This is a genomic window from Tardiphaga sp. OK245, assembly GCF_900108575.1.
Lineage (GTDB): Bacteria > Pseudomonadota > Alphaproteobacteria > Rhizobiales > Xanthobacteraceae > Tardiphaga > Tardiphaga robiniae.
Genome location: NZ_FNWZ01000004.1, coordinates 253,966 through 308,419, shown reverse-complemented (window position 1 = coordinate 308,419; position 54,454 = coordinate 253,966). Strand labels below are relative to the sequence as shown.

Here is a 54,454-nt window from a genome sequence, read left to right as displayed (position 1 = left end):
TGGCCGCGCTGCTCATGATCGCACCGCTCAGACCTGCAGCCAAAATCGCCAACCGAATCATTCGCATCACCGTCTCCATCGTCATTATGGGCACCTTAGAGGGCATCGGCGACGCTGAAAAGAACGCCGTCCAAGTTCTGACAGAGTTGTGCGCTGGGTGTGGCCGCGGTGCACTTGACCCTGCACGGGCTTCGCGGCACGTTCCGGGAACAATCATCAGACGGCGGATTCCCCATGCGCGACCTCATTTCATCCTGGAAGAAAGCCGTCCTGGCTGCCATTACCGGCGCCGTTCTCGGGCTTATGACCCTGGCTCCCGGCGCACAGGCTGCGAACCTGCTCGAGCTGAACTTCTGGCTGTCCGGGCCGAACTACGAGGGCCGTCTGGCGGATTGCGAAGCTGGTCTCTCGACGATTTCGTCCCAGTTCCAGGACAAGGAAAGCACCTTCTGGAATTCGGCGCTGCAGATCACCGGCTTTAGCCGTGTCCATGAGACCGCCTTCCGCCCCTGGACCTCCGACAATATTCCGCGCCGCTACTGCACCGCCGACGCGATGCTGACCGATGGCAAGACGCGCCAGGTGCATTATTCGATCATCGAGGACGGCGGCTTTGCCGGTTACGGCCAGGGCGTGGAATGGTGCGTTGTCGGTCTCGACCGCGACTGGGCCTATAACCCGCGTTGCCGGGCGGCGAAGCACTAAGCTTCGTTTGCGGATCCAACCCATTTTGTTCTTGAATTGTTCTTGATGCCTGATTAGGTTTGCCCTTCTCAGGGGTGGGGCGCGTCATGTTTCAGGCATTTCGATTTGTCGTTTCGCTTGGGTTTCTCGCGCTCGCGGCGCTGAGCGTCGATCCGGCCTCCGCCCAGGATCGCCGGCAGAATGCGCCGGGCGAATTCGATTTTTACGTGTTGTCGCTGTCATGGTCGCCGAGTTTCTGCGAGGCGGCTCAGGAGCGCGGCGGCAACAACCGCTCAGCCCAGATGCAATGCGGCGGCCGGCCTTACTCTTTCGTGGTTCATGGCCTGTGGCCGCAATATGACCGCGGCTTCCCGAATTACTGCGAGCGTCCGGCCCCGCGGCTGGCACGCAATATCATGCAGTCGATGCTCGACCTGATGCCGGCGCCCGGCCTGATCTTCAATGAATGGGACAAGCACGGCACCTGCTCCGGCCTCGGCCAGCGGGCCTATTTCGAAGCCATCCGCAAGGCGCGCGCCGGCGTCAAAATTCCCGACGAATTTCTCGATCTGCAGCAGGCCAAGACGATTGCGCCGGACGCAATCGAGGAAGCCTTCATCAAGGTCAATCCGGGTCTCAGTAATTCGGCCATCGCCGTGACCTGCGATCGTAACCGCCTGACCGAGGTCCGGGTCTGCATGAGCAAGGATCTCCAGTTCCGCGCTTGCGAGGAGATCGATCGCCGCGCCTGCCGCCGCGACCAGGTGGTGATGCCGCCGATGCGAGGCGGCTAGCTCAAACCGCCATCGTAGCGTACTGCTGGCGCATGAATTATCGCCACGCCTTCCACGCCGGCAACTTTGCCGATGTCATCAAGCATATCGTGCTGGTCCGCATCCTGACCCATCTGCAGGAGAAGCCGGCGCCGTTCCGCGTCATCGACAGTCATGCCGGCGCCGGGCTCTATGACCTGACCGGCGATGAAGCCACGCGCTCCGGCGAATGGACCACCGGCATCGCGCGCGCCCTGCAGGCGCGGTTCAGCGAAGCCAGTGCGCCGCTGGTCGCGCCCTATCTCGACATTGTCCGGTCATTCAATGCGCCGCGCGAACTCAAGGCCTATCCCGGCTCGCCGCTGATCGCGCGCGCCTTGATGCGGCCGCAGGACAGCATGGTGTGCTGCGAGGTCGAGCCGCAGGCGCGCAAGAAGCTGATCTCTGCGCTGCGCAGGGACGAGCAGGCGCGCGTGGTCGATATCGATGGCTGGATCGGTCTGCCGGCCTATGTGCCGCCGAAGGAACGACGCGGCGTGGTGCTGATCGATCCGCCCTATGAAGATAAGAACGAATTCGCGCGGATGGCTGCAGTGTTCGAGCAGGTCTATGCCAAATGGGCGACCGGCATTTACATGCTGTGGTATCCCGCCAAGAGCCGCCGCGCCACCGATGAGCTGGCGCAGCACGTCGCCGCGACGGCCGCTGCATCTGCCACACCTGGTAAATGCCTGCGCCTCGAATTCAGCGTTGCACCGCAAACGGCGGATGGTCCGCTGACCTCGACGGGACTTTTGATCGTCAATCCGCCGTGGAAGCTTGCTGCCGAGCTCAAGGAAATCCTGCCGCAGCTCGAGAAGCCGCTTGGCCTTGGCGGCGCTGGACGCTTCCGGCTCGAGACGGCCAAACCCTGACGTCGCACGGTCTGCGCTGAACTACGCAAACTCCAACTATCAAACGGTGCCGCCAAAAACGGTAGTCAATCCCGGCGGAACCGTATTAAGCTGCTGGCATTATGACTGGCTTTACGTTCCGCTTCCGCGAATGGTTGCGGCGGAGTGACGTGGCCCAAATCGATATTGAAACAAGGCCTAGCTTCCGTGGAGTGAATGTCCGGTCGGTCGCAGCGCGAAAGCGCCGCGGCGGAGCATTGCGGGGAGGGACCCGATGGGCATGAGCGGTACGGTCAAGTTTTTCAATGGCGAGCGTGGCTACGGCTTCATCAAGCCGGACGATGGCGGACGGGACGTGTTTGTGCACATTACCGCAGTCGAGCGCGCTGGCCTGAAGGACCTGATCGAAGGACAGCGGATCACCTTCGAGGTCGAGCCCGACAAGAAGGGCAAGGGCCCCAAAGCGGTCAATCTGGTCATCACAGGATAGCGGCGGATCCAGCTTGGGAGTGGGCCATAAAAAAAATCCCGGCCGCAGCGCGGCCGGGAGTGGATGGCGACGGTTTCTTGTACTTGGAGATAAAGTACTTGAAGACGAAGTCCGGACGCGAGGCGTCCGGAGCCGGGCTTAGAAGTGATAGTTCACGCCGATGCGCACGGTGCCGAAGCTGAGCCCGCTGTCGGTGCCAGTGAGCGTGTAGGTGTTCTTGGACAGATCGACATAGAGATATTCGATCTTGGCGGTCCAGTTCTGGTAGATGCCGACTTCGGCGCCGACGCCGGCGGTCCAGCCGACCGAAGTCTGCGACTGCTGCAGGCCGTTGAGCTCGGCTTCGAGGCTGCCGAAGGAGAGACCAGCGGTGCCGTAGAGCAATACGTTGTTGAAGGCGTAGCCGATGCGGCCGCGCGCCGTGCCGAACCAGGGGTTCGAGAACTTGTAGGTGGCGAAGCGGTCATCCGCGCCGGTGCCCTGCAGATCGCCTTCGAGACCGAACACGATGTTGCCGCTCTGCCAGTTGTAGCCGCCCGTCACGCCGCCGGCGATGCCCGAGGGCTTCGCACCGGTGTTGGAGACGCTGCCCCATTCGTAACCGAGAGTGGCGCCGAGATACGGACCGGCCCAGCTATAGGCGTTGAGCGGCTGGGCAACGGTATAGGGGGCGCGCGACCGGTAAGGCATGTCCGCCGCATGTGCTGTTGTCGCACCTGCAGCCACGAGGGCGACTGCTGCGAACGCAAACTTACTCATCTCAACTCTCCAAAATACGCGTTACTGCCGGCCCATGGGAGCGCGCTCGGGATCTGCCGAACGAAGCCTTAGGGTTACGGAATTCCATCTTTTATCGAGACGATTTATCGAGAGTTTTAGATTAAGCGGTCCTTAACGGGCTGCTGCGGCGCCGTATTGGCGTTAAAAGAGTCTTACTTTTGGCAATCGGCGAATTTCCTGGGGCGGGCGGCCAAAATCCTGTGGCCTGCCGCGAGCAGCAGGAAAACCGGCCGTTGCGAGGGCATTTCCGGTCGCACGAATGCTGGCGATGACCCGCTGCAACGCTTAAATTGACCGCATGATTCAAGACCCCACCGAGCCGCTGCACGAGACATCATCCGAGCCCGCAGCAGAGCCAGGTTCCGACAACCCTAGTTCCGGGCAGGCCACCCAGTCCACCTTGCAGGCGCCACCCGATCTCGAACCGGAACCCGCGCCGGCCGACGACGAGGAAGACGGCGCGCTCCCGGATGCTGGCGATGACGATTTCGGCGACGTGGTCGCCGAAGGCCCGCTGGCGCTCGGCCGTGCGGCCATCGAACATGCCGTACGGCATGCTCCGACATCGCCCGGCGTCTACCGGATGCTGAATGCGGCCAACGACGTGCTGTATGTCGGCAAGGCCAAGAACGTGAAGAAGCGGTTGTCGTCCTATGCAAGGCCGACCGGGCAGGTGATGCGCATCGCACGCATGATCGCGGCGACCGTGGTGGTGGAAATCATCTCGACCGCGACCGAGACCGAAGCATTGTTGCTTGAGGCCAATCTCATCAAGCAGCTGCGCCCGCGATTCAACGTGCAGCTCCGCGACGACAAGTCCTTTCCGTATATTCTGATCTCAGGCGATCACTGGGCGCCCCAGATTCTGAAACATCGCGGCGCGCAATCGCGGCCCGGCCGCTATTTCGGTCCATTCGCGTCGGTGGGCGCGGTCAACCGCACCATCACGGCACTGCAGCGCGCGTTCCTGGTGCGGTCGTGCACGGATTCCTTTTTCGAGAGCCGCACGCGCCCGTGTCTGCTGTATCAAATCCGCCGCTGCTCTGGCCCCTGCACCGGCGAGATCGATTTTCCCGGCTATACCGAACTGGTGCGTGAGGCGAAGGACTTCCTGTCCGGCCGCAGCCGCGCAGTGAAGCAGCTATTGGCTGGTGAAATGGAGAAGGCGTCGGACGAGCTCGCCTTCGAGCGCGCCGCGCTGTATCGCGACCGCCTTGCAGCCCTGTCTGCCATCCAGTCGCAGCAGGGCATCAATCCGCGCACCGTGGAGGAGGCCGACGTCTTCGCCATCCATCAGGAAGGCGGTTATTCCTGCGTCGAGGTGTTCTTCTTCCGCACCGGCCAGAACTGGGGCAACCGCGCCTATTTCCCCAAGGCCGAAAAATCATACACGCCGGAGGAAGTGCTCGGCTCGTTTCTGGCGCAGTTCTACGAGGACAAGCCGCCGCCGAAGATGGTGCTGCTGTCGCATGCCATCGAGGAAAGCGAGCTGCTGGCCAGCGCGCTTAGCGTAAAGGCAGGCTTCAAGGTCGAGGTGCTGACACCGCAGCGCGGCGAAAAGAAAGAGCTGGTCGTCCATGCACTGACCAATGCCCGCGAGGCGCTTGGCCGCAAGCTCGCCGACACGGCGACGCAGACGCGTCTGCTGGAAGGCATGTCGAAGATGGCGGGCATGGCCACCGTGCCGAAGCGCATCGAAGTCTATGACAATAGCCATATCCAGGGCACCAATGCGGTCGGTGCCATGATCGTGGCGGGGCCGGATGGCTTCATCAAGAACCAGTACCGCAAGTTCAACATCAAGTCGGAAGGGCTCACGCCCGGTGACGACTACGGGATGATGAAGGAGGTGCTGCAGCGCCGTTTCAAGCGTCTGCTGGTGCCGCCGGTTGAGGGCGAGGTGGTCAAGCCAAAGGACGATGACGTGCCGCTATGGCCCGATCTCGTCATCATCGATGGCGGCCGCGGCCAGCTCAATGCAGTCAAGGAGATCTTCGACGAGCTGAAGCTGACCGATGTGACCCTGATGGCTGTGGCCAAGGGGCCGGATCGTGACGCCGGCCGTGAGACCATGTTCATTCCTGGCCGCGAGGCTATCAAATTGGAGCCCCGGGACCCCGTTCTGTATTTTATCCAGCGGCTGCGCGACGAGGCGCATCGGTTCGTCATCGGATCGCACCGCACGCTGCGCAAGAAGGACATCCGCGAGGCCGGATTACAGGAAATCCCGGGGATCGGCCCAACCCGCAAGCGGGCACTCCTGCACCATTTCGGAACGCTGAAAGAGATCGAGCGGGCCTCCGTAGGCGACCTCGGCAAGGTTCCCGGCATCTCGGCCGAGAGCGCCCGCAAGATTTTCGACTTTTTTCACCCCCAGCCAGTGGCCAGATGACCGCAAAGATGGACGAGACGTAATCTGGCTGTCGCATGCCTTGGGGCAGTTTTGCGGTAAACTAAGCCGCCCCGCTTCGCTGGCGGTTGACCTCTGCGCTCTGGCAGTATTGGTAAGACGGATGACAGTGACCACGAGACGGGCCGCGAATTCCGCGATGTCCCTGCCAAATATCCTGACCATGGCCCGCATTGCCGCCATTCCGGTGGTGGTCGGCTGCATCTATTCGCAGTCGATCATGGATGGCCCGCTATGGCTGCGCTGGGTCGCGCTGGCCGTCTTTATCGGCGCCGCGGTCACGGATTTTCTCGATGGCTATTACGCCCGGATCTGGAATCAGCAGTCGGCCTTCGGCCGGATGCTTGATCCGATCGCCGACAAGCTGCTGGTGGCCTCTTGCCTGCTGATGCTGGCGGCCGATGGCATCATCCATGGCTGGACCCTGTGGGCCGCCATTGTGATCCTGTGCCGCGAAATTCTGGTCTCGGGCCTGCGTGAATATCTCGCCGCACTCCGTGTTAGCGTCCCGGTCTCCAGAGTGGCGAAGTGGAAGACGACGGCCCAGTTGATCGCCATCGGCTTCCTGCTGGCCGGTGAGGCGGGCGATCAGGTGATCCCGATCACGACACAGCTCGGCCTGTTGCTGCTGTGGATTTCCGCGCTCGTCACCATTTACACGGGCTACGACTATTTCAGGGCTGGCATTCACCACCTCATTGCGGAGGATGCATGAAGGTCGTCTACTTCGCCTGGGTGCGCGAGCGCATCGGCAAGGCCGAAGAGACGGTCGAGCCGCCAGCAGCCGTGCGCACCGTCGGCGATCTGATCGGATGGCTGAGCACGCGCGGCGACGAATATGCCTATGCGTTCGAAACACCGAAAGTGATCCGCGCCGCCATCGACCATACCCATGTGCGGCCCGACACCGTCATCGCTGGCGCCCGCGAGATTGCATTCTTCCCGCCGATGACCGGCGGCTGATTTACCAACGACTGCGTTGATCTCATGACCTCCAACGTGACCATCCGCATTCAGGATGCCGATTTCGACGTTTCCAGCGAAATCGCGGCGCTGACGGCAAGCCGTACGGACATCGGCGCGGTCGTTACGTTCAGTGGTATCTGCCGTGGCGGCCAAGAAAACCTAAGTGGCAGCGGCGACGCAACCACGGCGCTGACGCTGGAGCATTATCCCGGCATGGCCGAGGCAGAGATTGCGCGTCATGCCGATGAGGCGATGAACCGCTGGCCGCTCACGGGATTGACAATTGTTCACCGCGTCGGCCGCATCCTGCCCGGCGAGAATATCATGGTGGTGCTGACCGCGTCGGCGCACCGCCAGGCGGCGTTTCAGGCCGCCGAGTTTCTGATGGATTACCTCAAGGCGCATGCTCCGTTCTGGAAGCGCGAGGAAACCGCCGGTGGCAGCAGCTGGATTGCTGCGAAGACCGACGATGACGACGCCGCGGCGCGCTGGGATAAAAACTGATGGCAAAGAAGACTGTGAAGACAACCGCGAAGAAGGTGGTCAGGAAATCTGCGAGCAAGGCTTCTGCAAAGGCAAAGACTTCCGTGAAGAAGATCGCAACGGCGACTCTGCCGAAGGTTGGTGCGGGCGAGCTTGCGACATTGCTCGACTATGTGCGCTACGCCACCAGCCGTTTCATCGAGGCCCGGCTCTCTTTTGCGCACGGCACCACCGATCCCGTGGCCGAAGCCGCCTTCATCGTCTGCGAAGTCCTGCATCTGCATCCCGACCAGTTCGAGAATTTCGCCATGGCGCGGGTAACCGCGGCCGAAGGCAAGCAGATCCTCGACATCATTCATCGCCGCGTGACGACGCGCAAACCGGCGGCCTATCTGCTCAACAAGATCTATATGCGCGGCCTGCCGTTCTATGTGGACGAGCGCACCATTGTGCCGCGTTCCTTTATTGGCGAATTGCTGGATTCGCATTTCAGCGGTGACGACGGCGAAGGCGGATCGCTGATTGACGATCCCATGGAGATCGAAAGCGTGCTGGACCTTTGCACCGGCTCCGGCTGCATCGCGATCCTGGCGAGCCAGTCATTCCCCAACGCGCAGGTCGATGCCGTCGATCTCTCGCCTGCGGCGCTTGCCGTCGCTATGCGCAATGTCATCGATTACGGGCTCGACGAGCGGCTGACGCTTTACAAGGGCGATCTGTTCGAACCGCTCGGGGATACCCGTTACGATCTCATCATCACCAATCCGCCTTACGTCGATGCGCAGGGCATGGCGGATTTGCCGGATGAATGCCTGGCGGAACCGGCTATGGCTTTCGATGGCGGCGATGATGGGCTCGACATCGTCAGGAAGATCATTGAACAGGCTGGCGATCATCTGAATCCACATGGCGGTTTGTTGTGTGAAATCGGTCGCGGCCGCGCCAATGTTGATGAAGCCTTTCCCGATCTGCCGTTGATCTGGCTGGACACTGAAGACTCCGAAGGCGAGGTGTTCTGGGTGTCCGCTGCTGCGCTGCAAGGTCGCGGCGCGATCTAGAGGTCGGTCGTATCGTCTGATAGGCATCTATCGTATTAAACCAGACTTCTCCGCCGTCATTGCGAGGAGCGAAGCGACGCGGCAATCCAGTTCTTCCCTGTAAAAAGAAAGACTGGATTGCTTCGTCGCAATTGCTCCTCGCAATGACGGTTGAGAGAGATGTGAGACCATCCGACATCGTTGTCGGACGGATTTCGACGCGACATCCCTTGCAGTCGCGTCGTTCAAATCGACTGAAGGATGTCATGCTGCTGGCTGTCGGTCAGAAAGCGCCAACGCGCAATCTGTGGCTCGCTGAATTGCGAGCGACGCTGGCGCTTGGCTGGCCGCTGGTGCTGACCAATCTTGCGCAGATCGCACTCACCACGACCGACGTGATCATACTCGGCCGCGTGAGCGCGGAGGCATTGGCTGCGTCGGCGCTGGGCGTGAATCTCTATTTCGCGTTTCTGATTTTCGCCATCGGCCTCGTCACGGCGGCATCACCGATGATGGCGGAGGCGATCGGCCGCAAGCTGCATGCGGTGCGCGATGTCAGGCGAACATTTCGGCAAGGTTTGTGGACAGCGTTGATCGTCTCAGTGCCGGCATGGACCGTTCTCTGGCAGACCGAAGCGATCCTGTTGCTGTTCGGTCAGGAGGCGCAGGCCGCTGCCGATGCGCAGACCTTCATGCATATGTTGCAATGGGGTTTCCTGCCCGCGCTCGGGTTCATTGTGCTGCGCTCCTTTGTCGCTGCCGTGCAACGTCCGCTCTGGGCGCTGGTGGTGACGGGCGTGACCATTCTGTTCAATGCTGCTGCCAACTGGGTTCTGGTGTTCGGCCATCTCGGATTTCCGGAGATGGGTCTGCGCGGTTCCGGCCTTGCGACCACGCTGTCGAACATCTTTCTGTTCGCGGTCTTTGCGCTCGTTGTCGCGTGGCATCCGAAGTTTCGGCGCTATCATCTGTTCGGCAACTGGTGGCGCGCCGACTGGCCGCGTCTCGCAAAGCTATGGCGTATCGGTCTGCCGATCGGCGCGACGCTCGCATTCGAAATTACTGTCTTCAATGCGGCGGTGTTCCTGATGGGGCAGTTTGGAACGGCGGCCATCGCGGCGCATGCGATTGCGATCCAGATCGCATCGATCTCCTTCATGGTGCCAATGGGACTGAGCCAGGCGGCAACTGTCCGCGTTGGATTGGCCAAAGGCGCCGTGGATCGCGATGGCATCACGCGAGCAGGATGGACTGCATTTGGCCTTGCGGTGGCATTCATGGCGTCGATGAGCATGTTGTTGCTGGCTGCGCCGCGGGTCCTGATTGGCGCCTTCATCGATCTGGGCAATCCCGCCAATGCCGTCGTCATCGATACGGCAATGTCGTTTCTGTTTTGCGCGGCGGTGTTTCAGATTGCGGACGGCGCGCAGTCGGTCGCTGCAGGGATGCTGCGCGGATTGCAGGATACGCGCGTGCCGATGATCTTTGCCGCATTGGGCTATTGGGGCTTCGGCATGGGTCTCAGCCTGCTGTTCGCATTCAAGCTGGGCTTCGGCGGCGTCGGCATCTGGATCGGGCTGGCAGCGGGTCTCGCGGTCGTTGCGCCGGTTATGCTTTGGCGTTGGACCCGGCGCGTGCAACTCGGGCTCGTGCCGGCGACTTGAGCCAAATAAAAATGCCGCAGCCTCGAAAGGCCGCGGCATTTGTTGTCTTCAGGCGCCTGCGCTTACAGAACCTTGCGGATCCAGTTGTGCGGGTCTGGCGCGCGGCCGTACTGAATGTCGACCAGCTGTTTGCGCAGCCCCATCGTGACCGGACCAGCCGTGCCGCCATTGATGGTAAAATCGCCGCTCGCAGAGCGCACTTGGCCGATCGGCGAGATGACCGCCGCCGTGCCGCAGGCAAAGGCCTCTTTCAGCTTGCCGCTGGCAGCATCGGCACGCCATTGGTCGAGCGTATAGGGTTCTTCGCGCACCTGCGTGCCCTTGTCCTTCGCCAGCGCGATGATCGAATCGCGCGTGATGCCCGGCAGGATCGTGCCGAGCGGCGGTGTCAGCAGCGAACCGTCCTCGAACACGAAGAAAATGTTCATGCCGCCAAGTTCTTCGATGTAACGGCGCTCGACCGCATCGAGGAACACGACCTGATCGCAGCCGTGATCGCTGGCTTCCGCCTGCGCGCGCAGGCTCGCGGCGTAGTTGCCACCGCATTTGACGGCGCCGGTGCCGCCGATCGCGGCGCGTGTGTAGTTCTCCGACACCCAAATCGACACCGGGGCGGGGCCGCCCTTGAAATAGGAGCCGACCGGCGAGGCGATGACGGCAAAGATGTATTCCGCGGACGGCTTCACGCCGAGGAAAATCTCGCTCGCGACCATGAAGGGGCGCAGGTAGAGGCTGCCTTCGCCTGATGGAATCCAGGCGCGGTCGATGCGCACGAGTTGCTCGATCGCATCGATAAACACGGGCTCGGGCAGCGGGGCCATGGCCATGCGATCGGCCGAATTTCGGAAGCGCCTTGCATTGGCATCGGGGCGGAACAGATTCACGCCGCCGTCTTCACGCACATAGGCCTTGAGCCCTTCGAAAATCTCCTGCGCGTAATGCAGGACGGCCGCTGCGGGATCGAGCGGGAAATTCGCGCGGGATTCGATGCGCGCGCCATGCCAGCCGTCGGTCTGATTATAGCGGACGATGGCCATGTGATCGGTGAAAACCCGGCCGAAGCCCGGATCCTTGAGTTTTGCTGCGCGGTCCGCCTCGGACACCGCGTTCGCCGCGGGCTGAATGTCGAATTTCAGCAAAGCTGCACCATCGATTTTATCGAACGAAACTCCCATGGACCTCACTCCTGCTTACGGCGCAGCTCCTGGGGGCGGCAGCGTCGATGTTGTTCTACGTCAAGCGGACCCACGGCAAAAGCGTTTCCGGCCCCGGTGGATGACCCAGGACAGGCTTTAGCGCCATGCCGAAGTCCGGTATGGTTCTCAGATCGGCCCTATTGGGCCATGCGGCGAGAGTTCTAATGTTTCGTCGCGATGGTCAGTTTTGTAAGATTGAACCCAAGATATGTCAATATGGTTGACGTAAATTCCAAGGACGCGGCGTCACGATCGCTTGAGACGATCCAGCGGCAATCCAGCGGCGATCCTGCGAAACCGCCCCGCTGGGACATCATCGAGCTGTTGTTCTTTGCCTATCGCGACTTTGTGGGCGATCCCGACGATGTGCTCGATCAGTTCGGTTTCGGGCGCGCCCATCACCGGGTCGTACACTTTGTGCATCGCTATCCCGGCCTGAAGGTTGCCGATCTGCTCGATGTCTTGCGTATTACGAAGCAGTCGCTGGGCCGTGTCCTCAAGCAATTGCTCGATGAAGGGTATATCGTTCAGAAATCCGGCGAGGCGGATCGGCGGCAACGGCTTCTTTTCGCCACGGCCAAGGGTGAAGCTCTCGTTGCGCAGCTCGCGGGTTTGCAGACCGATCGCATCAACCGCGCGCTCAAGGATTTTACGCCGGTCGAAGTCGAAGCGATCGGCAGGTTTCTCTCGGCGATGATCGACCGCAATGATCCCGACAAGGTGCTGCAGGTCATCTTGGGCCAGGCATCCGCCAAAACTGACGGCAGGACAAACAAGACATGATGTTAGCTCAGGCCGCCAAACGTATGCCGGTGCCATTGGCCGACGATGCGCCGCATCTGCTGCTGGTCGATGACGACCGCCGTATTCGCGATCTCCTCTCGCGCTTTCTCTCGGGCGAGGGCTACCGCGTCACCACGGCGCCGAGCGCCAAGGAAGCGCGCGCCAAGCTGCTCGGTCTGCATTTCGATCTCCTGATCCTCGATGTGATGATGCCAGGCGAGACCGGCTTCGAGCTCGCGCGCTTCATTCGGACGTCCTCGGCCGTGCCGATCATCATGCTGACGGCGCGGCACGAGGCGGAAAGCCGGATCGAGGGATTGCAGATCGGCGCCGACGACTATGTGGCCAAGCCGTTCGAGCCGCGCGAACTGGTGCTGCGCATCGCAAACATCCTGAAGCGTAGTGCGCCGGTGCCGGTCGAGCGCGCGGAGTCGCTGCAGTTCGGGCCTTATGTGTATCACCTCGCGCGCGGCGAACTACGCCAAGGCGACGAGATCATCCATCTCACTGACCGCGAGCGTGACATGCTGCGTGTGCTGGCTGCGGCGCCCGGCGAGACCGTGCCGCGCGGTGAACTCACCGGCGGCGGTGGCACCGTGAACGAGCGTGCGGTGGACGTGCAGATCAATCGCCTGCGTCGCAAGATCGAGACCGATCCGGCCAATCCGTTGTTTCTGCAGGCCGTGCGTGGCATCGGCTATCGCCTCGTCGCGTCGCCATAGTTCGATGAAGTTTGCACGATGACCACACTCGACACCGGCATCACCATCCTCCGCTCTGCGGCGGGCCGCGTCTCTGCGGCGCACAGTCTGATGGGCCGGCGCTTCAAGAGCGTGATGCCCACGGGGCTCTATGCCCGCACACTGCTGATCATGATCGTGCCGATGGTGCTGCTGCAGTCGGTGGTCGCCTTCGTGTTCATGGAGCGGCACTGGAACACGGTGACGCGCCGCCTGTCGCAGGCGGTGGTGCAGGACATCGCGACGCTGATCGACGTCTACAAGGTTTATCCGCAGGATAAGGACCGCACGCAGATCAAAGCCATCGCACAGCAGCGCCTTGGCCTCGTGGTGGATTTCCTGCCGCTCGGCGACATGCCGCCGCCAGGTCCGAAGCCGTTCTTCTCGCTGCTCGATCAGGCGCTGTCGGTCCAGATCGGCCGGCAGATCACGCGGCCGTTCTGGATCGACACCGTTGGTCGCTCCAATCTCGTGGAAATCCGCATCCAGCTCGATGATGCCGTGATGCGCATCTTCGCCCAGCGTAGTGCTGCTTACGCGTCGAATTCGGAAATCTTCCTGTTCTGGATGGTGGGGACGTCTTCGATCCTGCTGATCGTCGCGATCCTGTTCCTGCGTAACCAGATCCGCCCGATCCTCAAACTCGCTGACGCCGCCGAAAGTTTCGGCAAGGGCCGCGAAGCGCCGAATTTCCGGCCGCGCGGCGCACGCGAGGTCCGTCGTGCCGCCAATGCCTTCATCGAGATGAAGGCGCGTATCGAACGCGCAATGGAGCAGCGCACGGCCATGCTGGCCGGCGTCTCGCATGATCTACGCACCATCCTGACGCGCTTCAAGCTCGAACTGGCGCTGATCGAGGACGGTCCGGAAGTCGATGGCATGCGCAAGGATATCGATGAGATGTCGGGCATGCTCGAGGCCTATCTCGCTTTTGCGCGCGGCGACAGCGGCGAGCAGGCGCAGCCGACAGACATGGCTGCAGCGCTGGAAGAACTCCGTAGCGATGCCGAGCGCAACGGCCATAAGGCGACGGTCACGTTCCACGGCCTGCCGATCGTCACGGTGAAGCCAGCCGCGTTCAAGCGTTGCCTCGGCAATCTCGTTTCGAACGCCGCGCGCCACGCCAACGATATCGCCATCACTGGGCACCGCGATCATCGCTATCTCACGGTCACGGTGGACGACGACGGCCCCGGTATTCCCGCCGATATGCGTGAAGAAGTGTTCAAACCGTTCCTGCGGCTCGACGACGCCCGCAATCAGGACGAAGGCGGGACAGGTTTGGGCCTCGCCATCGCCCGCGACATAGCGCGCTCCCATGGCGGCGATATTACGCTGGCGGAGAGTCCGATGGGCGGACTGAGGGCGGTGGTGCGGGTGCCCGTCTAGTTATTTCGCCAGTTCCTTAGACCGCGCCGTTGCCGCAGCAATCGCGCGAGTCAGCAGCGGCTCGAAACCATCATCGGCCATCAATACGCTGAGCGCGGCTGCAGTGGTCCCGCCGGGCGAGGTGACGTTCTTTCGCAGCGTCGCCGCGTCGAGATCGGACTGGCGGAGGAGCTCGCCCGAACCGGACACTGTCTCGCGAGCAAGCTTCATCGCGAGTTCGGGCGGCAAGCCCGCAGCAATGCCGGCGCGAGCCATTTCTTCGGCCAGCAGAAACACATAAGCAGGCCCCGAGCCGGAGACGGCCGTCACAGCATCGATCAGGCTCTCGTCCTCGACCCATTCCACCGATCCGGTGGCGCGCAACAGCGCGTCGGTCAGGCCGCGTTGCTCCTGCGATACGTCGCTCGCGGCAACCGCCACGGTGATGCCGCGGCCGATCGCGGCCGGTGTATTCGGCATCGCGCGAACCACGTTGCCGCCGCAGGCCTTGGCGATGCCGGCGATGGTGGTGCCGGCCATGATCGAGACCACGAGGGATGATCCGGCGATTGTGCGCAGGGTCGGGCCGACCTCCGCGAACATCTGCGGCTTCACGGCAAGAACCAGTGCGGCGACAGCGCCGATGTCTTTCACATCCGGATTGAGGCGGACACCCTTTGCCGCGAGCGCCTTGATCTCGTCGGAGACATGCGGATCGATCACGACGGCGCGCGTCGGATTGAGCCCGCCAGCGATCCAGCCCGTCAGCATTGCGCCGCCCATCTTGCCGGCGCCGGCCAGCACGATATGGCCGTCGATGGTGTTGAGCGCGCGTGAGGTCGTGGAGGAGGTCATCGCAAAATCCCGGCTGTCAGAACGGCCGGGACCATAACATTGCGGGGCAGGCCGCACAGCCCGAACGGACCTAGACGAAGCTTTTTTTCAGGAAGTAGCGCGGACCGCCGCGCGGATAGTCCGGGATTTCGCCAAACACTTCATAGCCCTGCTTCTCGTAGAAGCTCCGCGCCTGAAACCAGTAGGTATCGAGCCACAGACCGATGCAGCCGCGTTCACGCGCGATCTCTTCCGCCTTGGCGAGGACCTTCGAGCCGATGTCCTGGCCGCGAAACTGCTCGGGCACGACGAACAGCTCGACGAAACACCAGTTGAACGCGGTCTTGCCCCAGATGCCGCCGATCGGCTCGCCGGTCGCAGGATCGTGGATCAAGATCGAGAGCGGCTGGTGATTGTTGGGGCCGACGGTCTTGGTATTGTAGGCCAGCAACGCATTTGCGACCACCAGCCGTTCGGCCTCGCCGGGCGCATCCGGCACGGTGATGACCGGCGCGTCGGTCATGCTTCGCCGGCAGTGTCGAACATCGCAGCAGACATCGCTTCGGCTGCGGTCTTGCCGGCCCACACCACGAACTGCAATGCCGGATAGTAGCGCTCGCAGGAATGGATCGCCGAGACCAGCATCGCTTCGCACTGCGCGGTCGTTGCGGTGAGGCCATCGGGCAGCACCAGTGCCTGCCGGTACATCACCATGCCTGAGTGAGTCCAGATATCGAAATGACCGACCCACATCTGTTCGTTGATCGCGGCGATCAGGCGCTGCACTTCCGCGCGGCGAGCGGGTGGAATCTTCATGTCGAAGGCGCAAGCCAGATGCAGGGCCTCGATCTCGTTCATCCAGGTGAAGGAGAGCTGGTAATCGATCCAGTCACCCTTAGAAACAATTGTGACTTCGTCTTCGCCGGAGCGCTCGAAGGCCCAGTTATGATCGGCGGCAATATCCTCGACAACGGCGAGCGGGTTGAGCCGTGAATCGATAGTACCTTCGAGAAGTGACATGCCGTCGCGACCTTGCTCTTGAAATGTGATGATGCAAACAGCTGGCCGGTACGCGAAAATGTCGGAGCGTCGCTGCAGGCTGCAAGTTCTATTCGTCCAGACCTTGCGAGTTTGAAGTGATGTGATTTGCTGAATCTGCGCAACGGCACCACGAATCCATCCACAGACAAACCGGCCCTCATCCACAGGTCATCTCGCCGCAATGAGAACAAACCGGAATCGGATTCCCGGATTGCGAGTCTGTGCGGTGCGCCCTCGCGCGCCGCGAGTCCGGTTGGGGTGGTAACTATTGATTCCGCCGCGGGGCCCGAAAGCTTTCCCGGCCTCGCAGGAGTCCTGTTGGGCCCGATACAGCCTGTGGACGGCCTTGCTGGGCTGGTTCGGTTTCGGCATAGTTTGGCCGTAACGAAAGTATCAGGCCATGAACGACACCACCTCCGAGTCATCCGCAGTCCAGCATCCGCGCTTTGCCAAGCCGCAACGCGTCGCCTTCGTGCAGTCGTCCTGGCATCGCGACATCGTTGCACCGTGTTGGGAATCGTTTCTGAGCGAGATCGAGGCGCGTCATATCGGCCCGTCGCAGGTCGATCTGTTCGAAGTGCCTGGCTCGTTCGAGATCCCACTGCATGTGCAGGTTCTCGCCAAGACGCGGCGCTACACGGCCATCGTCGCGGCCGGCCTCGTGATCGACAGCGGCACCCGCGGCTTCGTGGCGGACACGGTCATCCGTGCGCTCATGGATGTGCAGCTACGCACCGAGATCCCAGTGTTCTCGGCCGTGACGGCGCCGGAGGATTTTCACGAGACGGAAGAGCGGGCGGCATTCTTCCGCAAGCACTTTGCGGAGAGCGGCCTCAAGGTCGCGGCAGCCTGCGCCGAGACGCTACTCAGTCTGGAGCGTCTGCGCGGTCAGGTCGCGGCCGGGATCGTGTAGAGGCGCGAGCCTTAGTCGAACAGGCTCGATACCGACTCTTCCGATGCGGTGCGGCCGATCGCTTCGGCGATCAGCGAGGCAACCGAGAGCACGCGGATGTTCGGCGATTTGCTGACGGCTTCCGTGGGCTGGATCGAGTCCGTGATCACCAATTCCTTGAGCTTGGAATTGGCGATGCGCGCGGCGGCGCCGCCGGACAGCACGCCATGGGTGAGGTAGGCGGAGACGTCCTTGGCACCGTATTTGAGTAGCGCATCGGCGGCGTTCACCAGCGTGCCGCCGGAGTCGACGATGTCGTCGATCAGGATGCAGGTGTAGCCGGCGACGTCGCCAATCACGTTCATCACTTCGGATTCACCGGGGCGTTCGCGGCGTTTGTCGACGATGGCGAGCGGCGCGTTGATGCGTTTGGCAAGGCCGCGGGCACGGGCGACGCCGCCGACGTCGGGCGAAACCACCATCACATTGGCGAGATCGAACTTCTCCTTGATGTCGCGCACCATCAACGGCGCGGCATAGAGGTTGTCGGTCGGGATATCGAAGAAGCCCTGGATCTGGCCGGCATGCAGGTCGAGCGTCATGACGCGGTCGGCGCCGGCATGGGTGATCATGTTGGCGACCAGCTTGGCCGAGATCGGGGTGCGGCCACCGGCCTTGCGGTCCTGGCGAGCGTAGCCGAAATAGGGGATCACCGCGGTGATGCGGCGCGCGGAAGCGCGGCGCAGCGCATCGGTGATGATCAGCAATTCCATCAGATGGTCGTTGGTCGGGAACGACGTGGATTGAAGAATGAAGACGTCGGAGCCGCGGACGTTTTCCTGGATCTCGACGAAGATTTCCATATCGGCGAAGCGCCGGACGCTGGCCTTGGTCAGCGGGATATTCAGCGAGGTCGCGATTTCCTGCGCGAGGACAGGATTGGAATTACCGGCGACCAGTTTGATCGAACCGTTCTTGGCCGACATCGACGCGTCTCCCCGCGGCTTGGTGGATACAACGTTCAGCATATCGGATTACCCACAAGAACTCGTCTAGCTGAGCGAGGTGATATCAAGGTCGGCCGTCCGCTGGCAACCCGTGGGCCGCTGTTTTCCTGCGTAAAAACGGGCCTCTGCTTAACGTGAACTGAAGTCAGCGCGTCTCGGCAAATGCGGTGGCCTGCACGGGCAATTCATCGGTACTGGCGATGGCGGGTCCGTTGCCACTTGGCGCAGGCGGCTGCTCGCCGGGCGTGGTGCCGTTGATCATGCCATTGAGGCCGGTGAGCCCCGCTTGCGCGATCCGCCGCAAGACAAGGTCGTCGGCAGTAGCCCAGGCGTCGCGGCCGCCTTTGCCGGCCTGTTCCTCGCCGCTCAGGCGCAGAGCACGGTTCTGGTCGCGGTCATAGACATCCCAGACCCAGGCGATCGAGGTCTGGCCGCCGCGAACCTGGGCCGAGAGGTAGCTGCGGACCCGAAAAGCCGCGCTGTCCTTGCGCGATACAACCGCAAGGTTGCGCAGGCGCGCTTCACTATCCAACAGGTTGACCATGCGGTCGAAGACCTGCGGCGGCGGCCCGTCGATGGATTCGAACGCGATCGTCGGGCCGGAGGCGGTGGAAAGGCTGGCCTGCGCGTTCATGGCGCCGCCCGAATTGGGGACATTGGCGCAGCCGGCAAGCCCAAACGCTACGGTCAGCGATAGCGCAGCCTGGATCAGGCGCGGTCTGGCTCGATCGGTCGTAAGGGCAGAAAATCGCATAGGGCGTCCCGACTTCCGTCCGTTTGCCGCAAGCGGCGCCGGACAGGTCGAGCGATATCGTTAAAATGCGTTAAGGTCTAGGGCAGCGCGGCCACAGGTCTTTCCAGGGTGACCGAAACGGTCACCGCGCCCCGACAATTCGCGTTCAGTTTGAGGCAGTTCGGCCGCGTTAAGGATAACGGCGCGTCAACGCGCGAGTTACCGCTCGAGCACGATGGCGTGGATCTGGCGTCCGTAATCCGGCTCTTTCCGATGCACCGACCTGCGATAGCTGAACAGGTTGTTGTCGGGATAGGTGTCGATACCGGTGTCATCGATAATGGCAATGCCGGCGCGCTCCAGCCGCATCCGGATGAAGCCGCCGAGATCGAACATGGCATGACCGGCGCGGGTCGAGGGAATGAAGAACCGGGCGAAGCCAGCGTCGGCCTGGGTGAAGCGTTCGACGAATTCGGCACCAACCTCATAGCTTGGCTGGCGGATCAGCGGACCGATCGCGACCACAATGTCGGAACGATCGGCGCCGAGTTTTTCCATCTCTGCGATGGTGGCTTCGAGCACACCGGTGAAGGCGCCCTTCCAGCCGGCATGGGCGGCGCCGATGACGCGCGCCTTGGGGTCGGCAAACAATACGGGACCGCAATCGGCCGTCGTGACGCCGAGCGCCAGGCCCTCGACCTTCGTCACCATGGCATCGACGCGCGGCCGTGAATCGCCATTCCACGGTGCCGTGGCGACGGCGACATCGGGCGAATGGACCTGATAGGCGGTGAGGAAGTGCAGGGGGGCGACGCCCATCTCCGCCGCCATGCGCCGGCGGTTCTCCGCGACATGCGCGGGATCGTCGTTCGATCCGAGTCCGCCATTGAGCCCGGCATAGATGCCTTCGGAGACACCGCCGTCGCGCGTGAAGAACGCGTGGCGCAGGCCGGGAATGGCTGACAGCAAAGGCGATGTGAAAGTCATGATGTCGGGGCCTCGATGCCGGTGTCGTCGCTCAGCGCCACCAGCGTGTCGATATTGGGATCGGAGATGCCGACCACCTTGAACATCGCGCCCATGCCGCCGCGGCCGCTGTCGATCAAGCGTTTCAGTGCGCCGGAGACCGTTTCCGATACTTCCGGCGTGGCCTTGGCCATCAAGGTCAGCGCGCGCGTCTCGATGCCGAGGCGCTTGAGGAATTCGCCCTGCGTCACCGGCCCGTGCACGCGTGCGCCAACATCCTCTGCTGCGCGGCCGAGTGCCTGGAAATCCACATGCGCGGTGATATCGGCCTGGCCGGGATTCTTCAGCGGATCGGCATAGCTATGCTGTGCGATAGCCTGCAGAGTGTCGCCGGCATCGCTGCGGACATGGCCGTAATCGATGATCAGAGCTGCGCCGCCTTCGTCGCGGACGCGGCTGGCAATCTTCATCATCTCGGTATCGGGGCGCCATTCGAACACCGCGCCGACAGGGGCTGCACGCACCAGCGGTGGCAGCAGCACATCGAAACGCGGCAGCGGATCAGTTGACGCGCTGAACATCAGCTGGCCGTTGCTGTCGATATCCACCATGCGCTCGTGCCAGCCGCCTTCGCGCTTCACGGCCTGATGGATCGGCAGGACGTCGAAATATTCATTGGCAAGGATGATCGACGGACCCGCGGGGACGGTTTCGATACTGTCGTGCCAGGTGATGTTGCGGGCGCCGGATAGCGTTGCCTTCTGCTTCTCGCGCAGCACCGGATTGATTTCGACGAGATGCACGTTGAGCGCCTGATACAGCGGCGGCAGCACGCGTAGGGCGCGGAGCGCGTCGGCCATCATGGTGCCGCGGCCGGGGCCCAGTTCGATCAGGTGCACGAAGGGCGGCGCGCCGATCGCGCGCCAGACCGAAGCCGACCACAGGCCGAGCAGCTCGCCGAACATCTGGCTGACTTCGGGCGACGTGGTGAAGTCACCCTCGCGACCGAGCGGATCGCGCGAAATGTAGTAGCCGTGTTGCGGATGGGTCAGGCACAGCTGCATGTAGCGCCACACCGGCATCGGTCCGGTGGACTTGATCAGGCGCTTGATTTCATCCTGCAGCGGCGATTGGTCGGTCACATCAGGCCTTCTTGCCTGGGCTCAATTCGAGCGATGCCTGCGGCTTTCGCCAGGCGCGCACCATCAAAACGAGTCCCACAAATATCATCGGCACGGAGAGCAGCATGCCCATGGTGAGCCCACCCCACAGAAATCCGAGTTGCGGGTCCGGCTCGCGGAAGAATTCTCCCGTAATACGCGCCAGCGCATAAAAAAAGATGAAGGCGCCGAGGATCAGGCCGGGCCGCTTCAGCGCACCGGCCCGGATCATTACGGCGAGAATGAGAAAGAGCCCGATGCCTTCGAGGCCAGCTTCATAGAGCTGGCTGGGATGGCGCGGTAGCGGCCCGCCATTGGGAAACACCATCGCCCAGGGCACGCTGGCGTCGGCGTGGCGGCCCCATAATTCGCTGTTGATGAAATTGGCGAGGCGCCCGAGCAATAGGCCGATCGGGCCGACCGCGCAGGTGATGTCGCCGAGCGACAGGACCGACAATCCACGCTTCCAGCAGAATAGAAACACGGCAAAGACGCAGCCCATAAAGCCGCCATGGAACGACATGCCGCCCTTCCATAGCTCGAAGATCTCGGCAGGGTGGGCGATGAAGAAATCGAGATTGTAGAACAGCACATAGCCGGTGCGGCCACCGACAATGATGCCGATCGTCACCCAGAGGATGAAGTCGTCGAAATCCAGCAGGGAGATCGGTGAGGACCCGCCCCACAGTTTCGTGCTCTTGATCAGTGCGCGGGCATAGATCCAGCCGAGCACGATGCCGCCGATATAGGCCAGCGCGTACCAGCGAATGACGATGGGGCCGAGCGCAATGGCGACCGGATCGAAAACGGGGAAGGCGATGGTCAGGAATGGCATGTGGTGGGCTTACGGCTCCCGGTGCCGCCAGTAAAGCATTGGCATGTGACGAATTAAGGGACTTCTGCAGTTGTGAACGCCAAAAGCAGGCGATACTTGAACTGCGCGGCCGGGATCGCCATTGTCGATCTACAACTTAATCCCGCGTGTTTGTTCATCCGACCGGAGTTCTTGCCATGACCCAGACCAACAATCGGTTCTTCGACGAGATCGGCCGCCTGATGAACGATGCCGCCGGCGCGGCTCAGGGCGTCAAGCGCGAGGTCGATACGGTTGTGCGTAATCAGGCTGAGAAGATCCTGCGCGATCTCGATATCGTGAAGCGCGAGGAGTTCGAGGCGGTCAAGGATATGGCCCGGCTCGCCCGCGAGGAGAACGAGGCGCTAAAGGCCCGGATCGCAGCGCTGGAAGCCAAGCTCGGCGGCTGAGAGGAAGCCTTGCCGGTGGCCTGCACGGCGCGCCGGACATCGGCTGCCTGTTCACAAATGGCTAAAATAGGCCCCTGGAAGGGCTCCGCAGACGAAGAAAAAGCCCGTCATTTCCTTGTCTTTTTGGCGTTTCGGCGGTAGAAGCCGCCCACGTCCGCAGCCCCCGCACCCCTGGAGGCTTGCTGCAGCGTGAAAACGGGCCGCATTGCGGCCTTTAACTTTTAGAAAACAAGGACTTAAACGATGGCGACCGTCAAGGAATTGAAGGCGACCTCACGTCCGGTCGGCGGCAAGGGGGCCGCACGGGCAGAGCGTCGCGCCGGCCGAGTGCCCGGAGTGATCTATGGTGACAACAAGCCCCCGGTGGCGATTTCGGTGAATGATGCCGAACTGCGTCAGCGCATTCTGGCAGGCCGGTTCCTCACCACGATTTACGACATCGAGCTTGAGGGCAAGAAGCACCGCGTGATTCCGCGCGACTTCCACCTCGACCCGGTCAAGGACTTCCCGCTCCACGTCGACTTCCTCCGCCTCGGCGAAGGCGCGACCATCCGCGTCAGCGTTCCGCTGCACATCAAGGGCGCTGAAGGCGCTCCGGGCGTGAAGCGTGGCGGCACCATCAACATCGTGACCCACACGATCGAACTGGAAGCCGAAGCCGAGAGCATTCCGCAGTTCCTCGAGGTTGATGTCGGCCAGCTCGATATCGGCACGTCGCTGCACATCACCGACGTTGTTCTGCCGAAGGGCGTGAAGACGCTGGCGCGCGATGCCGACCTGACGCTGGTCACCATCGTGCCGCCGTCGGGCTACGGTGAAGAAGCTGCGACCCCTGCGGCTGCTGCTGCGGCTCCCGCGGCTGCTGGTGCCAAGGCTCCGGCTGCCGGCGCCAAGGCCCCCGCCGCTGGTGCAAAGGCTCCGGCCGCTGCCGCCGCTCCGGCGAAGAAGAAGTAATCCGGCGCGGAGCTCCGCGTCATGCTTCTCTTTGTTGGACTCGGAAACCCTGGTGCCAAATACCAGGGCAACCGGCACAATATCGGGTTCATGGTTCTCGATGATATCGCGCGGCGTCACGGTTTTGGACCGTGGCGCCGTCGCTTTCAGGGCGAGACCTCGGAAGGCACGCTGTCTGGTGAGCGCGTCATCCTGCTAAAGCCCATGACCTTCATGAACGAGTCCGGCCGCTCGGTGCAGGAAGCGTCCGCCTATTTGAAGATTTCACTCGGCGACATCGCCGCGTTTCACGACGAGCTCGAACTGCCATTCGCCAAGGTGCGCGTGAAGGTCGGCGGCGGCATTGCGGGACATAACGGTCTGCGCTCGATCTCCGCGCATGTCGGCAACGACTATCGGCGCGTGCGCCTCGGCATCGGACATCCCGGTGCCAAGGAGCTGGTGCATAATCACGTGCTGAGCGATTTCGCCAAGGCCGAACGGCTTCAGCTCGAAGCGTTCAACGATGCGGTGTCCGACCATGTCGGCCTGCTGGTCGGTGGTCAGGACTCGTCGTTTCAGAACAAGGTGCATCTGACGATGCAGGCCAAGGGTTTCACGTCGAAGGACGACAACGGCAAGTAACAACACACTCCGTCATGGCCGGGCTTGTCCCGGCCATCCACGACTTCTTTGTTGCAAAGACGTGGATACCCGGCATTCGCCGGGCATGACGAACATTAACATCGAGGACGTCATGGGATTCAAATGCGGGATCGTCGGATTGCCGAATGTCGGCAAATCGACGCTGTTCAATGCACTGACGGAAACCGCGGCTGCGCAGGCTGCGAACTATCCGTTCTGCACCATCGAGCCGAATGTCGGTGAAGTCGCGGTGCCGGACAAGCGCCTCGACAAGCTGTCCGAGATCGGCAAGTCGCAGCAGATCATTCCGACGCGCCTGACCTTCGTGGACATTGCGGGCCTGGTGAAGGGCGCGTCGAAGGGCGAAGGCCTCGGCAACCAGTTCCTCGCCACCATCCGCGAAGTCGATGCCGTTGCGCATGTGGTGCGTTGCTTCATCGATGACGACATCACCCATGTCGAGGGCAAGATCGATCCGCTCGCCGACATCGAGATCATCGAGACCGAACTGATGCTCGCGGATCTGGATTCCTGTGAGAAGCGCATCGACAACCTGACCAAGAAGGCCAAGGGCAACGACAAGGACGCCAAGGAACAGCTCGATCTGGTCCAGCGCGCTTTGGTGCTGCTGCGCGACGGCAAGCCGACGCGTTTTCTCGAGCGCAAGCCTGAGGAAGAGCGCGCGTTTGGCATGCTCGGCCTGCTGACCTCCAAGCCTGTTCTCTATGTCTGCAATGTCGAGGAAGGCGCGGCGGGCGAAGGCAACGAATACTCGAAGCGGGTCGCAGAACATGCTGCGAAGGAGGGCGCCGTTGCGGTCGCCATCTCCGCCAAGATCGAATCCGAGATCGCGACGCTCTCACGTGCCGAACGCGTGGAATTCCTCGATACGCTCGGGCTTGAAGAAGCGGGCCTCGATCGCCTGATCCGTGCAGGCTATTCGCTGCTGCACCTCATCACCTACTTCACCGTCGGCCCCAAGGAAGCCCGTGCCTGGACCATCACCCAGGGCACCAAGGCACCGCAGGCTGCAGCCGTGATCCACACGGATTTCGAGAAGGGCTTTATCCGCGCGGAAACCATTGGCTATGACGACTATGTCAGGCTCGGTGGCGAAGCCGGCGCGCGCGATGGCGGCAAGCTGCGGTTGGAAGGCAAGGAATATGTCGTCGCCGACGGCGACGTGCTGCATTTCCGGTTCAACACGTAAGATATTCTCAATCCTCTCTCTGTCATTGCGAGGAGCGAAGCGACGCGGCAATCCAGGAGCCACAAGCGAAGACTGGATTGCTTCGTCGCAAGGGCTCCTCGCAATGACGGCGGAGAGAATTAACGCTCAGTACTGCTGGCCGTGGCCGTGATCCTGCCCGAGGTTTTGCCCCTGATCCCGTAGCGCGCCGAGATGTTCGTTGATACGGAACACGATCAGAACGAACTCAGCCGCAATACGTGCGAAGATGATGCCGACGATCACGCTGGCGAGGCTCGACATCACGAGGACGAAACCGCCGAACGGGCTGATGGCCATTGCGGCGAGACCCGAAAAGATCCCGGAAATGCCGAATAGAATGATCAGTGCGATCACCAGCCAGTAGAACGTCTTGATGATTGTGGGTGTGATGAAACGGTCCCACTGAAACAGATCCCGAAATTCGAACATCGGTGAAATCCCCCGCCGTGTAGATGAGTGACAAATTCAATTGCATTGAGAAACGGCTTCAAATATCCCGGCCCGACCACATTGACGGGCAGGATCGCGGGAAAGCCATGCAAGCGACCGGGTTGAGATTGCTGCAAATAACGGCCACAATCAGGCTTCCTCGACGGCATTCCCCATTATGACCCTGACATTTGAAGATTTTAAGCCCGGCCACTTCGGGACCTTCGGGCCGCGCCATATTACGCGCGACGAGATTATCGCCTATGCGAAAGAATACGATCCGCAGCCGATGCATCTCGATGAAGTTGCCGCAAGCGCATCGATGCTCAAAGGACTTTCCGGCTCCGGCTGGCACATGTGCTCGCTGATGATGCGGATGATCTATGACGGGTTTCTGCACAAGACCGCATCGATGGGCTCACCGGGTGTGGATCAGATGCGATGGCTCGCGCCGTTTCGCCCCGGCGACGATCTGACGCTGGATGTCGAAGTGGTCGAGGCGCGCGTATCGCAAAGCCGGCCGACCTTGGGCATCGTTAAATTCAAGTTCAGCACACGCAATGCCAAGGGGCAGACGATTTCCGAGATGATCACCCCGATCATGATCGGGGTGCGTGAACCCGCCTCCGGGAACTAGGGTCGCAGTATGCGCTATCTGGAAGACATCCAAATCGGTATGCGCCGTGATCTCGGCTCGTTCACGTTCACGGCGGAGTCGATCAAGGCGTTTGCCAGGCAATTCGATCCGCAACCGTTCCATCTCGATGAAGAGGCCGGCCGCAAATCGCTATTCGGTGGTCTCGCTGCGTCGGGCTGGCACGTGGCGTCGGTGTGCATGAAGTTGCTGGTCGCCGATGGCCAGCGCGCAAAGGCGGAGGCAGAGGCGCGTGGCGAAGAGCCTCCAGTCGGCGGTCCATCTCCCGGTTTTCGTGATTTGCGCTGGACCCGGCCTGTTCTCGCCGGCGATACCCTGACCTATAGTAGCGAGGTTGTTTCCGTGCGCGCGACCGCGACGCGTCCGGGCTGGGGCATCTTGCAGTCGAAGAACGTTGCCGTTAATCAGCGCGGCGAGGAGGTCTACAGCTTCCTTGGTTCGGTCTTCCTGCCGCAACGGGGCGACGCGGCTTAACCATTTCAAACTTTATCGATGGAACCCTAGCTCTGTTAAGGGGTTCTGAACCTTGTGAGCGTGATCTGCGACTTACAGGTATGACGACCGAGACGACACTTCGCAGGACGATTTTGGGGACGACAATGGCTGACCGCACCGGATTGAAATTTGTGGGCTTCATCTTTGCGAGCGTAACGCTTGCGGTGATGCTGGCCACCTGCATGGTGGTCAAGGGTTATGCCGATGGCGCCTATACGCTCGAGAGCAGCGCGGTCGTCAGCGAGTAATTTCTACGATTTGCTAACCAGACCCGCGCCGAACTGCGCGGGTTTTTTCGTGAGTGGGGTCGATGATGGCGACCTCAGCGACTCCAGGCCCAGGCGAGCAATGCCACGGCCACCAACAGCAACCCGACAAAACGCAAGATAATGGTCCCCATCCTGGGCGCGTTGCTGCGCGCCGGAATGGGATCGGTGTTGTTCGGCCGAATGGTCTCCACGGATCGATTCCCCCAAAAGCAGTTCGCAGGTGCTGCGTAACCGTTGGTCGGGAACAAAACGAATAAAGTTCAATTGAACGGGCTCATGAAAAAGCCGCCGCCCTTTCGGGCGGCGGCTTTTGATTCGGGTGGTCTAGTGCCGATCAGTCGTGACGCAGGCCGTCAGCGGTGCGCTTCCACTGCGCGACGTTGTCGGCGATCAGGCGGGTCGACTTCATCGCGGCCTGGCTGAGCTGGGCGTAGCCCGAGATCTCGCGCTGAACGCGCTGGCCTTCGGCGTGGAGCAGGTCGCGGAGGCTCTCGAGTTCGGAAACCAGTTTCTCGATCTCGCCGAGCGAGGTACCGGCGACGCGCTGGATCAGCGAATTGACGCTGTTCACAGTCGCTTCGGTCGTCGCTTCCAGCGGCGCTTCGGTGCCGGTGGTGGTTTCACTTGAATTGTTCACCATGCCAGGCACCGGACGACGGAGGTAAGCGATATCGTTGCGCACGAAGTCGCGGATACCCGCTTCGACTTCAGACACAGCGGCGAGGTTGCTGTCGTCATCTTTGGCTTCTGTCTGTTCTGAACGAATGGCACTCATCAGCTCTTCCTTGTTTGTGTGAAGCGGACTTCACAATGAGCGAGCGCGGTCCCCCGCATGACAAATTTACGTGTACATCTGCGCAGTGGATTTTGACGAGATAGCGGCGAATATGCGGCAGGGCGCCGATCTTTGCCGGCAATCGTCTGGCAAAGTGTATTAAAACTTAATTCACCAACTATGCTTGAAGCCGGCCGAGAACGTCTTGTTGGTCACGCCCTGGACAGTCTCGCTGATCGATCCGGAGACGTTGACGCCGCCAAACAGCTTCTGCTCCGCGCCGAACTTGCGCAGCCATTTGTCGTCGGTGGTGGCGAGCGATTGTCCGGCGATGAAGCTGGTGCCGGTATCGGTGATGTTGAAACGCGCGAGCTGATCGGTCTCGTAGCTTCGCGTGGGGCGACCGTTGTAACCAATGGCTGGAATGCTGCCTTGCTGGATCACGTTGTAGCCGCTCTGCAGCGTCAGCGAATACTGATCGCCGGCAATGGGTACCGACTTGCTGAGCGAAGTGCCGAGTTTGGTTTGATCCGCGCCCGGATCGACGCGCGCTTCGATCGCCGTCTTGTCCCAGATTGAGCCCACGCCGGGAGCGGTCGCGGCCGCCCAAGCTGCGCCGCCCGATTGGGCCTGCGCCGTGCCGTCGCCGAATTGGTTGCGGTAGGCATCGGCTGCGCTGCGCGGCGCGTTTTGCCGCGCGACATTGATGTCGGCGCCGACGCGGGTATCCCAGAACGGCGTAACCGACTGCTTGACCGAGAGCGCGGAGGTGCCGTTGCTGTCGTTGGAAGTCCAGCTGGACGACGGGCTGCCGACGATCAGCGACGAGCGCTTCTCGCGGAGCGATGCCTTCGCCGTCGGCGAATCGTCGGTATTCAAGAGGCTCCAGTCGGGTTCCGGGGCGTCGCCAGGAGGAGTCGTTGCCGTGTCGACCTGCTCTATTTCACCGGGAGGCGGCGCAACATCGACGAGACCGCGCCACGGATTCTGCGCGTGAACCGGAAAGGCAAACGCGGTTCCGCCGAGTGCTGCGATGAGCGCCCAATATGTCGGTTTGATTGAAGCCATCGTGCCACTGCCCAGCAAGATCGCGGATCGATTGGCACATAATACCATCAGGCCCGGCGGAATTGTGGCGTCGCAACATTTCGCTGGGGATGGACGTGGCGATTGGCAATCGCCGTGCTGCTCAGGCGATCTTCGGCAGATGGATAGGCCGGCCCAATGCCTGTTCGACCAGATCGAACGTATCGACGACCACGCGCATGCTGGTCAGACGCCCGGCCTTGAACTGCGCGAATTGCGCCAGCCGCAGGCTGATAGGGCGGTTCGAATCCAGCGCAGTCAGCGAGAAGCGCATCATTGCGGAGCCAGACTCATCACCAAGGATCATCGACTCACGCTCGAAGCGATGCACCCGCACATTGTCGGCGATCTGCTTGCAGACATCGAGGACGGCGGCCTTGCCGTGACGCGCACCGAGAAACGGAAACATGTCGATCGGGCCGTAGACCGCCCATTCGATATTGTCGTCGATGATGTCAGCGAGTTGGTCGAGCTGGCGTTCGTTGATGGCGCGATGCAACGCGCGCGAGAAACGCCAGAGGCTGTGCTCTGTCATTGGGATAGTCCTGAAAATGGTTGAAACACTTGCGCGCCGGGGCAACGTTGCCCGGGCGGTCTGCACAAATTGCTTGATAGCTGAAGTAATATAATTTCGCTAAAATTCAACGGTTTATTTTGCAATGCACAAATGTTCGTGGTGAGGAGCTGCTCACCAAAACGTTAAGCTGCATCGCGGTGTCGGCATAACCTTACCGGTATGTCTGCTCGTGCTCCTGCACGGGGAGCGGTTCCATGGCGACATCGCCATTGCGGGCGGCCATGACGCCGAACAGGAGGGCCCCGCCGACGGCGCCGAGGAGTGCGCCAATGGGCATGAAAGTGAAAAACACCAGCATGGCGCTATAGCCCTCAAAATTGCTGGTCTTGAACAATTCGACCCATGCAACGCCGGCGCCGATCCCCACGGCCGCTCCACCGAGCAACCCCAGAACCAGACCCAGCAAGATCAGCAACGCGATTTTCATGCAGCGCCCCCACTCAATGTTTTATGCGTCAAACAATGGCGCCAGAAGGTTCAACGGCGGGCAGCGATTTCATGTGCCGGAGCCCGGGAAAGGAACGCTGCTTGGGCGGCTGCGTTTTCTCCCGATCTGCAAGGGAGATTCCCGATGACCAAGCACATCCAGCCCGTTCCCGAAGATAACTGCAGCGACAAGGGACCTGGCAGCGCGCCGAAGGTTACGCTCGATAACACCAAGGGTCATCGCGACGACGAGAAGCACAATATTCGTGAGCAGGCGGCGCACGGCAATCTCACGCAGAACACCAGCAACCGCCGGTCGGGGTGATCGCAATGCGGCGGGCGGTTTCTATATAAGAGGAATGGCCAGTAAACCCGTCGTCACCGCGCGCTTGCGTCGCGCTTCACCCGTTCTTGTCTGCAAGAAATGCCTTGGCCGCATTGATGATGGCAAGGCGCTGCGCAAATCGCTCAAGTCGGACTTGAAACGCCGCAGCGCGAAGCAGGACGTGAAAAGTCCACGCGTGGTGCTGACGAGCTGTCTTGGCATCTGCCCGAAGCGGGCCGTCGTCGTGGCGAGCGCCGCGACGCTACAGAACGGGCAGTATCTGTTGCTGTCAGGTGCGGACGCCAGCGCAGAGGCAGTGGCGACGCTGATGCCGGATCTGGCGCCCTAAATAGAGCGATCAGGCGGCCGATTTCTCCGGCAGTTCACCCAGCGGCCGGCGCTCCATTTCTTCGCCGAAATCGATCGGATGCAGCAGCGCCTCGTGGAGCTGATGGCGATCGAGTTCGCCTTCCCAGCGGCTGATGACGATGGTGGCGACGCCGTTGCCGATCAGATTGGTGAGCGCGCGGCATTCGCTCATGAACTTGTCGATGCCGACGATGATCGCCAGTGCGGTGATCGGAATATCGGGGATGATCGACAGCGTCGCGGCCAGCGTCACGAAGCCCGCGCCGGTGACGCCCGATGCGCCTTTCGATGTCAGCATCGCCACGCCGAGCACCGCGGCCATCTGGCCAAAGGAGAGATGCGTGTTGGTGGCCTGCGCCAGAAACAGCGTGGCGAGCGTCATATAGATATTGGTGCCGTCGAGATTGAAGCTGTAGCCGGTCGGGATCACGAGGCCGACCACCGGCTTCGATGCGCCCAGGGCTTCCATCTTTGTGATCATGCGCGGCAGCACGGTCTCGGACGACGAGGTGCCGAGCACGATCAGCAGCTCGTCCTTGATATAGCCGATGAAGCGCAGGATCGAGAAACCGAAGGCACGCGCGATACCGCCGAGCACCAGCAGAACGAACAGCAGCGACGCCAGATAGAAGGTGAAGATCAGATAGCCGAGATTGACGAGGGCGCCGAGGCCGAACGAGCCGATGGTGAAAGCCATCGCGCCAAAGGCGCCGATGGGCGCGAGCTGCACGATCATGCCGATGATGCGGAAGAACATCTTGCCGGCGAGATCAACGCCTTCGGCAATCTTTTCGCCGGGTTTTCCCATATGCGAGATCGCGAAGCCGGACAGGATCGCGACCAGCAGCACCTGCAGCAGATCGCCTTTGGCCAGCGAGTCGAAATAGGACGTCGGAATGATTCCCATCAGATGGGTGACGAAGCTTTCCTCCTTGGCGCGGCTGACATAGCTGGCGACGGATTTCGCGTCCAATGTGGAGGGATCGATATTGAAGCCGGCGCCGGGCTGCAGGAAGTGACCGACCAGGAGGCCGATCAGCAGCGCCAGGGTGGAGACCGTCTCGAAATACAGCAGCGTCTTGCCGCCGATGCGGCCAACCTTGCTCATGTCGCCGATCGAGGCGATGCCGTGCACCACGGTGCAGAAGATCGCCGGTGCGATCATCATCTTGATCAGGGCAATGAAGCCGTCGCCGAGCGGCTTCAGGGCCTTGCCGGCATCTGGATAGAAGTAGCCGACGGTGACGCCGATCGCGATCGCGATCAGCACCTGGATATAGAGAATGCGATACCAGGGTTGCTTGGCCATCGTGGTTTCGTCCCTTGAAAGCGCTCATCACCATCGACAGCCGCGCGCAAAACATAGGTGCGCTGAACTGCGGCGTAAAGTCACGCTTTGAACAGACCTGAGGTTAAAGCGCGGCGCAGCCCGGCCATGTCTCCCGCGCATGCTGCACTTGCAGTGGTGCGCGCCGGGGCCATTTAAATCTCAAAGGAAGCATCGCCATGCTTGATATCACCGCACATCCCTTAAATGACGATTCCGCGACACCCGCCGTTGCCGCAGTGCCGAACGATGCTGCGCTGCTCGATGCCTATTCGAACGCTGTCATCGATGTCACCGAACGCGTCGGTCCTGCGGTCGTGCGCGTCGAGACCGGCGCGAGGACGCCAAATGCCCGCGACCGCGGTGGGCTGGGCTCCGGCATCGTCATCTCGCCGGACGGCCTTGTCCTGACCAACAGTCATGTCGTCGGCGATTCCAGGCATATTCGCCTGCGCGACACCGAAGGCGTCGTCACTGATGCCCGCGTGCTCGGCGCCGATCCAGATACCGATCTTGCTTTGCTGCGGGCCGATAATGCGCGCGACCTGCGTTATGCGGGTCTCGGCAACTCCAAGAACCTGAAGCGCGGCCAGCTTGTCGTGGCCATCGGCAATCCGCTTGGCTTCGAATCCACGGTCACTGCCGGTGTGGTCTCGGCACTCGGCCGCTCGATCCGCTCGGTGAGCGGGCGTAATATCGAGGACGTGATCCAGACCGATGCCGCGCTCAATCCCGGCAACTCCGGCGGCGCGCTGGTGTCGTCGCGCGGCGAGGTGATCGGCATTAATACAGCGATCATTCAGGGCGCGCAGGGCATCTGCTTTGCGGTCGCCAGCAACACCGCGCAATTCGTGCTGTCGGAGATCATCCGGCACGGCTATGTCCGCCGCGCCTTCATCGGCGTGTCCGGCCAGACCGCGCCGATCCCGCGCCGCCATGCGGTGCTTGCCGGCATCGAGAACACCATGGGCGCGCTGCTCGACCAGATCGATCCCGACGGTCCGGCGTTCAAGGCTGGCCTGTTGCCTGGCGATGTCGTCGTCAGTCTCGATCACGTGCCGGTGAATGGCGTCGATGATCTGATCCGCATTCTTGATCGCGACCGTATCGATCGGACGATCGAGATCGACGTGCTGCGGATGGGCCGCTTGCGCGCCATCGACATTCATCCCGTCGAGCGCAAGGTGCTGGCGCGCGCGTAACAAAAGCGTTTTCGAGCGAAGTGGTCACCGGTTCGCGTTAAGAAAACGCGTAAAACAAGAAGCAGGAGCTCCGTTCCGATTCAATCGGAACGGAAAAGGCTCCGCGTCAGGCCTTGTGCAGCAGCGACAGCTCGGCCTTCAGGCGCAGGCTGCGCTTGCCGGCGAGGGCGGTGGCTTCGAAGGCCGCGCAGCCGTCGCTGCAGCTGCCGGAAAAGCCGATGCCCACTTCGTAGCCGGCGAACAGCGAACTCCCGCCGGCTGCGGGCGTGTGTTCCTGATTGACGATCTCGCCCTTCCAGCGGCCGCCGGCCGAACCATAGGCGCCGAGATAATAGAAGCGGGCGTCGCCGCCGAGAATGCGGCCGTCGAACAGCAGCATCACGCCGGTCAGCCCGTCCTCGACGCCGTCGAGGGTTTTCATGTGCAGCGAATACAGCCCGTTGGCGATGCCGCCATCGCCCACCGTGCCGGTGTCCGGGAAGTCCTCTTCGTCGAGCCGTGTCATCACGGACTCGAAGGCCGGCCCCTTGCCCTGCGCGTCGCCGCCCGTGAACCTGTAGTTCTTGCCGTCGTGGATGCCACGCACGCGGATCGAGCCGTCGTCGTCGCCATAGAGCGTGCGAAACTGCGAGCCGACATGATGGCGCTGGCCGTGGATCACCGCATGGATGCCGTCGTCGGCTTCCTCATAGGTGCCGACATGGGCGAAGGCGGTGTTGCCGCCGAGCATGCGGCCGTCCTTGCAATACATGACGCTGCGGCCGACCACGTCGCCCGCCCGGTAGTCACATTTGTAGAAACCGTCGAACACTTAAAGCCACCCACTGCGCCAACGGGCACCAGTGTAGACGCTCGCGCAGTGCGATAACAGGCATTCCCGGCCGGGCATATCAGCCATCCCGTCCGCGTGACGAACGGAGGTTGGTCGCGCCGGGCTGATCACGCCCTCGTCGAAGCCCCTGGTCGCCGATTGTCGCGCGGCGGGTTTGCGGGCATGGTCGCGCCGAAATCGGGGAGGCCTATGATGCGCATTTTACGATGGATGGTGCTGTTCATGACTGCTGCAGTCCCGGCTTTCGCCCAGCCCGCGCCATCGCCCGAGGTGCTGCGCGATCTCGCGCCGACGGGCAAACTCCGCGCCGCGATCAATTACGGCAATAGCGTCCTGGCCCAGAAGGGCCCCGACGGCGCGCCGCGCGGCGTCTCGGCGGATCTTGCCGCTGAACTCGCGAAGCGCCTCGGCGTGGCCCTGGACTATGTGCCCTATGAGGCGGCAGGCAAGGTGTTCGAGGGCGCCAAGGCCGGCGCCTGGGATGTCGGATTCATCGCCATCGAGCCGGTGCGCGCGCAGGAGATCATCTTCACCGCGCCCTATGTGATCATCGAGGGCACCTACATGGTCCCCGCGCATTCGCCGCTGAAGACGGTCGACGACGTCGACAAGGACGGCGTCAAAATGTCGGTCGGCCTCGGCTCGGCCTATGACCTCTATCTCACCCGCACCATCAAGCACGCCACCGTGCTGCGCGCCGATGCCGGCGGCGGCAGCGCGATGATCCGGAAGTTTCTCGACGAGAAGCTCGATGCCGCCGCCGGCGTGCGCCAGCAGCTCGATGCCTATGCCAAGGACCATCCGGAGATGCGCGTGATGTCCGGCCACTTCCAGGAGATCCAGCAGGCCATGGCCATGCCGCGCATTGCCGACAAGCCGCGCACGGCTGGTGTCGCCTATCTTGCCGCCTTCGTCGAGGAGATGAAGGCGTCGGGCTTCGTCGCCGACGCGCTCAAACGTAGCGGCCAGGTCGCCGACGTCGCGCCGCCGGCGGGGAAGTAACGACGCGGGAGAAGCCCGCCGTCGTTCACTCGGATGTACATGTCAAACATCCACGCGACATCGTTCTCGTGGGCGAAAGCCCCGAGGTGAGCTGTCGTTGTCCCCTCGAAAACTGAGGGGAATGGAGCGCCGCAAGGCGCATCTTGGGTACAGTCGCCACATCCGGCTTGGCTGCGACGCCTCGCCTTCTGCAGCGCAACGCCTTGCGGCGCTCCATCACGGCGATTTCTGTTCCAGGGACCGTGCTTCCGGGTACTGGGCAGGACTAATGAAAGTCCTTCGTTCCGGACAGGCTTTCGCCTGCCTTCACCCGCACCCGTCCAGCCGTTTCCGGCGCAGCCCCGTAGTGGGCCAGGACGGTGACCCCGGACCTCCCGAGTCCGTGCTTGCGAGGCACGTCCGCAGGCGCCGTATCCTGCTCCACTCCGAAAGCGCCCTCGAGAAGCGCCCCTCATGAGCAGGACGGGTAGGGGTATATAGTCTTATGGGAATAATGTCAATATAAATGGTTGAGCGACTTAAAGGCTAATTTCCAATTGGTGAACCGTGGCACCGCTTGTACTTCTTCCCACTTCCGCAAGGGCATGAATCGTTTCTGCCAATTTTTTTGGGTCTGGATTTCAATCGCGAGATGGGGACTGGATTGCGTTTGGGCCATTTAGCCATAATCGCATCCATTTCTCCGTTTGGCTGCCATTTTTCATCGATTGTTGTTGCTCCGCGGATCATACCGGTTGCCGGATCGAGTAATAGGCCGTGCCAAACGTCCCCCTGCGTGTCGTATTTTCGTACCTTGCAATGCGCAATGAGACGATCCCGTGCAATTGCCTCAGGTAGCGAATTGCAATGAACTGTGATGCCTCCTCCTCCATCAATCGCGATCGATAGATCATGGTTTTCGTGATCGCGTCGAGAGGCGGCGATAATTTGATCTATTCCACGACTCAATGCCTTCGCTGTCTTGGTACTAAGTTGGAGAAACAGTAAGCCTATCCCTGTGAGTTGAGGGGAAGCTGCGCGCTCAATCGCAGAAAATAGCGCGCCAATAGTGAGGCCATCAAATCGGGTCAGGAGGCCTTTCGGAGTCTTCTCTCCAGGGAAGCCGTTTCGGCGGGCAAGCATAGCAATATCCAGCGACCCGCCAAAATCCTCGCCGAGGTTGACCATATCATATTTGCTGTCGAGCCAGAGATTGTGCTTGAGATGAAATCCAAGTGTGGTCAATTCCTGCGACACAAGAATTTTTCCATCAACCCGCGCTCGTAGTGCAAGATAGTTGAGAAAATGTAGAGGGCTGTCGAGCATCTCTGTCATCACGTCGATCGTAAAGACATCGGTAGCAAGAGGTGGTTTGAATGAAGGTGTATTTTTTGCCTTCAGAAATTGGCGTGCTTGGAATGCTAAGGCCGGATAGTGATCCGATACTACGCATATCGGAAATATAACACTTGGCTTCTTATTGATGGTGATTTCAGTCCCGGTTTGACAGATGAATTTAAAATCATCTCCAATCAGAGCTTCTGCACATAGGAGGGCTTGATCGTAAGCGTTTTGAATCGCTTTTTTGAAGTCGTCTTTGAGCTGTAGATCATTTCCTTTTCTGGCTTCAATCGTTAGGCGTTTTGATTTTGCCTGAACGATGAGGGCGTGATCTCCGTAGAGGACGAGAGTATCTGCTTCCGAGAAGCGGTTCTTTCCCTTGTAGATGTCCACATTGCGGAAGACCCGGGATGGGCCAAAAACAGTCGTCAGTCGGTCGGTGACGAAACTTTCAGTGAAAATCCCGCGATTGGCGGAAGCGGTTTCGGCGTAAGATTTGTCTCCGGCCATCCAGAAAAACGGGCTTTCATAGATGGCCTCCTTAAAGCTGTAATTCTGAAAGAGCGCGTATGACCCGTCGGTAAACTTTAAAATGGGTGCCGAGTTGGTGGCGTTAAACTCATTGAGTGCCGTAAACGAGCTGTTGCGGTCGTCAGGCCCATAGCTGAAAGCTGCAAGAATGGCTTCAACCTTATCGTCTGATAATCCTGACGCTACTTTTGCTTCTGCGAGAGTAAACATATAGCAATCGAGTGTGGTCCACTTGTCTGGATGCGTCTTTTCGAGTGTGCCTGAAAAATTCTTGTGTCGTTCCATTTCGAGCGATTGCAAAGCGTCTGCCAGCCGGCAGGCATCGTCAATCACGAAACTCTTATTTTCATTGAGCCAGTGGGCGTCCGATGCGTACTTCAGTCGGGAGAAATCTCTATACTGAAAATCATATGCGGATTCTCCGCCATAAAAGATCGGCTCGCGTAATCCGGACGCGCTAGCAAAAGGATCAACTTCTGGGGCTTTGGGTAATTCGCCTGAGAAATCCCATCCCTCAAACCATGGTTTCGTCAGAGCTTGATGAAGTTCATGGAGAAGTTTTTGTGTTTCATCGATGTATCGTTGCATGTTTGAAGGTGTTGGCAGCGCCGAATCGATGGTTTGTTGAACCAGTAGACCGATCAGCGTCGATATCTCGGTTCGCAGCAATCTGTCCGCTGAGTACTGATGCTCAAAATCCTTCTCGACTGCTTGATTTCCGCTGTATCGGATCAAGTTGTCGCGCCAACAAAAATAGCTAACCGCGTGGATATAGCCGGGCGAGGCGCACAGAATGCGAAGTCGTGAGAATACATCCGCTTCCGAGCGGATGTTCTCAGGGCCAAGGTGAAGGTTCTTCATTAATAAACTATAGGTTGATTTCTCGATTGTATTCAATCGAGAAATTTGAGCTTAGCGATAAGAGTCACATGTCGAATGCATGGTGGCCTGAGTAGCGTTGCTCACTCCGCATACTCCACGCTCCCTGACGTCAGCACCGGCTTCATCGCCAACAGCTCTACCTTCGATGACGACAGTTTCTTCTGGCCGATCAGGTTCGCGTTCTTTTTCGCGTCGAGCTTCATGCCGGGCGAGAAGCGTAGCAAGCAGGCAGAGCGATGTGACGATGCGGCACGGAAGGGTCCCGAATGATGCGGAGATTTGTCGTCCGGGATCGTGTGGATATTCAATGGGTGTCGTCCCCGCCTAGCGCGCCGAAGGCGCGCGCGGGGTGGGGACCCATAACCTCCGACAGTGTAACTGAAGCGGCAGAGCTACGCCGATCTCGGTTGAGCTGTCTTTCCAGCGTGTATGGATCCCCGCCTTCGCGGGGATGACATGCGGAGACATGGGAGCGACCACATAATCTGTGCAGGCCGGCCGCAAGCTCGTCTCACCGCTTCTTCCACCCACCCCGATGCCCCGGCGCGCCGCCTGTGCTTCGTGGCGCCGGTCCAAACTCCGGACCGGACTCGCGGCTGTTCTTCGGCTGGAAGATCTTGCTCTCGGTGCCCGGTCCCATCTCGTCGAGTGTCGGCTTGCGCGGACGTTCTACCTCTTTGCCGCGGGCGGGCTTCACTTCATGCCAGTTCGCGATGCCCATCTCGTCGAGCCCGGGCTTGTGCACTTTCGATGACGCGCCGCCCGCTGATGAACTCTTGCCGTATTTGCCGCGCGCCTTGCCTTGCGCGGCCTTGTCGAGACGCGCGGGCAGGTTGGCGGCGTCGCCGTATTTCTTCTCGCCTTTGTAACCGCCGCCGCGTGCGGCGACGCCGCGCTGCTTGACGGTGGGGTCGTCGACCACGGCGAGTTCGGTGGCGCGCAAGCGCTTGACCTCGTCGCGCAGGCGGGCGGCTTCCTCGAAGTTCAGGTCGGCCGCGGCCTCGCGCATCCGCACGTCCAGATCGGCCAGCACGGCTTCGAAATTGTGCCCGATGGTGATGGCGTCCTCGGCCATGCCGCCGCCGATATCCACCAGCACGCGGTCGCCTTCATAGACCGAGTTCATGATGTCGCCGATCGACTTCTTCACGCTCTCCGGCGTGATGCCGTGCAACGTGTTGTATTCGACCTGCTTCTCGCGGCGGCGATCGGTCTCGGCGATGGCGCGGGTCATCGAGCCGGTCATCTGGTCGGCATAGAGAATGACCCGGCCGTCGACATTGCGCGCGGCGCGGCCGATGGTCTGGATCAGCGAGGTCTCCGAACGCAAAAAGCCTTCCTTGTCGGCGTCGAGCACGGCGACCAGCGCGCATTCGGGAATGTCGAGACCTTCGCGGAGGAGATTGATGCCGACCAGCGCGTCGAATGCGCCGAGGCGGAGATCCCGGATGATCTCGATACGCTCGATGGTGTCGATATCGCTGTGCATGTAGCGCACGCGGATGCCCTGCTCATGCAGGAACTCGGTGAGGTCTTCCGCCATGCGCTTGGTCAGCACGGTGATCAGCGAACGATAGCCCTGGGCCGCGGTGGCGCGGACCTCGCCCAAGAGATCGTCGACCTGGGTGCGGGCCGGGCGAATGTTGATCGGCGGATCGATCAGGCCGGTGGGGCGAATGACCTGCTCGACGAACACGCCGCCGGATTCCTGCAGCTCCCAGCCGGACGGCGTGGCGGACACCGCGATCGATTGCGGGCGCATCATGTCCCATTCCTCGAAGCGCAGCGGGCGGTTGTCCATGCAGGAGGGCAGGCGGAAACCGTATTCCGCCAGCGTCGCCTTGCGGCGGAAGTCGCCTTTGAACATGGCGCCGATCTGCGGCACCGAGACGTGGCTTTCGTCGGCGAACACCAGCGCATTGTCCGGCACATATTCGAACAAAGTCGGCGGCGGCTCGCCCGGCCGGCGGCCGGTGAGATAGCGCGAATAGTTCTCGATGCCGGCGCAGGAGCCGGTGGCTTCCATCATTTCGAGATCGAAGGTGGTGCGCTGCTCCAGCCGCTGGGCTTCGAGCAGCCGGCCCTGATTGTGTAGCTGGTCGAGCCGCCACTTCAGCTCTTCCTTGATCGACTTCATGGCCTGGATCAGCGTCGGCCGCGGCGTCACGTAATGCGAATTGGCGTAGATCTTGATGAATTCGAGCTCGTCCTGCTTGTGGCCGGTGAGCGGGTCGAATTCCTCGATGCTCTCCACGGTGTCGCCGAACAGGTTCACGCGCCAGGCGCGGTCTTCATAGTGGGCCGGGAAAATGTCGATGACATCGCCGCGCACGCGGAAGGTGCCGCGGGTGAAGTCGTGCTGGGTGCGCTTGTATTGCAAAGCGACGAGGTCGGCTATGAGCTGGCGCTGGTCGATGCGCTCGTCCTTCTTCAGCGCGAAGGTCATCGCGGTATAGGTTTCCACCGAGCCGATGCCGTAGATGCACGACACCGAGGCCACGATGATGACGTCGTCGCGCTCCAGCAGCGCGCGCGTCGCCGAATGGCGCATGCGGTCGATCTGCTCGTTGATGGACGAGTCTTTCTCGATATAGGTGTCGGTACGCGGGACGTAGGCTTCCGGCTGGTAGTAGTCGTAATAGCTGACGAAATATTCGACGGCGTTGTCGGGGAAGAAGTTCTTGAACTCGCCATAGAGCTGCGCCGCCAGCGTCTTGTTCGGCGCCAGGATGATGGCAGGGCGCTGCGTGGCCTCGATCACCTTGGCCATGGTGTAGGTCTTGCCGGAGCCGGTGACGCCAAGCAGCACCTGGGTGCGGTCGTTGCGGTCGATGCCCTCGACCAGTTCCTTGATGGCGGTGGGCTGGTCGCCCTTCGGCTCATATTCCGACTTCAGCTCGAAGCGCACGCCGCCTTCGGACTTCTCCGGGCGCGGCGGACGGTGCGGCGTCCACACTTTCTGGTCCTTGAATTCCGGACGGCCGTCGCGCACCAGCGCTTCCAGCGCATCGGCCGTGGCCTGCACGCCCAAGGCTTCCATCTTGTTGCGCGGCGGGCGCGCCGTCAGCGCCTCGGCGTCTTCTTCCTCGGTGGTGAAGCCGAGTTGCTTGGCGAGTTCCGGATCCAGCGTCGGGATCGAGGCCGAGGTGTTGTAATTGGCCTGCGGCGCTTCCTCGAGACCCTTCTGCTCGCTCAGCCGCGGCGCATAGGGCGCGACAACAGGCTGGGGAAACGGCTGCAATGGCGTCGGGCGCATGCCTTCATCGCCCTCGAACTTCTTAGGCGTCGATTTGCGCGCGCGATGCACCGCGGCCTCGCCGCCGGAGCGGCGCTCGAAGGAATTAGTCGGCGGCGGCTGCAACCCGGTGCCCGAGCCCATGCCGGCATCGCCGCGATTGATCGCGGGATTCAGCAGTTCCGCCAGCGCAGGCCCGATCGGCTTGACGTCGGGACGGCCGGCGCCAGGCTTGGCGGCGGGGGTCTTGATTGATTTTGTGGGCTTTTTCGGAGAGTCGGGTTTCTTCGCCATGGGCCGAATATGGGGCGAGTCCGGTGGCGATAAAAGGGCCCTACTTCAGTAGCTTCAACAGCTTCTTGCCGGCCGGCGTGGCGAATTCCCTGGCATCGATGGTGCCGTCATTATCGGGGTTTGCCGCGCGGAACCGGGTTTCCACCACGGCGAGATATTCCGCTCTGTCGAGCGTGCCGTCATTGTCCGGATTGGCGACGGCGAACTCGCTCTTGCTCATGCGGCCGCGCAACTCCCGGGCGTCCAGCGTGCCGTCCTTGTCGCGGTCGAGCTTGTCGAACAGTTTGCCGGCGGCGTTCTTGGCTTCGGCGAGGTCGACAGTGCCATCCTTGTCGGGATCGAGCTGCGCCAGGAAAGAGGCGGCCTGCGCCGGCATCGCGGCGAGCGACAGGGCGAGCGACAACAGAACGGTCCGACGTGACAACGCCATGGCAGCCTCCCTTGAATACTATCTTTGAGTGCAAGGATGCCTGAACGGAATGGTCCATTCAAGGGGACGAGACTTGCTGTCCTGCAGGGGGCCGGCTTCACCATGCCTATCCGGCGACCGGTTACGCTCGCAGGCGCTTGAGCGATTCGGGCAGGCGCGCATCGACCCAGGCGCTGATGTCGCGCTGGTGGCGATGGACATACAGCCCCAGCGCAATGATGCCGACGCCGATCAGCGACAGCGCGAACGGGAACAGCATCGAATCCTTGAAGATCTTCTCGGCGAGATCGCCGAGATAGATCGCAATGCCGATGGTGCCGAACACCGCGAAGACCCGTCGCGACAGTGCGACCGAGATCAGAAGGAAACCGACATTCAGCGCGCAGTATAGCGCCTTGTCGAGATTGGTGCCGTTCGACGTGGCGGTGATGCCGCCCCAGAAGGTCAGCACGCCGAACAGATAGAGCCAGAACGCGAAATCGCCGCTGCGCTGGCGCAGGTTGACGATCACCGCAGCAACCAGAATGCCAAGGCCAAACCAGATGGACACCTTGCGCGATAGTTCCCAGTTGCCGTAGCTCGCGCCGGCGATCCAGGGCACGACATCCATCGACAGGAACCATAGCGCGACCGCCATGATGAAGACGATGAAGGGAAAGCGATAGAATTGCAGTGCCACGATCGCCGCGGCGATGGTCGCAAGCTCCATGAAGACGAAGCTGCCCTTGATCCAGACATAGAAATCGCGCATCGCCGCCGGCCTGCCGAATTCGGTCCATGCACCGTAGGCATCCTGTATGCCGAACACGGCGAGCGGCGTCATCGCCACGGCGACCGCGATCAGCAGACCACCCGGCGTGCGCAGCTTCTTGACCGTCCAGAGATAGTGACCGGCTGCGGTGAACAGGCCGGCATAGACCAGGGCAGTGGCGGTCAGCGCCGGTCCGCCCATCTGCGAAAACGCCAGCGTCGAGAACAGTCCCATCGCTGATATCACCACCAGCGCGCCGGCGTACCAGAGCAAATGCACGACATCGAATCTGGGCCCGGCCGCCGGCTGCTCCGGCACACGCGCCGTGAGGAAAGCCAGCAGGGCGTCGAGCTGCGTGGAAGGAAGCACGCCGGCTGTGACAGCCGCGCGCAGATCATCGGTCGAATATCGCATGCACTCTCTCCGCAACGCGCCATTCGACGCCGAACACTGGCCCTTTGTCGCTTACACGGGCCGAAGCGTTCAAGGGCCAAAACCTATCGCCGCGAGACGACAACGCCCGCGCGGCATTGCCCTTGAATGATACAGGCCCGGTCGGATGGTCGGTCGGCGAGTCGACCTCGGGCTCCAGGGTGATCTCCAACAGCTGGTCGGCGACGATTTCCGGCGACAGTCGGGACCTCGACGAAGCGACGGCCGCCGCCGTGCTGCGCCAGCTGCGCGAATGGACACTCAACCCCAAAGCGATTGATGTGGATAAATCAATCAAAAGAAATGCCCTGATAAATATCAACTACGGGATGTGCCGCGAATCTGGCGAGCTTCACCTCATTACAAATCAAAGATTTGCTTGGGGGCGATCATGTTTTCAGGATTCGCGACGCGCTTTACTGCGCGAATGACGGCGCTTGTTCTGGTGGCGTCAATGCTGACGGGGTGTGCGGAGATCGATCGCAAGGGTGGCTACATCGATCAAATCGAAGATGCGGTTCTGTTTCGAGCTGATACAAAAACGCATCGACTACTACGGTCCTATCTTCTCGCCACAGTTCTTCTGACCGTCGCGCGCCGCCAGGGACACAACGATATTGATAGTACGGCGATTGCGGGAGCTCTGGAAGGCGCCCTTGCGATAGCCAATGAGGCGTATATGTGCCTTTATCCGGGCCTATATGAGCGAACCGACGACGCGGCGTCATTTCCGGTCGATCCGTCAAAACTGAAATCTCGAAATTCAATTGGCGGCCCTGATGAAATTACGATGTGGACGTCAGAAGGGCGTCTTGTCAGTGTAACGAAGCCAGCACAGCAGCCGCGTTGGTGTCAGTTCTTCGATGAGAAGATGTCTCGGCTCGACTACGCGCTTTTTCGACTTGCGGCAGTGACTCTATTCAATGGAGAAAGTCGACAGTCGTTGGCAGATATCCAAGCAAAGCTCATAGGCAGAATTCCAGTCATATCGGATACCGTAACCGCTGCCATCCACGTCAATAAGGCTGCCAACCAGATCACGTCTATCATCGACGATTTGCTTAACGTCGCGTTTACAAGCGCTGGACCTGTACTTGCGTTGCTCCCAGTCTATCGAGACTCATTAGAGCTCAACATGTGGGTCGTGACGGATTACTTTGCGTTGTCTTGTAAAGAGTATTGGCCCCAAACCTACGACGCCATCATTGCCGGATCGGCAACTGTACTTGATGCGGCTCCAGAATGTGCAGGGCTAGTTAGCGCAATCGTGGCACTTCGAAAGGGAAATGGGAATCCGAAAATATGGCGGGACTTCCTTAAGCAGATCAGTGCGGAATACGAGGGAGACTTCTCAAAAACGCTGCCGGTTGAGGCGTATCGGCCCCACTTCTTCTTGATATCACAACTGCTCGTGAGGTCATGTCGAAGCGTCCTGTCCGACGGGCAGAAGCCCAAGAGGTGTGAGCAAGTCTTAACTGATGCCTTGGAAAAAGCTGCGTTCAACGCAGACAACGCTACTGGCAGCTTGATTAATTCGGGAGGACCGCCCACTCCAGGTCGGTGGATGACTGTCTCACTTCCCTTACCCGGCGCGCGAATGGTGCAGCTTCGCCCACGCCGCTCGCTAGCTGGCAATCCTTCGGGGGGCGGCACCAGCCATGCTCCACTAAGGTCTGTCGGTTCCGCTCCTGTTTCAGCTGGCCCTGATTCGACTGGTTCGATTGGAAGGCCGCCCGCCCCAGAGACGCTACCTCAGCGTTGAGGCGGTTGGTCTAGGGACATGACCTTTACCGGCCTAATTTTTTGTTGCGCCCTAATATTCGGCTACCTCTACAAGGCCCTTGCCGCATTCCCCTTGAACAAAATCGGCCCGGTCGGACGACCGATCGGCGAGCCGCCTTCTGGCTCCAGCGTGATCTCGAACAGCTGATCCGGGACGGTTTCCGGCAGCGCTTCGAGATCGAGCTGCAGGGTGCGGGACTGGCTGGTGACGGCGATGGACTTCGGGCCGATGTCGCGATCCCACAGGGTCCAGACCTGCAGCGTGCGGCCGGCGGGGACGTCGATCGGGCGCAGCGGGATCAGTTCGACGCGGCCGTCGGAGAAGGTGTTGACGATGGCGCCGGTTTCCCTGGTGACGTCGTTGACCAGCACGGCGACATAGATCGGCTTGCGCTGCGCCAGCGCGATCAGTTCGCGGCGGAGCTGGCGCGACGTCGCGAGCGCGCCGATCAGGATCACCACCAGCATCAAGGCCGCGAACACCCCACCGATCCCGGTGCCGCGCCAGAAGCCGATATTGTCCCACAGCGTTGCGCCGCGCAGCGCGGCGCGGGCGCCGGGCAGCGGGATCGCCGGTTTCACCTTGGTGGAGTCGGCGATGCGGTCCCACAGTGCGGCGCTGGGGGCGAGCGCTTCGGCTGTGGCGTCGAGATCGGCCAATCGCTCGCGCCAGGTGCTGACGGCCCTGGCGAAATCGGCATCGTCGGTCATGCGCGCTTCGGCAGCGGCGAGCTCGGTGCCTTCCAGCAGGCCCATGACATAGTCGGCGGCGAGATCGTCGGTGGAATGCGTGTTGTCGTCGTGCATGCTCATCCCATGCACTCCTGCAGCGAGAACAGGCTGCGGCGGACCCAGCTCTTCACGGTGCCCAAGGGCACCTTCAGCCGGCCGGCCAGTTCGCCGTGGCTCATGCCATGGACATAGGCCAGCACCACGACATCGCGGCGCGGACGGTCGATGCGCTCCAGGCATTTGCGCAGCGCCGATGTCTCGGGCATCCGCGTCATGGTCGCCTCGCAGTCGATGTCGAGCGCACTTTCGTCGGACGCGTCATAGCGATGCTCGTTGCGATGAATGCTGAGCGCGCGATTGCGCACGACGGCATAGAGCCAGCCGCGGGCGCTGCCGCGATGCGGATCGAACGAGGCGGCCGCGCCCCAGATCCGCACGAAGGCATCGTGCACGGCTTCCTCCGCCAGATCCTGCCGGAACAGGATGCGGCGGGCGACCCCGATCATCTTCGGGGCTTCGCTGTTGTAGATCATCTGCAGAGCCGCCCGGTCGCCGGCGGCGCATCGCGCCAGCGCTGCCGACAGCTGCGCCTCGCGCGCGTGGTCGAGGCCCGCCTCGTCGCGCCGGGTCTCGGTGATGGTGCCATTCCCAGTCATGTCCATGCCCTTGCATGGTCAGTCTACCTTTGCTGCGCGCAATTGGATGCACCCAAATGAATTTATTTTCAGGGGCATGCATCCAGTCGGGAGGGCCCGCCGGTAGTCCCTGTGTCGGTCCCGAGGGGACCGCGGAAACACAGGGAGCCACTTATGTCATTTCGTTCGCTTTTCGCCGCCTCCGCAGCATTGCTGCTGATCCCCGCGGCCGCCGCCAATGCCGCCCAGGTCGCAGCCCTGGTCGGTGGCGACACCATCGCCATGGTCGATACCACCAAGAAGATGGCCACCGGGTCCGTCAAGGTCACTGGTATTTCCGGCGCGCTGGTCGGCATCGACGTCCGTCCGGTCGATGGCATGCTCTATGGGTTGGTCGATGACGGCACGATCGTCACCATTGCCGCCGACGGCAAGGCGACGGTGAAGTCGAAGCTCGACACCATGCTGGCCAAGGGCGTCACCGCTACCGTCGATTTCAACCCCGTGGCCGATCGTCTGCGCGTGATGGGTTCGGATGGCATGAGCCTGCGAGCCAATGTCGAGGACGGCAAGGTGACGAAGGACGGCGATCATAAATATGCCGAGACCGACATGCACAAGGGCGAGAAGCCGAATGTCATCGCCGGCGCCTACACAAACTCTGTGAAGGGCACCAAGGAGACCGCGCTGTTCAACATCGACGGCACCATCGGTGCGCTGGTCAAGCAGGCGCCACCGAATGACGGCATTCTCGGCGCGGTCGGCAAACTCGGCATCAAGCCGGCGGCTGTCGCCTTCGATATCTGGTCGGATGGCACCAAAAATGAAGCCTGGCTGATGGCTGACGGCACGCTCTACTCGGTCGATCTCGCCACCGGCAAGGCGACCGAAGCCGCCAAGATCTCGGGCGTCACCGGCAAGGTGACGGATATCGCGATCATGGGCATGTAAGCTTCAGTCGATCACTTCTATCACGATGCTGCGCTCGCAAGGGCGCGGCATCTCTATTTTCTGATTCCCAGATACGGCCGGATCATGTCGACCATCTTTTCGGCCGAGGTGCCGGGCGGAAAGAAGCCGAGATATTTTCCGTCGCGGTCCATCAGATAGACGAATGCGGAGTGATCGACGGTGTAGTCGCCCGGTCTGTCGTGGAAATCGACGCGCTTGTAGTAGACGCGATAGGCTTCGGCGGCGGCATGAATCGCGGTAGTGCTGCCGGTCAGGCCGATCAGCTTCGGGTGAAACATCGGCACATATTGCGCCAGTTGCTCCCGCGTGTCGCGCTCGGGATCCAGAGTGATGAAGAGCGGCTGCACATGAGCGGCGTCAGCGCCAAGCCGGTCCATCGCCAGTCCGATGGCCTGCAGGTCGGTCGGGCAGATGTCCGGACAATAGGTGAAACCGAAATACACCAGCAACAGCTGGCCGCGATAGTCGCGCTCGCTGCGGGCTTGACCCGACTGGTCGATAAGCTGGAACGCGCCACCGATCGGCTCGCGATTCCACATCACTGCGTCCATCAATTCGGCTGCCGAACGGGACGACCCCTGCGCTGAGGCGGGCGCCGCACTCCAGCACCCGAGCCACAGCGCGGCCATGGCAGCTATGCCGGTCCGATACCAGAGGGCGCGTGCGGCGCGCGAGGTCACGCGCTGAAGGTCAGGCGGCTGCCGGTCGAGACGTTGATCACGTTGTCCGGCATCTGCGCGCGCGCCTCGAGCAGGAAGTTCAGGCCGCTGCAATGCATCGGGATGACCACGTCGGGCTCGAGCTTCTTGATCTCGCCGACGATCTGCTTGAGGTAGTCGGCAGGGGCAGGACCGAGGTGAAAGCCGCCGACGACGGCGTGTACTTTCTGCACGCCCGATATCTCCTGCGCCTGCCGGACCGAATTGACGATGCCGACATGGCCGCAGGAGCTGATCACCACCAGCCCCTTGCCGCGGATGTTGAAGCAGGTGGCGTGTTCATGGACGTGTTCGTCCGGTGCAAAATTGCCCTGCAGTTCGGCAGCCGTATAGTGGCCGTAGTCGCAGCCTGCGCTGTCCGGCTTGTAGTCCACGAAGGTGTTCGGCAGTACGCGCTCGACGCTGTTACGCTTGATCTTGCCTGTTGTGAAAGCATGGCCCTCGATGACCGTCGGGGTTTCGCAGAGAACGGTCTGCACCTTCTGCGCGGCGATCTGCTTGCGGTCGAGGATGCCGCCTTCGCCGAACTGACCGGTCGATGCGCGGCTGACGCGGTGGCAGAAATTATCCTCGCCGCCGGCATAGAGCTTGATGTCGGGTGGCAATACGCTGCGATATTGCTCGAGAAAGCCGATCAGTCCACCGTAATGATCGATATGTCCGTGACTGACGATCAGCGCGTTGAGCGAGGCCGGGTCGACCTTGAGCAGCCCGATATTGTTGATGATCGCCGGCGAGGTATAGCCGAAATCCAGCAGGATATTACGCTTGTCCTGCTCACGCTGCGATTCCAGAAACAGCGACAGGCCCCACTCATTGTGCAGCACGTTGCGCGCATCCGCGCTGCGGGCCGGTCCTGGCCCCTCATGCACCACGCCATTTACCGTGCTGCCGCGCAGGAATTGATCGTGCTGCTGATCGACGAGCACGCGGATCGAGAGCCGATCGACGGTCGGCACCTGGATCGGCGCCGCGTTGGCAACCTCCACGCAGGAAAATCCGGCCGCAGCCATGCCAGCAAAGGCTGCCGAGGTCTTGAGAAAGTCGCGGCGGCGGATATCTGCGGTCATGGCATGTCTCCCGGAAATCATCCGCCTGTGCGGAGTTTCCGTTTGATAACAGACCGGATGCGCCACTGGCAGGGAATGATCTTTCGAAGATCATCGGAGGTGGAGCAAATTGCATTGACTTGATCCGATGATCCGGCAACATTTCATGCAGTCGCATTCAATCGGCCTTCGGTCGGGTTTGCGGGTTGCCTCATCACGCAAAACGGATTGAACGATGATCGATCTCTATTACTGGAGCACGCCGAACGGCCACAAGATCACGATCTTTCTTGAGGAGACGGGGCTCCCCTACAAGATCATTCCGGTGAATATCAGCAAGGGTGACCAGTTCAAGGACGAGTTTCTGGCCATCGCGCCGAACAACCGCATTCCGGCGCTGGTCGATCATGCACCCAAGAGTGGCAGCAGGCCGATCTCGGTGTTCGAGTCCGGCGCGATGTTGATGTATCTCGCCGAGAAGACCGGGAAGTTCCTGTCGGGCGATCTCGCCGTGCGTTATGATGCGATCCAGTGGGTGTTCTGGCAGATGGGCGGCCTTGGTCCGATGGCCGGACAGAACCATCACTTCCGCAATTACGCGCAGGAAAAGATCACCTACGCCATCGACCGCTATGTGAACGAGACCAACCGGCTCTATGGCGTGCTCAACAAGCGCCTTGCAGATCGCAAGTTCATCGCCGGCGACTATTCGATTGCCGATATGGCGAGCTATCCCTGGATCGTGCCCTACAAGAACCAGGGCCAGGACATCAACGACTTCCCGCATCTCAAGCGCTGGCTCGAAACCATCGCCGAGCGGCCGGCGGTCAAGCGCGCTTACGAGATCGCCAAAGAGGTCAATCCTAATTTCGGCCAGCCGCCGATCCGCACCGACGAAGAGCGCAAGCTGCTGTTCGGCCAGACCTCGGCTGTGGTGAAGAGTTAGCTCAGAATTACGAGAAGCAATCATGGCGCTGCAACTGTTCGAACTGGTCGGCACTGACGAAGATCGTCCCTTCAGCCCGTTCTGCTGGCGCATCCGGATGGCGCTGGCACATAAGGGCCTCGACGCCACATCGATCCCGTGGCGCTTCACCGAGAAGGACGCGATCAACAAGCACAAATCCGACAAGGTGCCGGTGCTGCTCGATGGTGAGCGCGCGGTCAACGACTCCTGGGCGATCGCCAATTATCTCGAAGACACCTATCCGGATCGTCCGTCACTGTTCGGCGGCGAGGGCGGCCGCGCCATGGGGCGGATGCTGAACTGGTGGGGCGACACGGTCGTGGTCGCCGGCATGTTTCCGTTCATCGTCGCGGATATTCATGGTCATCTGCGTCCGGTCGATCAGGCCTATTTCCGCGAGAGCCGCGAAGCGCGGTTCAAGAAGTCGCTGGAAGAGGTCGCATCCAATCGCGACACGGGCGTAGATGCCTTCCGCAAGTCGCTTGATCCGATGCGCCTCACCCTGAAGACGCAGCCGTTCCTTGGTGGCGCCGCGCCAAACTATGCCGACTACATCGTATTCGGTCCGTTCCAGTGGGCGCGCGCGATCTCGCCGTTCAAGCTGCTGGCGGAAGACGACGCGATCTATGCGTGGCGCGAAAGAATGCTTGATGCTTTTAACAGCATGGCGCGGAACTCGGCGGGCTATCCGGTCTGAGTTCCACTCTCTACGGGCGACGAATTGAGCAACGCTGGTATTCATGTCCGCATACCAGCCTTGTTTCGGTGGTGCTTGGTGCCTTCGTGAAAATCCAAGGATATTCCCTGTAACTCTCGCTATAAGGGAATACCTCAACGATTCACGCTGTCTCACGCGCCAAGGTCGCTATGTCCGTTCCGCCTACCAATCTCGCCGACGATGCCGTGATGTTCGATCTTGCCCCGGTCTCGCTCTGGATCGAGGACTACAGCGATGTGAAGGGGCTGTTCGAACAGTGGCAGGCGCAGGGCGTCGACGACATCGAGACATTCCTGCTCGCCAATCCCGAACGGGTCCGTGAGTGCTCGCAGCACATCCGCATTCTCAAGGTCAATCGCAAGACGCTGTCACTGTTCGGCGCGCGCGACCTGTCTCACCTGACGCTCAGTCTCGGCCTGGTGATGCGCGACGATACGTTCAAGAGTCATGTGTCGGAACTGGCCCAGCTCTGGAGCGGCCGCAATCATTTTTCCAGCCATACGGTCAACTACACGCTGAAGGGTGAGCGCCTCGACATCCAGCTGCACGGCATTGTTCTGCCCGGGCATGAAGAGCGCTGGGATCGCGTGATGATCGCCATCGAGGATGTGACCGAACGTGAAGGCGCGCGCCGTCGCCTCGCGGAGAGCGAGAATTATGCGTTCGGCCTGTTCGCGCATTCGCCGGTGTCGCTGTGGGTCGAGGATTTCAGCGGCGTCAAGCGCCTGGTGGACGACGTTCGCGCGCGGGGCATCGAGGATTTTCGCGTGTTCACGGATGTGCACGAGGAATTCGTTTTGCGCTGCATGAGCGAGATCCGTGTGCTCGATGTCAACAGTCGTACGCTGGAATTGTTCGGCGCGCCCGACAAGGACACGTTGCTCCGTCAATTGTCGGATGTGTTTCGCGACGAGATGGAGCCGCATTTCCGCGAACAGTTGATCGACCTGTGGGAGGGCAAGCTGTTCCAGCAGCGCGAGGTCGTCAACTACGCGCTCGACGGCACCAAGCTTCATCTGCTGCTGCAGTTCTCGGTGTTACCCGGGCATGAGCGCGACTGGTCACAGGTGCAGGTCGCGCTGACCGACATCACCGCGCGCAAGAAGGCGGAAGCCTATCTGGAATATCTCGGCACCCACGACGTATTGACGCGCACCACGAACCGCTCGTTCTTCGTGGACGAACTCAACCGGCTCGAACGCAAGGGATCGCAACCGGTCACCGTGATCGTTGCCGATCTTAACGCGCTGAAGACTGCCAATGACGATCTTGGCCATGCCGCCGGCGACGGGTTGCTGCGCCGGGCCGGTGAAGTGTTTGGCGAACTGGTCGAAAAGCCGGCGACGGTGTCGCGCATAGGCGGCGACGAATTCGCCATCTTGCTGCCCGGAGTTGATGCTGCCGGCGGCGAAGCTGTGCTTGCCTCGCTGGCGCGACTGATCGAGGTCAACAATCAGTACTATCCTGATCTGACGCTGAGCCTCTCCGCCGGGATTGCCACCAGCCGGACCGGCGAGCGGCTCGAAGCCGTGGTCAAGCGCGCCGATATGGAAATGCTGCAAGCCAAGCGCAGCTACTATGCGCAACCCGATCGTGACCGGCGCAGCGCGGGCATGGTGTAGGCAGGCTGCGGGAGCCGATGCGCAATCGCGCGCCCTGCGGATCAGGCACGTCCGTCAGGTCGTGGCGTGCGCCGCCGCCGCCTTCGCGCGCAGGCAGTCGCGGCACAGGCAATCGCCGCCTGTGGTCGGCATCGGCAGTTTTGCGGTCTCCTCGGCGCACCAGCAATTGCCCGACAGGTCGCAGCCGAATTCAGTCCCGCAGTCCGAGCAGGTGAGGCTGCGGCTGAGCGGCTTTAAGCTTTCTGTCCGATAATTCATGAAAGCAGCCCAAATTTCAGCGCGATTTTCATGCCGGGTTCATCTGTTCCACCCGTATATCTGGGGTGTCGCCTTTGATGTTCCAATGCATCATAGGACGAAGGCAGAGTGAGGGAAACCCGATGGCCCGCGACCCGCAAGGTGCGCTGATCGCGCTGAACCGATTCGGCTTTGGCGCGCGGGGTGGCGCTTCCGGCGACATCGTCAATGCGGCCTCCGATCCCCGCGGCTTCGTGAAGGCCGAGCTGGCGCGCCCCAATGCGGCGCTGCTGGAATTGCCCGGCCTGCAATCCACGACCGAGCTGGGGCAGGCGATGTTCGCCTATCAGCTCGAAGTGAAAACGGCACGCGAGGCGGCGCTGAAGACGCCGGGGCTGGTGCCGGTCGAAGCGCCGCCGGCTGCGATGGACAGGAAGCCGGAAGCTCCCGCGATGACCGGCAACACCACCATGACAGTGCAGCCTGACGCACCGAAGCCGCCGCCGGCCGTCGCGCTGCCGCCGAATGTGGTGCAGAAGACCTATCGTGCAGAAGCGCTGGCGCGGATCCAGCGCGCGACCATTACCGAGGGTGGCTTTGTCGAACGCCTCGTCGTGTTCTGGTCGAACCATTTCTGCATCTCGGCCAGCAAGGGCGACCCGGCGCGGATGTGGGCTGGCTCTTTCGAACGCGAGGCGATCCGCCCCTATGTGCTGGGCAAATTTGCCGACATGCTGAAAGCCGTCGAACAGCATCCGGCGATGCTGTTCTTTCTCGACAACCAGCAATCGATCGGCCCGAATTCGAAAGCCGGTGAGAGGGGCAAGCGCGGCCTCAATGAAAATCTCGCACGCGAGATCATGGAGCTGCATACGCTCGGCGTCGGCGGCGGTTACACGCAGGCCGATGTGACGTCGCTGGCGCGCATCATCACCGGCTGGACCTTTGCGGGCCGCGAAGGAAAGATCGGCACGCCCGGCAGTTTTGCCTTCAACGCCAATGCGCATGAACCGGGGCCGCAGCAATTGCTGGGCAAGACCTATGACGACACCGGCGTGGCGCAAGGCGAAGCCGCGCTCGCCGATCTCGCACGCCATCCATCGACGGCGACATTCATCGCCAGGAAATTCGCGCAGCATTTCGTGGTTGATGCGCCGCCGCCGGCACTGCTGGCGCGGCTGGAAGGGGTGTTCAAAAAGACCGACGGCGATCTGAAGGCGCTGGCGCTGGCGCTGCTCGACTCCAATGAAGCCTGGCAGATGCCGATGGCCAAGCTGCGCACGCCCTATGAATATCTGATTTCTACCGGTCGATTGCTGGCGCGTATCCCGGAAGATCCCGGCCGTTACTTTGCGGGGCTGCAGACGCTTGGTCAGCCGCTGTGGACACCGCCGGGGCCGAACGGCTTTCCGGACGGCAATGCCGCCTGGGCCGTCCCCGAAGGCATGAAGCTGCGGCTCGATCTCGCAGCACAGGTTTCGTCGCGCATCCCCGACAGTATCGATCCGCGCGAGATGCTCGACGTGGTCGCCGGCGAGGCGGCCTCATCCGAAACACGACAGACGATCGCGCGCGCGGAGACGCGGCAGCAGGCTCTGACGCTGCTGCTGATGTCGCCGGAATTTCAGAGGAGATGACGATGGACTGCTGTGAAAGCCGCATGCTCGGCCCCACACGCCGCTCGCTTCTGTTATCAGGCGCGGCCTTTGCCGCTTGGGCCTATCTGCCGAAATTCGCTAGGGCCGCCGACGCGCGCGATCCGCGCCTGATCGTGGTGATCCTGCGCGGCGCGCTCGATGGTCTGGCCACCGTCGCGCCGCTCGGCGATCCCGATTATGCCGGTCTGCACGGCTCGATTGCGTTGGCGAAGGATGGCCCGAACGCAGCCATCGCGCTCGACTCGTTCTTCGGCATGCATCCGGCGATGCCGGAATTCGCGCGGATGTATCGCGACAAGAAAGCGGCCGTGGTCCATGCGGTGGCGACGTCCTATCGCGAACGTTCGCATTTCGACGGCCAGGACGTGCTGGAGAGCGGCTATGCCGGCCCCGGCCGCGTGCAGTCGGGCTGGCTCAACCGCGCCATTGAATCGTTGCCGCGTGGCGAACGCGTCTCGTCGGGTCTTGCGATCGGACCGACCACGCCGCTGGTGCTCCGCGGCGCCGCGCCGACGGTTGGCTGGGCGCCGGTCAATCTGCCCAATGCGGCCGATGATACGGCGATGCGGCTGATGCAACTCTATCAGGACCGCGATCCCGCTTTGGCGACGGCCCTGTCGCAGGGCCTGAAGCTCGACAAGATTGCCGTTGGCGACGAGATGAAACCGAAGAGCGGCGGAAATGCCGTCGCGGCGATGCGCCAGGTCGCACGCGGTGCGGCGAAACTCATGGCCGCGGATGACGGAC

61 protein-coding genes (2 of these 61 running past the window's edge) are annotated in these 54,454 nt (G+C 61.5%); 33 read left to right on the top strand and 28 right to left on the bottom strand.

The annotated features are described in order from the left end of the window. Window positions 1–67, bottom strand: partial view of a hypothetical protein gene (locus BLW80_RS20070; RefSeq protein WP_068731365.1) — the 5' portion only. It extends 227 nt beyond the left edge of the window; only the first 67 of its 294 coding nucleotides appear in the window; it begins with the start codon at window positions 65–67; its stop codon lies off the left edge, out of view. A 167-nt stretch (window positions 68–234) separates the two neighbouring features. On the opposite strand from BLW80_RS20070, the gene BLW80_RS20065 reads away from it, so the two are divergent. The 4 genes from BLW80_RS20065 (at window position 235) to BLW80_RS20050 (ending at window position 2,840) form a co-directional block, all read left to right on the top strand. After that, on the top strand, window positions 235–705 hold the full coding sequence (locus BLW80_RS20065) for a hypothetical protein (RefSeq protein ID WP_093759343.1): 471 nt from the start codon (window positions 235–237) through the stop codon (window positions 703–705). 86 nt (window positions 706–791) lie between these two features. Then, on the top strand, window positions 792–1,478 hold the full coding sequence (locus tag BLW80_RS20060) for a ribonuclease T2 family protein (protein ID WP_093759342.1): 687 nt from the start codon (window positions 792–794) through the stop codon (window positions 1,476–1,478). Between the two features lie 32 nt (window positions 1,479–1,510). After that, the gene (locus BLW80_RS20055) at window positions 1,511–2,371 is read left to right on the top strand and encodes a 23S rRNA (adenine(2030)-N(6))-methyltransferase RlmJ (RefSeq protein WP_093759341.1); all 861 of its coding nucleotides are present in this window, start codon (window positions 1,511–1,513) and stop codon (window positions 2,369–2,371) included. Between the two features lie 253 nt (window positions 2,372–2,624). Next, complete coding sequence (locus BLW80_RS20050; protein WP_068731145.1) at window positions 2,625–2,840, top strand: cold-shock protein; 216 nt, start codon at window positions 2,625–2,627, stop codon at window positions 2,838–2,840. Between the two features lie 138 nt (window positions 2,841–2,978). On the opposite strand, the gene BLW80_RS20045 is transcribed toward BLW80_RS20050, so the two are convergent. Continuing rightward, window positions 2,979–3,599 (bottom strand): outer membrane protein, encoded by a 621-nt coding sequence (locus BLW80_RS20045; protein WP_093759340.1) that lies wholly within the window; start codon window positions 3,597–3,599, stop codon window positions 2,979–2,981. Between the two features lie 319 nt (window positions 3,600–3,918). Between BLW80_RS20045 and uvrC the strand changes: the two genes are divergently transcribed. From uvrC to BLW80_RS20015, 6 genes are all read left to right on the top strand, one after another. Next, the gene (gene uvrC / locus BLW80_RS20040) at window positions 3,919–6,012 is read left to right on the top strand and encodes an excinuclease ABC subunit UvrC (RefSeq protein WP_093759339.1); all 2,094 of its coding nucleotides are present in this window, start codon (window positions 3,919–3,921) and stop codon (window positions 6,010–6,012) included. A 121-nt stretch (window positions 6,013–6,133) separates the two neighbouring features. Further along, complete coding sequence (pgsA, locus tag BLW80_RS20035; protein WP_089261825.1) at window positions 6,134–6,745, top strand: CDP-diacylglycerol--glycerol-3-phosphate 3-phosphatidyltransferase; 612 nt, start codon at window positions 6,134–6,136, stop codon at window positions 6,743–6,745. After that, window positions 6,742–6,993: a molybdopterin converting factor subunit 1 gene (gene moaD, locus BLW80_RS20030; protein ID WP_068731149.1), complete on the top strand. Its 252-nt coding sequence runs from the start codon at window positions 6,742–6,744 to the stop codon at window positions 6,991–6,993. The genes pgsA and moaD overlap by 4 nt, the downstream gene beginning before the upstream one ends. Before the next feature lie 24 nt (window positions 6,994–7,017). Continuing rightward, window positions 7,018–7,500: a molybdenum cofactor biosynthesis protein MoaE gene (locus tag BLW80_RS20025; RefSeq protein WP_093759338.1), complete on the top strand. Its 483-nt coding sequence runs from the start codon at window positions 7,018–7,020 to the stop codon at window positions 7,498–7,500. Further along, window positions 7,500–8,537, top strand: coding sequence for a 50S ribosomal protein L3 N(5)-glutamine methyltransferase (gene prmB / locus BLW80_RS20020; protein ID WP_093759337.1), 1,038 nt, complete (start codon window positions 7,500–7,502; stop codon window positions 8,535–8,537). The genes BLW80_RS20025 and prmB overlap by 1 nt, the downstream gene beginning before the upstream one ends. Window positions 8,538–8,782: 245 nt before the next feature. Then, a complete protein-coding gene (locus BLW80_RS20015; protein ID WP_093759336.1) occupies window positions 8,783–10,180 on the top strand; it encodes an MATE family efflux transporter in 1,398 nt (465 codons plus the stop codon). 62 nt (window positions 10,181–10,242) lie between these two features. Here the strand turns inward: BLW80_RS20015 and BLW80_RS20010 are convergent, their stop codons facing one another. Next, window positions 10,243–11,355, bottom strand: coding sequence for a branched-chain amino acid aminotransferase (locus BLW80_RS20010; protein WP_093759335.1), 1,113 nt, complete (start codon window positions 11,353–11,355; stop codon window positions 10,243–10,245). A 237-nt stretch (window positions 11,356–11,592) separates the two neighbouring features. On the opposite strand from BLW80_RS20010, the gene BLW80_RS20005 reads away from it, so the two are divergent. The 3 genes from BLW80_RS20005 to BLW80_RS19995 are packed head-to-tail and all read left to right on the top strand — an operon-like array spanning window position 11,593 to window position 14,288. After that, window positions 11,593–12,159, top strand: a complete 567-nt coding sequence (locus BLW80_RS20005; protein WP_068731153.1) for a MarR family winged helix-turn-helix transcriptional regulator — start codon at window positions 11,593–11,595, stop codon at window positions 12,157–12,159. Continuing rightward, a complete protein-coding gene (locus tag BLW80_RS20000) occupies window positions 12,156–12,881 on the top strand; it encodes a response regulator (RefSeq protein WP_089261813.1) in 726 nt (241 codons plus the stop codon). Before BLW80_RS20005 ends, BLW80_RS20000 begins: the two co-directional genes overlap by 4 nt. 18 nt (window positions 12,882–12,899) lie before the next feature. After that, window positions 12,900–14,288 (top strand): ATP-binding protein, encoded by a 1,389-nt coding sequence (locus BLW80_RS19995; RefSeq protein ID WP_089261811.1) that lies wholly within the window; start codon window positions 12,900–12,902, stop codon window positions 14,286–14,288. Here BLW80_RS19995 and proC read toward each other — a convergent pair whose 3' ends face one another. From proC to BLW80_RS19980, 3 genes are all read right to left on the bottom strand, one after another. Further along, a complete protein-coding gene (gene proC, locus BLW80_RS19990) occupies window positions 14,289–15,122 on the bottom strand; it encodes a pyrroline-5-carboxylate reductase (RefSeq protein ID WP_093759334.1) in 834 nt (277 codons plus the stop codon). A gap of 70 nt (window positions 15,123–15,192) precedes the next feature. Next, entirely contained in the window at window positions 15,193–15,624 is a 432-nt protein-coding gene (locus tag BLW80_RS19985) for a GNAT family N-acetyltransferase (protein WP_092139018.1), read from the bottom strand. Further along, window positions 15,621–16,121: a type III secretion system chaperone family protein gene (locus tag BLW80_RS19980; RefSeq protein ID WP_089261805.1), complete on the bottom strand. Its 501-nt coding sequence runs from the start codon at window positions 16,119–16,121 to the stop codon at window positions 15,621–15,623. The genes BLW80_RS19985 and BLW80_RS19980 overlap by 4 nt, the downstream gene beginning before the upstream one ends. A gap of 421 nt (window positions 16,122–16,542) precedes the next feature. Here BLW80_RS19980 and BLW80_RS19975 point away from each other — a divergent pair, with 421 nt between their 5' ends. Then, complete coding sequence (locus tag BLW80_RS19975; protein ID WP_089261803.1) at window positions 16,543–17,055, top strand: 6,7-dimethyl-8-ribityllumazine synthase; 513 nt, start codon at window positions 16,543–16,545, stop codon at window positions 17,053–17,055. Window positions 17,056–17,066: 11 nt separating this feature from the next. Here the strand turns inward: BLW80_RS19975 and BLW80_RS19970 are convergent, their stop codons facing one another. From BLW80_RS19970 to lgt, 5 genes are all read right to left on the bottom strand, one after another. Next, entirely contained in the window at window positions 17,067–18,020 is a 954-nt protein-coding gene (locus tag BLW80_RS19970) for a ribose-phosphate pyrophosphokinase (protein ID WP_089263589.1), read from the bottom strand. Window positions 18,021–18,186: 166 nt separating this feature from the next. Next, window positions 18,187–18,795 (bottom strand): hypothetical protein, encoded by a 609-nt coding sequence (locus BLW80_RS19965; RefSeq protein ID WP_093759333.1) that lies wholly within the window; start codon window positions 18,793–18,795, stop codon window positions 18,187–18,189. A gap of 198 nt (window positions 18,796–18,993) precedes the next feature. After that, window positions 18,994–19,761, bottom strand: coding sequence for a peptidoglycan editing factor PgeF (pgeF, locus tag BLW80_RS19960; RefSeq protein WP_093759332.1), 768 nt, complete (start codon window positions 19,759–19,761; stop codon window positions 18,994–18,996). Further along, window positions 19,758–20,882, bottom strand: a complete 1,125-nt coding sequence (locus BLW80_RS19955) for a class I SAM-dependent methyltransferase (protein ID WP_093759331.1) — start codon at window positions 20,880–20,882, stop codon at window positions 19,758–19,760. Before BLW80_RS19955 ends, pgeF begins: the two co-directional genes overlap by 4 nt. Window position 20,883: 1 nt before the next feature. Beyond that, on the bottom strand, window positions 20,884–21,735 hold the full coding sequence (gene lgt / locus BLW80_RS19950) for a prolipoprotein diacylglyceryl transferase (RefSeq protein WP_093759330.1): 852 nt from the start codon (window positions 21,733–21,735) through the stop codon (window positions 20,884–20,886). Window positions 21,736–21,911: 176 nt separating this feature from the next. Between lgt and BLW80_RS19945 the strand changes: the two genes are divergently transcribed. From BLW80_RS19945 to ychF, 4 genes are all read left to right on the top strand, one after another. Beyond that, window positions 21,912–22,163, top strand: coding sequence for an accessory factor UbiK family protein (locus tag BLW80_RS19945; RefSeq protein ID WP_089261793.1), 252 nt, complete (start codon window positions 21,912–21,914; stop codon window positions 22,161–22,163). Window positions 22,164–22,406: 243 nt separating this feature from the next. Next, on the top strand, window positions 22,407–23,117 hold the full coding sequence (locus tag BLW80_RS19940) for a 50S ribosomal protein L25/general stress protein Ctc (RefSeq protein ID WP_068731165.1): 711 nt from the start codon (window positions 22,407–22,409) through the stop codon (window positions 23,115–23,117). Window positions 23,118–23,138: 21 nt separating this feature from the next. Further along, entirely contained in the window at window positions 23,139–23,741 is a 603-nt protein-coding gene (gene pth, locus BLW80_RS19935) for an aminoacyl-tRNA hydrolase (protein WP_093759329.1), read from the top strand. 112 nt (window positions 23,742–23,853) lie between these two features. Continuing rightward, entirely contained in the window at window positions 23,854–24,951 is a 1,098-nt protein-coding gene (ychF, locus tag BLW80_RS19930) for a redox-regulated ATPase YchF (RefSeq protein WP_093759981.1), read from the top strand. A gap of 126 nt (window positions 24,952–25,077) precedes the next feature. On the opposite strand, the gene BLW80_RS19925 is transcribed toward ychF, so the two are convergent. After that, entirely contained in the window at window positions 25,078–25,401 is a 324-nt protein-coding gene (locus tag BLW80_RS19925) for a DUF4282 domain-containing protein (protein ID WP_068731168.1), read from the bottom strand. A 178-nt stretch (window positions 25,402–25,579) separates the two neighbouring features. Here BLW80_RS19925 and BLW80_RS19920 point away from each other — a divergent pair, with 178 nt between their 5' ends. The 3 genes from BLW80_RS19920 (at window position 25,580) to BLW80_RS30450 (ending at window position 26,799) form a co-directional block, all read left to right on the top strand. Beyond that, window positions 25,580–26,038, top strand: a complete 459-nt coding sequence (locus tag BLW80_RS19920; protein WP_089261787.1) for a MaoC family dehydratase — start codon at window positions 25,580–25,582, stop codon at window positions 26,036–26,038. Between the two features lie 9 nt (window positions 26,039–26,047). Continuing rightward, complete coding sequence (locus BLW80_RS19915; RefSeq protein ID WP_093759328.1) at window positions 26,048–26,530, top strand: MaoC family dehydratase; 483 nt, start codon at window positions 26,048–26,050, stop codon at window positions 26,528–26,530. A gap of 125 nt (window positions 26,531–26,655) precedes the next feature. Continuing rightward, the gene (locus BLW80_RS30450; protein WP_170849743.1) at window positions 26,656–26,799 is read left to right on the top strand and encodes a hypothetical protein; all 144 of its coding nucleotides are present in this window, start codon (window positions 26,656–26,658) and stop codon (window positions 26,797–26,799) included. Window positions 26,800–27,154: 355 nt separating this feature from the next. On the opposite strand, the gene BLW80_RS19910 is transcribed toward BLW80_RS30450, so the two are convergent. From BLW80_RS19910 to BLW80_RS19895, 4 genes are all read right to left on the bottom strand, one after another. Continuing rightward, on the bottom strand, window positions 27,155–27,595 hold the full coding sequence (locus BLW80_RS19910; RefSeq protein ID WP_089261783.1) for a hypothetical protein: 441 nt from the start codon (window positions 27,593–27,595) through the stop codon (window positions 27,155–27,157). A gap of 171 nt (window positions 27,596–27,766) precedes the next feature. Further along, window positions 27,767–28,663, bottom strand: coding sequence for a hypothetical protein (locus BLW80_RS19905; protein WP_093759327.1), 897 nt, complete (start codon window positions 28,661–28,663; stop codon window positions 27,767–27,769). Between the two features lie 121 nt (window positions 28,664–28,784). Then, a complete protein-coding gene (locus BLW80_RS19900; protein WP_089261779.1) occupies window positions 28,785–29,216 on the bottom strand; it encodes a nuclear transport factor 2 family protein in 432 nt (143 codons plus the stop codon). A 193-nt stretch (window positions 29,217–29,409) separates the two neighbouring features. Continuing rightward, complete coding sequence (locus BLW80_RS19895) at window positions 29,410–29,685, bottom strand: hypothetical protein (RefSeq protein WP_093759326.1); 276 nt, start codon at window positions 29,683–29,685, stop codon at window positions 29,410–29,412. A 144-nt stretch (window positions 29,686–29,829) separates the two neighbouring features. Here BLW80_RS19895 and BLW80_RS19890 point away from each other — a divergent pair, with 144 nt between their 5' ends. Together BLW80_RS19890 and BLW80_RS19885 are read left to right on the top strand one after the other, a co-directional pair. Then, on the top strand, window positions 29,830–30,009 hold the full coding sequence (locus BLW80_RS19890) for a hypothetical protein (protein WP_089261775.1): 180 nt from the start codon (window positions 29,830–29,832) through the stop codon (window positions 30,007–30,009). Window positions 30,010–30,043: 34 nt separating this feature from the next. After that, window positions 30,044–30,358, top strand: a complete 315-nt coding sequence (locus tag BLW80_RS19885) for a hypothetical protein (RefSeq protein WP_093759325.1) — start codon at window positions 30,044–30,046, stop codon at window positions 30,356–30,358. Window positions 30,359–30,367: 9 nt separating this feature from the next. Here the strand turns inward: BLW80_RS19885 and BLW80_RS19880 are convergent, their stop codons facing one another. Then, window positions 30,368–31,687 carry a dicarboxylate/amino acid:cation symporter gene (locus BLW80_RS19880; protein ID WP_093759324.1) on the bottom strand — a complete coding sequence of 440 codons (1,320 nt, stop codon included), beginning with the start codon at window positions 31,685–31,687 and terminating at the stop codon, window positions 30,368–30,370. Window positions 31,688–31,884: 197 nt separating this feature from the next. On the opposite strand from BLW80_RS19880, the gene BLW80_RS19875 reads away from it, so the two are divergent. Further along, on the top strand, window positions 31,885–32,907 hold the full coding sequence (locus BLW80_RS19875) for a S1C family serine protease (protein WP_093759323.1): 1,023 nt from the start codon (window positions 31,885–31,887) through the stop codon (window positions 32,905–32,907). Window positions 32,908–33,013: 106 nt separating this feature from the next. On the opposite strand, the gene BLW80_RS19870 is transcribed toward BLW80_RS19875, so the two are convergent. Next, entirely contained in the window at window positions 33,014–33,718 is a 705-nt protein-coding gene (locus BLW80_RS19870; RefSeq protein ID WP_093759322.1) for a hypothetical protein, read from the bottom strand. A gap of 213 nt (window positions 33,719–33,931) precedes the next feature. On the opposite strand from BLW80_RS19870, the gene BLW80_RS19865 reads away from it, so the two are divergent. After that, entirely contained in the window at window positions 33,932–34,741 is an 810-nt protein-coding gene (locus BLW80_RS19865; protein ID WP_093759979.1) for a transporter substrate-binding domain-containing protein, read from the top strand. Window positions 34,742–35,266: 525 nt separating this feature from the next. Here the strand turns inward: BLW80_RS19865 and BLW80_RS19860 are convergent. The 5 genes from BLW80_RS19860 to BLW80_RS19845 form a co-directional block, all read right to left on the bottom strand. Further along, window positions 35,267–37,489: an SEC-C metal-binding domain-containing protein gene (locus BLW80_RS19860; protein ID WP_139285867.1), complete on the bottom strand. Its 2,223-nt coding sequence runs from the start codon at window positions 37,487–37,489 to the stop codon at window positions 35,267–35,269. A gap of 65 nt (window positions 37,490–37,554) precedes the next feature. Further along, window positions 37,555–37,782 carry a hypothetical protein gene (locus tag BLW80_RS29955; protein ID WP_139285866.1) on the bottom strand — a complete coding sequence of 76 codons (228 nt, stop codon included), beginning with the start codon at window positions 37,780–37,782 and terminating at the stop codon, window positions 37,555–37,557. A 203-nt stretch (window positions 37,783–37,985) separates the two neighbouring features. After that, window positions 37,986–41,003 (bottom strand): excinuclease ABC subunit UvrB, encoded by a 3,018-nt coding sequence (gene uvrB, locus BLW80_RS19855; RefSeq protein ID WP_093759320.1) that lies wholly within the window; start codon window positions 41,001–41,003, stop codon window positions 37,986–37,988. Window positions 41,004–41,043: 40 nt separating this feature from the next. Next, on the bottom strand, window positions 41,044–41,433 hold the full coding sequence (gene lanM / locus BLW80_RS19850; RefSeq protein ID WP_093759319.1) for a lanmodulin LanM: 390 nt from the start codon (window positions 41,431–41,433) through the stop codon (window positions 41,044–41,046). 121 nt (window positions 41,434–41,554) lie between these two features. Beyond that, window positions 41,555–42,598: a hypothetical protein gene (locus BLW80_RS19845; protein WP_093759318.1), complete on the bottom strand. Its 1,044-nt coding sequence runs from the start codon at window positions 42,596–42,598 to the stop codon at window positions 41,555–41,557. Between the two features lie 44 nt (window positions 42,599–42,642). Here BLW80_RS19845 and BLW80_RS30445 point away from each other — a divergent pair, with 44 nt between their 5' ends. Together BLW80_RS30445 and BLW80_RS19835 are read left to right on the top strand one after the other, a co-directional pair. Then, window positions 42,643–43,047 (top strand): hypothetical protein, encoded by a 405-nt coding sequence (locus BLW80_RS30445; RefSeq protein WP_170849742.1) that lies wholly within the window; start codon window positions 42,643–42,645, stop codon window positions 43,045–43,047. Continuing rightward, window positions 43,008–44,378, top strand: a complete 1,371-nt coding sequence (locus BLW80_RS19835; RefSeq protein ID WP_139285864.1) for a hypothetical protein — start codon at window positions 43,008–43,010, stop codon at window positions 44,376–44,378. Before BLW80_RS30445 ends, BLW80_RS19835 begins: the two co-directional genes overlap by 40 nt. Before the next feature lie 68 nt (window positions 44,379–44,446). Here the strand turns inward: BLW80_RS19835 and BLW80_RS19830 are convergent, their stop codons facing one another. Both BLW80_RS19830 and BLW80_RS19825 read right to left on the bottom strand, forming a co-directional pair. Next, on the bottom strand, window positions 44,447–45,211 hold the full coding sequence (locus tag BLW80_RS19830; protein WP_093759315.1) for an anti-sigma factor: 765 nt from the start codon (window positions 45,209–45,211) through the stop codon (window positions 44,447–44,449). Beyond that, window positions 45,208–45,786 carry a sigma-70 family RNA polymerase sigma factor gene (locus BLW80_RS19825; protein WP_093759977.1) on the bottom strand — a complete coding sequence of 193 codons (579 nt, stop codon included), beginning with the start codon at window positions 45,784–45,786 and terminating at the stop codon, window positions 45,208–45,210. Before BLW80_RS19825 ends, BLW80_RS19830 begins: the two co-directional genes overlap by 4 nt. A gap of 153 nt (window positions 45,787–45,939) precedes the next feature. Here BLW80_RS19825 and BLW80_RS19820 point away from each other — a divergent pair, with 153 nt between their 5' ends. Further along, window positions 45,940–46,716, top strand: coding sequence for a DUF4394 domain-containing protein (locus BLW80_RS19820; RefSeq protein WP_093759314.1), 777 nt, complete (start codon window positions 45,940–45,942; stop codon window positions 46,714–46,716). 53 nt (window positions 46,717–46,769) lie between these two features. On the opposite strand, the gene BLW80_RS19815 is transcribed toward BLW80_RS19820, so the two are convergent. Both BLW80_RS19815 and BLW80_RS19810 read right to left on the bottom strand, forming a co-directional pair. Next, complete coding sequence (locus BLW80_RS19815) at window positions 46,770–47,366, bottom strand: SCO family protein (protein WP_093759313.1); 597 nt, start codon at window positions 47,364–47,366, stop codon at window positions 46,770–46,772. A gap of 47 nt (window positions 47,367–47,413) precedes the next feature. Continuing rightward, window positions 47,414–48,526, bottom strand: a complete 1,113-nt coding sequence (locus BLW80_RS19810; protein WP_089261748.1) for an MBL fold metallo-hydrolase — start codon at window positions 48,524–48,526, stop codon at window positions 47,414–47,416. A gap of 214 nt (window positions 48,527–48,740) precedes the next feature. Here BLW80_RS19810 and BLW80_RS19805 point away from each other — a divergent pair, with 214 nt between their 5' ends. The 3 genes from BLW80_RS19805 to BLW80_RS19795 all read left to right on the top strand — a co-directional run bounded on the left by BLW80_RS19805 (window position 48,741) and on the right by BLW80_RS19795 (window position 51,812). Further along, window positions 48,741–49,451 carry a glutathione binding-like protein gene (locus tag BLW80_RS19805; protein ID WP_089261746.1) on the top strand — a complete coding sequence of 237 codons (711 nt, stop codon included), beginning with the start codon at window positions 48,741–48,743 and terminating at the stop codon, window positions 49,449–49,451. Between the two features lie 22 nt (window positions 49,452–49,473). Beyond that, complete coding sequence (locus tag BLW80_RS19800) at window positions 49,474–50,169, top strand: glutathione S-transferase family protein (protein ID WP_093759312.1); 696 nt, start codon at window positions 49,474–49,476, stop codon at window positions 50,167–50,169. A gap of 170 nt (window positions 50,170–50,339) precedes the next feature. Continuing rightward, a complete protein-coding gene (locus tag BLW80_RS19795) occupies window positions 50,340–51,812 on the top strand; it encodes a sensor domain-containing diguanylate cyclase (RefSeq protein WP_093759311.1) in 1,473 nt (490 codons plus the stop codon). 54 nt (window positions 51,813–51,866) lie between these two features. On the opposite strand, the gene BLW80_RS19790 is transcribed toward BLW80_RS19795, so the two are convergent. After that, window positions 51,867–52,070: a hypothetical protein gene (locus tag BLW80_RS19790; RefSeq protein WP_089261740.1), complete on the bottom strand. Its 204-nt coding sequence runs from the start codon at window positions 52,068–52,070 to the stop codon at window positions 51,867–51,869. Between the two features lie 122 nt (window positions 52,071–52,192). Between BLW80_RS19790 and BLW80_RS19785 the strand changes: the two genes are divergently transcribed. Together BLW80_RS19785 and BLW80_RS19780 are read left to right on the top strand one after the other, a co-directional pair. Continuing rightward, window positions 52,193–53,686 (top strand): DUF1800 domain-containing protein, encoded by a 1,494-nt coding sequence (locus BLW80_RS19785; RefSeq protein WP_093759310.1) that lies wholly within the window; start codon window positions 52,193–52,195, stop codon window positions 53,684–53,686. After that, on the top strand, window positions 53,683–54,454 hold the 5' portion of the coding sequence (locus BLW80_RS19780) for a DUF1501 domain-containing protein (protein ID WP_093759309.1). 455 nt of this gene lie beyond the right edge of the window; 772 of the gene's 1,227 nt are visible here — the first part of the coding sequence; the start codon lies at window positions 53,683–53,685; its stop codon lies off the right edge, out of view. The genes BLW80_RS19785 and BLW80_RS19780 overlap by 4 nt, the downstream gene beginning before the upstream one ends.

Coding starts and splice junctions, on each gene's coding strand:
- BLW80_RS19875 (WP_093759323.1), top strand. CDS start 31,885: ATGCTTGATATCACCGCACATCCCTTAAATGACGATTCCGCGACACCC.
- BLW80_RS19825 (WP_093759977.1), bottom strand. CDS start 45,786: ATGACTGGGAATGGCACCATCACCGAGACCCGGCGCGACGAGGCGGGC.
- BLW80_RS20010 (WP_093759335.1), bottom strand. CDS start 11,355: ATGGGAGTTTCGTTCGATAAAATCGATGGTGCAGCTTTGCTGAAATTC.
- ychF (WP_093759981.1), top strand. CDS start 23,854: ATGGGATTCAAATGCGGGATCGTCGGATTGCCGAATGTCGGCAAATCG.
- BLW80_RS19980 (WP_089261805.1), bottom strand. CDS start 16,121: ATGTCACTTCTCGAAGGTACTATCGATTCACGGCTCAACCCGCTCGCC.
- BLW80_RS19800 (WP_093759312.1), top strand. CDS start 49,474: ATGGCGCTGCAACTGTTCGAACTGGTCGGCACTGACGAAGATCGTCCC.
- BLW80_RS19810 (WP_089261748.1), bottom strand. CDS start 48,526: ATGACCGCAGATATCCGCCGCCGCGACTTTCTCAAGACCTCGGCAGCC.
- BLW80_RS19970 (WP_089263589.1), bottom strand. CDS start 18,020: ATGTCGGCCAAGAACGGTTCGATCAAACTGGTCGCCGGTAATTCCAAT.
- BLW80_RS30450 (WP_170849743.1), top strand. CDS start 26,656: ATGGCTGACCGCACCGGATTGAAATTTGTGGGCTTCATCTTTGCGAGC.
- BLW80_RS19820 (WP_093759314.1), top strand. CDS start 45,940: ATGTCATTTCGTTCGCTTTTCGCCGCCTCCGCAGCATTGCTGCTGATC.
- BLW80_RS19975 (WP_089261803.1), top strand. CDS start 16,543: ATGAACGACACCACCTCCGAGTCATCCGCAGTCCAGCATCCGCGCTTT.
- BLW80_RS20045 (WP_093759340.1), bottom strand. CDS start 3,599: ATGAGTAAGTTTGCGTTCGCAGCAGTCGCCCTCGTGGCTGCAGGTGCG.
- BLW80_RS20000 (WP_089261813.1), top strand. CDS start 12,156: ATGATGTTAGCTCAGGCCGCCAAACGTATGCCGGTGCCATTGGCCGAC.
- BLW80_RS19835 (WP_139285864.1), top strand. CDS start 43,008: ATGTTTTCAGGATTCGCGACGCGCTTTACTGCGCGAATGACGGCGCTT.
- BLW80_RS20060 (WP_093759342.1), top strand. CDS start 792: ATGTTTCAGGCATTTCGATTTGTCGTTTCGCTTGGGTTTCTCGCGCTC.
- moaD (WP_068731149.1), top strand. CDS start 6,742: ATGAAGGTCGTCTACTTCGCCTGGGTGCGCGAGCGCATCGGCAAGGCC.
- BLW80_RS19940 (WP_068731165.1), top strand. CDS start 22,407: ATGGCGACCGTCAAGGAATTGAAGGCGACCTCACGTCCGGTCGGCGGC.
- BLW80_RS19785 (WP_093759310.1), top strand. CDS start 52,193: ATGGCCCGCGACCCGCAAGGTGCGCTGATCGCGCTGAACCGATTCGGC.
- BLW80_RS19905 (WP_093759327.1), bottom strand. CDS start 28,663: ATGGCTTCAATCAAACCGACATATTGGGCGCTCATCGCAGCACTCGGC.
- BLW80_RS19925 (WP_068731168.1), bottom strand. CDS start 25,401: ATGTTCGAATTTCGGGATCTGTTTCAGTGGGACCGTTTCATCACACCC.
- BLW80_RS19815 (WP_093759313.1), bottom strand. CDS start 47,366: ATGGCCGCGCTGTGGCTCGGGTGCTGGAGTGCGGCGCCCGCCTCAGCG.
- uvrC (WP_093759339.1), top strand. CDS start 3,919: ATGATTCAAGACCCCACCGAGCCGCTGCACGAGACATCATCCGAGCCC.
- BLW80_RS19805 (WP_089261746.1), top strand. CDS start 48,741: ATGATCGATCTCTATTACTGGAGCACGCCGAACGGCCACAAGATCACG.
- pgeF (WP_093759332.1), bottom strand. CDS start 19,761: ATGACTTTCACATCGCCTTTGCTGTCAGCCATTCCCGGCCTGCGCCAC.
- BLW80_RS20050 (WP_068731145.1), top strand. CDS start 2,625: ATGGGCATGAGCGGTACGGTCAAGTTTTTCAATGGCGAGCGTGGCTAC.
- BLW80_RS20015 (WP_093759336.1), top strand. CDS start 8,783: ATGCTGCTGGCTGTCGGTCAGAAAGCGCCAACGCGCAATCTGTGGCTC.
- prmB (WP_093759337.1), top strand. CDS start 7,500: ATGGCAAAGAAGACTGTGAAGACAACCGCGAAGAAGGTGGTCAGGAAA.
- lanM (WP_093759319.1), bottom strand. CDS start 41,433: ATGGCGTTGTCACGTCGGACCGTTCTGTTGTCGCTCGCCCTGTCGCTC.
- uvrB (WP_093759320.1), bottom strand. CDS start 41,003: ATGGCGAAGAAACCCGACTCTCCGAAAAAGCCCACAAAATCAATCAAG.
- BLW80_RS19880 (WP_093759324.1), bottom strand. CDS start 31,687: ATGGCCAAGCAACCCTGGTATCGCATTCTCTATATCCAGGTGCTGATC.
- BLW80_RS19995 (WP_089261811.1), top strand. CDS start 12,900: ATGACCACACTCGACACCGGCATCACCATCCTCCGCTCTGCGGCGGGC.
- BLW80_RS19795 (WP_093759311.1), top strand. CDS start 50,340: ATGTCCGTTCCGCCTACCAATCTCGCCGACGATGCCGTGATGTTCGAT.
- BLW80_RS19920 (WP_089261787.1), top strand. CDS start 25,580: ATGACCCTGACATTTGAAGATTTTAAGCCCGGCCACTTCGGGACCTTC.
- proC (WP_093759334.1), bottom strand. CDS start 15,122: ATGACCTCCTCCACGACCTCACGCGCGCTCAACACCATCGACGGCCAT.
- BLW80_RS19915 (WP_093759328.1), top strand. CDS start 26,048: ATGCGCTATCTGGAAGACATCCAAATCGGTATGCGCCGTGATCTCGGC.
- BLW80_RS20065 (WP_093759343.1), top strand. CDS start 235: ATGCGCGACCTCATTTCATCCTGGAAGAAAGCCGTCCTGGCTGCCATT.
- BLW80_RS19830 (WP_093759315.1), bottom strand. CDS start 45,211: ATGAGCATGCACGACGACAACACGCATTCCACCGACGATCTCGCCGCC.
- pgsA (WP_089261825.1), top strand. CDS start 6,134: ATGACAGTGACCACGAGACGGGCCGCGAATTCCGCGATGTCCCTGCCA.
- BLW80_RS19965 (WP_093759333.1), bottom strand. CDS start 18,795: ATGCGATTTTCTGCCCTTACGACCGATCGAGCCAGACCGCGCCTGATC.
- BLW80_RS19790 (WP_089261740.1), bottom strand. CDS start 52,070: ATGAATTATCGGACAGAAAGCTTAAAGCCGCTCAGCCGCAGCCTCACC.
- BLW80_RS19900 (WP_089261779.1), bottom strand. CDS start 29,216: ATGACAGAGCACAGCCTCTGGCGTTTCTCGCGCGCGTTGCATCGCGCC.
- BLW80_RS19845 (WP_093759318.1), bottom strand. CDS start 42,598: ATGCGATATTCGACCGATGATCTGCGCGCGGCTGTCACAGCCGGCGTG.
- BLW80_RS19985 (WP_092139018.1), bottom strand. CDS start 15,624: ATGACCGACGCGCCGGTCATCACCGTGCCGGATGCGCCCGGCGAGGCC.
- BLW80_RS20005 (WP_068731153.1), top strand. CDS start 11,593: ATGGTTGACGTAAATTCCAAGGACGCGGCGTCACGATCGCTTGAGACG.
- BLW80_RS19890 (WP_089261775.1), top strand. CDS start 29,830: ATGACCAAGCACATCCAGCCCGTTCCCGAAGATAACTGCAGCGACAAG.
- BLW80_RS19885 (WP_093759325.1), top strand. CDS start 30,044: ATGGCCAGTAAACCCGTCGTCACCGCGCGCTTGCGTCGCGCTTCACCC.
- BLW80_RS20055 (WP_093759341.1), top strand. CDS start 1,511: ATGAATTATCGCCACGCCTTCCACGCCGGCAACTTTGCCGATGTCATC.
- BLW80_RS19895 (WP_093759326.1), bottom strand. CDS start 29,685: ATGAAAATCGCGTTGCTGATCTTGCTGGGTCTGGTTCTGGGGTTGCTC.
- BLW80_RS19865 (WP_093759979.1), top strand. CDS start 33,932: ATGCGCATTTTACGATGGATGGTGCTGTTCATGACTGCTGCAGTCCCG.
- BLW80_RS19945 (WP_089261793.1), top strand. CDS start 21,912: ATGACCCAGACCAACAATCGGTTCTTCGACGAGATCGGCCGCCTGATG.
- BLW80_RS20025 (WP_093759338.1), top strand. CDS start 7,018: ATGACCTCCAACGTGACCATCCGCATTCAGGATGCCGATTTCGACGTT.
- pth (WP_093759329.1), top strand. CDS start 23,139: ATGCTTCTCTTTGTTGGACTCGGAAACCCTGGTGCCAAATACCAGGGC.
- BLW80_RS19910 (WP_089261783.1), bottom strand. CDS start 27,595: ATGAGTGCCATTCGTTCAGAACAGACAGAAGCCAAAGATGACGACAGC.
- lgt (WP_093759330.1), bottom strand. CDS start 21,735: ATGCCATTCCTGACCATCGCCTTCCCCGTTTTCGATCCGGTCGCCATT.